Origin of the sequence: Corallococcus sp. EGB (assembly GCF_019968905.1) — a bacterium.
Classification (GTDB): Bacteria; Myxococcota; Myxococcia; order Myxococcales; family Myxococcaceae; genus Corallococcus.
Genome location: NZ_CP079946.1, coordinates 3,763,359 through 3,820,131, shown reverse-complemented (window position 1 = coordinate 3,820,131; position 56,773 = coordinate 3,763,359). Strand labels below are relative to the sequence as shown.

Annotated in this window: 49 protein-coding genes (2 of these 49 only partly in view); 20 read left to right on the top strand and 29 right to left on the bottom strand. The window is 69.7% G+C overall.

Annotated elements, in window-relative coordinates; all coding sequences use genetic code 11:
• Window positions 1-271, top strand: the 3' portion of a protein-coding gene (locus KYK13_RS16140; protein ID WP_223645343.1) for a carotenoid oxygenase family protein. Its footprint begins 1,157 nt before the window's first position; the window shows 271 of its 1,428 coding nt (coding positions 1,158-1,428); its start codon lies beyond the left edge, outside the window; it ends in the stop codon at window positions 269-271.
• Between the two features lie 24 nt (window positions 272-295).
• On the opposite strand, the gene KYK13_RS16135 is transcribed toward KYK13_RS16140, so the two are convergent.
• Window positions 296-3,010 (bottom strand): LuxR C-terminal-related transcriptional regulator, encoded by a 2,715-nt coding sequence (locus KYK13_RS16135; RefSeq protein ID WP_223645341.1) that lies wholly within the window; start codon window positions 3,008-3,010, stop codon window positions 296-298.
• A gap of 210 nt (window positions 3,011-3,220) precedes the next feature.
• On the opposite strand from KYK13_RS16135, the gene KYK13_RS16130 reads away from it, so the two are divergent.
• A complete protein-coding gene (locus KYK13_RS16130; RefSeq protein WP_223645340.1) occupies window positions 3,221-6,106 on the top strand; it encodes a YncE family protein in 2,886 nt (961 codons plus the stop codon).
• A gap of 77 nt (window positions 6,107-6,183) precedes the next feature.
• Here the strand turns inward: KYK13_RS16130 and KYK13_RS16125 are convergent, their stop codons facing one another.
• Entirely contained in the window at window positions 6,184-6,387 is a 204-nt protein-coding gene (locus tag KYK13_RS16125) for a hypothetical protein (RefSeq protein WP_223645339.1), read from the bottom strand.
• A 66-nt stretch (window positions 6,388-6,453) separates the two neighbouring features.
• Here KYK13_RS16125 and KYK13_RS16120 point away from each other — a divergent pair, with 66 nt between their 5' ends.
• From KYK13_RS16120 to KYK13_RS16110, 3 genes are all read left to right on the top strand, one after another.
• Window positions 6,454-7,857: an APC family permease gene (locus KYK13_RS16120; protein WP_223645338.1), complete on the top strand. Its 1,404-nt coding sequence runs from the start codon at window positions 6,454-6,456 to the stop codon at window positions 7,855-7,857.
• 213 nt (window positions 7,858-8,070) lie between these two features.
• Window positions 8,071-8,619 (top strand): hypothetical protein, encoded by a 549-nt coding sequence (locus KYK13_RS16115; protein ID WP_223645337.1) that lies wholly within the window; start codon window positions 8,071-8,073, stop codon window positions 8,617-8,619.
• Window positions 8,620-8,806: 187 nt separating this feature from the next.
• Window positions 8,807-9,901 carry a LuxR C-terminal-related transcriptional regulator gene (locus KYK13_RS16110; protein WP_223645336.1) on the top strand — a complete coding sequence of 365 codons (1,095 nt, stop codon included), beginning with the start codon at window positions 8,807-8,809 and terminating at the stop codon, window positions 9,899-9,901.
• 116 nt (window positions 9,902-10,017) lie between these two features.
• Here the strand turns inward: KYK13_RS16110 and KYK13_RS16105 are convergent, their stop codons facing one another.
• The 4 genes from KYK13_RS16105 to KYK13_RS16090 all read right to left on the bottom strand — a co-directional run bounded on the left by KYK13_RS16105 (window position 10,018) and on the right by KYK13_RS16090 (window position 13,703).
• Window positions 10,018-10,728, bottom strand: a complete 711-nt coding sequence (locus tag KYK13_RS16105) for an iron-containing redox enzyme family protein (RefSeq protein ID WP_223645335.1) — start codon at window positions 10,726-10,728, stop codon at window positions 10,018-10,020.
• An 81-nt stretch (window positions 10,729-10,809) separates the two neighbouring features.
• A complete protein-coding gene (locus KYK13_RS16100; RefSeq protein ID WP_223645334.1) occupies window positions 10,810-11,622 on the bottom strand; it encodes a GNAT family N-acyltransferase in 813 nt (270 codons plus the stop codon).
• Between the two features lie 89 nt (window positions 11,623-11,711).
• Window positions 11,712-12,683 carry an alpha/beta hydrolase gene (locus tag KYK13_RS16095; protein ID WP_223645333.1) on the bottom strand — a complete coding sequence of 324 codons (972 nt, stop codon included), beginning with the start codon at window positions 12,681-12,683 and terminating at the stop codon, window positions 11,712-11,714.
• A 156-nt stretch (window positions 12,684-12,839) separates the two neighbouring features.
• Window positions 12,840-13,703: an SDR family oxidoreductase gene (locus KYK13_RS16090; protein WP_223645331.1), complete on the bottom strand. Its 864-nt coding sequence runs from the start codon at window positions 13,701-13,703 to the stop codon at window positions 12,840-12,842.
• 122 nt (window positions 13,704-13,825) lie between these two features.
• Between KYK13_RS16090 and KYK13_RS16085 the strand changes: the two genes are divergently transcribed.
• The gene (locus tag KYK13_RS16085) at window positions 13,826-14,551 is read left to right on the top strand and encodes a TetR/AcrR family transcriptional regulator (RefSeq protein ID WP_223645329.1); all 726 of its coding nucleotides are present in this window, start codon (window positions 13,826-13,828) and stop codon (window positions 14,549-14,551) included.
• A 141-nt stretch (window positions 14,552-14,692) separates the two neighbouring features.
• Window positions 14,693-14,869: a hypothetical protein gene (locus KYK13_RS16080; RefSeq protein WP_223645327.1), complete on the top strand. Its 177-nt coding sequence runs from the start codon at window positions 14,693-14,695 to the stop codon at window positions 14,867-14,869.
• Window positions 14,870-14,899: 30 nt separating this feature from the next.
• On the opposite strand, the gene KYK13_RS16075 is transcribed toward KYK13_RS16080, so the two are convergent.
• Entirely contained in the window at window positions 14,900-16,345 is a 1,446-nt protein-coding gene (locus KYK13_RS16075) for a glycoside hydrolase family 43 protein (RefSeq protein ID WP_223645325.1), read from the bottom strand.
• A gap of 92 nt (window positions 16,346-16,437) precedes the next feature.
• Window positions 16,438-18,009 (bottom strand): discoidin domain-containing protein, encoded by a 1,572-nt coding sequence (locus KYK13_RS16070; RefSeq protein WP_223645323.1) that lies wholly within the window; start codon window positions 18,007-18,009, stop codon window positions 16,438-16,440.
• A gap of 253 nt (window positions 18,010-18,262) precedes the next feature.
• Between KYK13_RS16070 and KYK13_RS16065 the strand changes: the two genes are divergently transcribed.
• Complete coding sequence (locus KYK13_RS16065) at window positions 18,263-18,538, top strand: hypothetical protein (RefSeq protein ID WP_223645321.1); 276 nt, start codon at window positions 18,263-18,265, stop codon at window positions 18,536-18,538.
• A 57-nt stretch (window positions 18,539-18,595) separates the two neighbouring features.
• Here the strand turns inward: KYK13_RS16065 and KYK13_RS16060 are convergent, their stop codons facing one another.
• Window positions 18,596-19,084, bottom strand: a complete 489-nt coding sequence (locus KYK13_RS16060; protein WP_223645320.1) for a hypothetical protein — start codon at window positions 19,082-19,084, stop codon at window positions 18,596-18,598.
• 89 nt (window positions 19,085-19,173) lie between these two features.
• Here KYK13_RS16060 and KYK13_RS16055 point away from each other — a divergent pair, with 89 nt between their 5' ends.
• Window positions 19,174-19,668, top strand: a complete 495-nt coding sequence (locus KYK13_RS16055; RefSeq protein WP_255654263.1) for an endonuclease V — start codon at window positions 19,174-19,176, stop codon at window positions 19,666-19,668.
• An 18-nt stretch (window positions 19,669-19,686) separates the two neighbouring features.
• Here the strand turns inward: KYK13_RS16055 and KYK13_RS16050 are convergent, their stop codons facing one another.
• A complete protein-coding gene (locus KYK13_RS16050; protein WP_223645318.1) occupies window positions 19,687-20,667 on the bottom strand; it encodes a LysR family transcriptional regulator in 981 nt (326 codons plus the stop codon).
• Window positions 20,668-20,788: 121 nt separating this feature from the next.
• Between KYK13_RS16050 and KYK13_RS16045 the strand changes: the two genes are divergently transcribed.
• Window positions 20,789-22,060: an MFS transporter gene (locus tag KYK13_RS16045; RefSeq protein ID WP_223645317.1), complete on the top strand. Its 1,272-nt coding sequence runs from the start codon at window positions 20,789-20,791 to the stop codon at window positions 22,058-22,060.
• A gap of 71 nt (window positions 22,061-22,131) precedes the next feature.
• On the opposite strand, the gene KYK13_RS16040 is transcribed toward KYK13_RS16045, so the two are convergent.
• The 3 genes from KYK13_RS16040 to KYK13_RS16030 form a co-directional block, all read right to left on the bottom strand.
• A complete protein-coding gene (locus KYK13_RS16040; RefSeq protein WP_223645316.1) occupies window positions 22,132-23,337 on the bottom strand; it encodes a hypothetical protein in 1,206 nt (401 codons plus the stop codon).
• Window positions 23,338-23,581: 244 nt separating this feature from the next.
• On the bottom strand, window positions 23,582-24,229 hold the full coding sequence (locus tag KYK13_RS16035) for a response regulator transcription factor (RefSeq protein ID WP_223645315.1): 648 nt from the start codon (window positions 24,227-24,229) through the stop codon (window positions 23,582-23,584).
• Window positions 24,226-25,389, bottom strand: coding sequence for a sensor histidine kinase (locus KYK13_RS16030; protein WP_223645313.1), 1,164 nt, complete (start codon window positions 25,387-25,389; stop codon window positions 24,226-24,228). Before KYK13_RS16030 ends, KYK13_RS16035 begins: the two co-directional genes overlap by 4 nt.
• A gap of 138 nt (window positions 25,390-25,527) precedes the next feature.
• Between KYK13_RS16030 and KYK13_RS16025 the strand changes: the two genes are divergently transcribed.
• From KYK13_RS16025 to KYK13_RS16015, 3 genes are all read left to right on the top strand, one after another.
• Entirely contained in the window at window positions 25,528-26,253 is a 726-nt protein-coding gene (locus tag KYK13_RS16025; RefSeq protein WP_223645311.1) for a DUF2306 domain-containing protein, read from the top strand.
• A 136-nt stretch (window positions 26,254-26,389) separates the two neighbouring features.
• Complete coding sequence (locus tag KYK13_RS16020) at window positions 26,390-27,151, top strand: 2OG-Fe(II) oxygenase (RefSeq protein ID WP_223645309.1); 762 nt, start codon at window positions 26,390-26,392, stop codon at window positions 27,149-27,151.
• 161 nt (window positions 27,152-27,312) lie between these two features.
• Window positions 27,313-27,507 carry a hypothetical protein gene (locus KYK13_RS16015; protein WP_223645307.1) on the top strand — a complete coding sequence of 65 codons (195 nt, stop codon included), beginning with the start codon at window positions 27,313-27,315 and terminating at the stop codon, window positions 27,505-27,507.
• 6 nt (window positions 27,508-27,513) lie between these two features.
• On the opposite strand, the gene KYK13_RS16010 is transcribed toward KYK13_RS16015, so the two are convergent.
• Window positions 27,514-28,641: a hypothetical protein gene (locus KYK13_RS16010; protein ID WP_304504112.1), complete on the bottom strand. Its 1,128-nt coding sequence runs from the start codon at window positions 28,639-28,641 to the stop codon at window positions 27,514-27,516.
• Between KYK13_RS16010 and KYK13_RS16005 the strand changes: the two genes are divergently transcribed.
• Window positions 28,602-29,264: a bestrophin family protein gene (locus tag KYK13_RS16005; protein WP_223645303.1), complete on the top strand. Its 663-nt coding sequence runs from the start codon at window positions 28,602-28,604 to the stop codon at window positions 29,262-29,264. The genes KYK13_RS16010 and KYK13_RS16005 overlap by 40 nt on opposite strands.
• 75 nt (window positions 29,265-29,339) lie before the next feature.
• On the opposite strand, the gene KYK13_RS16000 is transcribed toward KYK13_RS16005, so the two are convergent.
• Together KYK13_RS16000 and KYK13_RS15995 are read right to left on the bottom strand one after the other, a co-directional pair.
• Window positions 29,340-30,986, bottom strand: a complete 1,647-nt coding sequence (locus KYK13_RS16000; protein WP_223645301.1) for an endo alpha-1,4 polygalactosaminidase — start codon at window positions 30,984-30,986, stop codon at window positions 29,340-29,342.
• 91 nt (window positions 30,987-31,077) lie between these two features.
• Entirely contained in the window at window positions 31,078-31,989 is a 912-nt protein-coding gene (locus tag KYK13_RS15995; protein ID WP_223645299.1) for a LysR family transcriptional regulator, read from the bottom strand.
• A 151-nt stretch (window positions 31,990-32,140) separates the two neighbouring features.
• Here KYK13_RS15995 and KYK13_RS15990 point away from each other — a divergent pair, with 151 nt between their 5' ends.
• Window positions 32,141-33,001, top strand: coding sequence for a haloalkane dehalogenase (locus KYK13_RS15990; protein WP_223645297.1), 861 nt, complete (start codon window positions 32,141-32,143; stop codon window positions 32,999-33,001).
• Between the two features lie 40 nt (window positions 33,002-33,041).
• Here KYK13_RS15990 and KYK13_RS15985 read toward each other — a convergent pair whose 3' ends face one another.
• Entirely contained in the window at window positions 33,042-35,645 is a 2,604-nt protein-coding gene (locus tag KYK13_RS15985) for a DEAD/DEAH box helicase (protein WP_223645295.1), read from the bottom strand.
• A 226-nt stretch (window positions 35,646-35,871) separates the two neighbouring features.
• Here KYK13_RS15985 and KYK13_RS15980 point away from each other — a divergent pair, with 226 nt between their 5' ends.
• Window positions 35,872-36,426: a DUF2231 domain-containing protein gene (locus KYK13_RS15980; RefSeq protein ID WP_223645294.1), complete on the top strand. Its 555-nt coding sequence runs from the start codon at window positions 35,872-35,874 to the stop codon at window positions 36,424-36,426.
• A gap of 64 nt (window positions 36,427-36,490) precedes the next feature.
• Here KYK13_RS15980 and KYK13_RS15975 read toward each other — a convergent pair whose 3' ends face one another.
• A complete protein-coding gene (locus tag KYK13_RS15975) occupies window positions 36,491-37,108 on the bottom strand; it encodes a hypothetical protein (protein WP_223645292.1) in 618 nt (205 codons plus the stop codon).
• Window positions 37,109-37,333: 225 nt separating this feature from the next.
• Between KYK13_RS15975 and KYK13_RS15970 the strand changes: the two genes are divergently transcribed.
• Window positions 37,334-37,534: a hypothetical protein gene (locus KYK13_RS15970; protein ID WP_223645290.1), complete on the top strand. Its 201-nt coding sequence runs from the start codon at window positions 37,334-37,336 to the stop codon at window positions 37,532-37,534.
• 100 nt (window positions 37,535-37,634) lie between these two features.
• Here the strand turns inward: KYK13_RS15970 and KYK13_RS15965 are convergent, their stop codons facing one another.
• Genes KYK13_RS15965 through KYK13_RS15930 form a run of 8 tightly spaced genes read right to left on the bottom strand, consistent with a single transcriptional unit; the run spans window position 37,635 to window position 48,015 of the window.
• Window positions 37,635-38,171 carry an SHOCT domain-containing protein gene (locus KYK13_RS15965; RefSeq protein ID WP_223645288.1) on the bottom strand — a complete coding sequence of 179 codons (537 nt, stop codon included), beginning with the start codon at window positions 38,169-38,171 and terminating at the stop codon, window positions 37,635-37,637.
• On the bottom strand, window positions 38,161-39,771 hold the full coding sequence (locus KYK13_RS15960; RefSeq protein WP_223645286.1) for an AMP-binding protein: 1,611 nt from the start codon (window positions 39,769-39,771) through the stop codon (window positions 38,161-38,163). Before KYK13_RS15960 ends, KYK13_RS15965 begins: the two co-directional genes overlap by 11 nt.
• 53 nt (window positions 39,772-39,824) lie before the next feature.
• Window positions 39,825-40,598, bottom strand: coding sequence for an enoyl-CoA hydratase family protein (locus KYK13_RS15955; RefSeq protein WP_223645284.1), 774 nt, complete (start codon window positions 40,596-40,598; stop codon window positions 39,825-39,827).
• Window positions 40,595-42,607 (bottom strand): acetyl-CoA carboxylase biotin carboxylase subunit, encoded by a 2,013-nt coding sequence (locus KYK13_RS15950; RefSeq protein WP_223645283.1) that lies wholly within the window; start codon window positions 42,605-42,607, stop codon window positions 40,595-40,597. Before KYK13_RS15950 ends, KYK13_RS15955 begins: the two co-directional genes overlap by 4 nt.
• Window positions 42,608-42,617: 10 nt before the next feature.
• Window positions 42,618-44,234, bottom strand: a complete 1,617-nt coding sequence (locus KYK13_RS15945; RefSeq protein ID WP_223645282.1) for an acyl-CoA carboxylase subunit beta — start codon at window positions 44,232-44,234, stop codon at window positions 42,618-42,620.
• Between the two features lies 1 nt (window position 44,235).
• A complete protein-coding gene (locus KYK13_RS15940; RefSeq protein WP_223645281.1) occupies window positions 44,236-45,114 on the bottom strand; it encodes an SDR family oxidoreductase in 879 nt (292 codons plus the stop codon).
• A gap of 15 nt (window positions 45,115-45,129) precedes the next feature.
• The gene (locus KYK13_RS15935) at window positions 45,130-46,296 is read right to left on the bottom strand and encodes an acyl-CoA dehydrogenase family protein (protein WP_223645280.1); all 1,167 of its coding nucleotides are present in this window, start codon (window positions 46,294-46,296) and stop codon (window positions 45,130-45,132) included.
• Between the two features lie 24 nt (window positions 46,297-46,320).
• Window positions 46,321-48,015: an acyclic terpene utilization AtuA family protein gene (locus KYK13_RS15930; protein WP_223645279.1), complete on the bottom strand. Its 1,695-nt coding sequence runs from the start codon at window positions 48,013-48,015 to the stop codon at window positions 46,321-46,323.
• Window positions 48,016-48,111: 96 nt separating this feature from the next.
• Here KYK13_RS15930 and KYK13_RS15925 point away from each other — a divergent pair, with 96 nt between their 5' ends.
• Window positions 48,112-48,744 (top strand): TetR/AcrR family transcriptional regulator, encoded by a 633-nt coding sequence (locus tag KYK13_RS15925; RefSeq protein ID WP_223645278.1) that lies wholly within the window; start codon window positions 48,112-48,114, stop codon window positions 48,742-48,744.
• 202 nt (window positions 48,745-48,946) lie between these two features.
• On the opposite strand, the gene KYK13_RS15920 is transcribed toward KYK13_RS15925, so the two are convergent.
• Window positions 48,947-49,750: a serine protease gene (locus KYK13_RS15920; protein WP_370645372.1), complete on the bottom strand. Its 804-nt coding sequence runs from the start codon at window positions 49,748-49,750 to the stop codon at window positions 48,947-48,949.
• Between the two features lie 3 nt (window positions 49,751-49,753).
• Window positions 49,754-50,524, bottom strand: a complete 771-nt coding sequence (locus KYK13_RS15915; RefSeq protein WP_223645276.1) for a zinc-dependent metalloprotease — start codon at window positions 50,522-50,524, stop codon at window positions 49,754-49,756.
• Window positions 50,525-50,903: 379 nt separating this feature from the next.
• Here KYK13_RS15915 and KYK13_RS15910 point away from each other — a divergent pair, with 379 nt between their 5' ends.
• Complete coding sequence (locus KYK13_RS15910) at window positions 50,904-52,079, top strand: DUF6068 family protein (protein WP_304504111.1); 1,176 nt, start codon at window positions 50,904-50,906, stop codon at window positions 52,077-52,079.
• A 23-nt stretch (window positions 52,080-52,102) separates the two neighbouring features.
• On the opposite strand, the gene KYK13_RS15905 is transcribed toward KYK13_RS15910, so the two are convergent.
• Window positions 52,103-55,168 carry a poly(A) polymerase gene (locus tag KYK13_RS15905; protein ID WP_223645274.1) on the bottom strand — a complete coding sequence of 1,022 codons (3,066 nt, stop codon included), beginning with the start codon at window positions 55,166-55,168 and terminating at the stop codon, window positions 52,103-52,105.
• A 596-nt stretch (window positions 55,169-55,764) separates the two neighbouring features.
• Between KYK13_RS15905 and KYK13_RS15900 the strand changes: the two genes are divergently transcribed.
• On the top strand, window positions 55,765-56,773 hold the 5' portion of the coding sequence (locus tag KYK13_RS15900) for a two-component regulator propeller domain-containing protein (RefSeq protein ID WP_223645273.1). It continues 239 nt past the right edge of the window; only the first 1,009 of its 1,248 coding nucleotides appear in the window; it begins with the start codon at window positions 55,765-55,767; the stop codon falls past the right edge of the window.

Below are 56,773 nucleotides of genomic sequence, written 5' to 3'. Positions count from 1 at the left end.
CGCGCTGGTGCGACTGGACCTGGGCACCGGCCGCGTGACGCGGGCCGGGCTGGAGGCGGGCCAGTATCCCTCCGAGCCCGTCTTCGTGCCCCGCCCCGGTTCGAAGGCCGAGGACGACGGCTGGCTCCTCACGCAGGTCTTCGACGTGAAGACGGACACCACCCACGTGGCCGTGCTGGACGCGGAGCGGCTGGACGCGGGCCCCGTGGCCCGCTGCCACTTCGAGCACGCCCTGCCGCCCACGTTCCACGGCCAGTTCGTCCCCGCCTGAAGCGGGACCTCCGCGGGAGCGGACTCAGAGGGTGCGCTCCAGCCGCTCCCGCGCCTTCACGATGGCCGCCGTGCGCGTCGTCACGTCGAGCTTCGCGAACACGTTGCGCAGGTGCCACTTCGCGGTGGAGAGCGCCACGTTGGAGCGCTCGCTGATCTCCTGGTTGCTCAAGCCCTGGGCCAGCAGCTTGAGCATCTGGAGCTCCCTTTCGGTGAGCGGCTCCAGCGGGGCGCTGGGCAGGGCCGCGAACCCGGCCGGCTCGCGGGGCCCCAGGGACAGCAGGTCCTGGTAGCGCTCGGTGTAGCGGGCCGGCAGCACGTGGCTCAGCTTGCGCTGCGTGGCCGCCGCGACGATGACCTCCTGCAACCCCGGCGTCTCGTCGAACACGCCCCGGCTGAAGCCGACGCGCGGCACCAGCGCGAAGCCCCGGTTCACCGCGGCGAACGCCGCCGTGGGGTCACCCGCTCGCCAATGACAGACGGCCAACGCGGCCAGCAGCGACGTCTCCCGCGCCACGCAGCCCGCGTCGTGCGCGCTGGCCCGCAGCGTCTCCAGGAGCCCGTATGCCCGGTCATGCCGTCCGCGCGCCATCAGCACCCAGGCCTGCGCCACGCCCAGCTGGTCCCACGTCTCGTCGTAGAAGCGGCGCTCGCTCCACTCGCCCCGGCGCATGCGCTCGCCCAGGTCGAACTCGCGCGCCACCGCCTTCATCCGCGCGGGGGACTGCTCCACCAGCGCGAGCCGGATCTTCTCGCCGCAGACGTGGGCCAGGAAGCGTGTCTGGTGTCCGCACTCGAGCACGCTGTGCAGGTAGTCCAAGAGCTGCCAGGCCTCCGCATACTTGCCCCGGACCGACTTGATGCGGGCCATCACCAGGTAGGCCATCGCGAAGGTCTCGAACACCGCCGCCTGGGACAGGAGCGGCAGGACCTCGATGCAGAGCGCCTCGGCCTCGTCCAACCGGTTCTGGTCATAGCGGGTGTTGGCCAGCGCCGTCGCCGCGTTCACCCAGACCGGGTTGCGCGGTCCTCGGCTGGCGCGCTCGAACGCCGCCTCGCACCGGTCCGCCGCGTCCTTCATGTTCCCCTGCGCCCGGTCCGCCAGCACGATGAGGACGTCCGTGTAGCCCACCAGGTATGGGTTGTTCAGCCCCTGCAGCGTCTCGCGCGCGACGGAGGCGAGCCGGCGCATCGCATCGAACCGGTTCAGCCGGAGCGCCTGGTACGCCTTCGCCGCCAGCACCGCGCCCGTCATGAAGACGTCCGGATCCTCGTCCCCGGGCGACGCCTCCAGCTCGATGCCGGTGCCCGGAGCCGAGTCCGACAGGATGGCGTGCAGCAGCGCGAGCCGGGAGAGCTGCCGCGACAGGCGCTCGCGCTCTGGCTCCAGCGGCGCCGTCTGGAGCCTTCGCTGCGCGTCCTGCAGGGCCAGGGAGGCAGGAGCGAAGCCGCGCGACAGGATGAGGCACGCGATGCGCGCCACGCAGATGGCCGGCGAGCGGAAGGCCTCCTCCGCCGTCAGCTTCGCCGTCCAGTGGAGCACGGAGGCAATCTCGCCCTCGCGCATCCACGCCTCCGCGCAGCGGGCCGTCAACTCCAGGCACCAGCCCCGGTCCCCCGACGCGAACGCGTGCGTCAGGGCCTCTTCCGGCAACGCGTGCTCCGCGAACCACGCGCTCGCCGAGCGGTGCAGTCCGGGGATGCGGTCTCCCTGCGTGCACACGAGCTGCGTGCGCAAGAAGTCGAGGAACAGCGGGTGGTACCGGTACCACTGGTGCTGCGTGTCCAGCGACTGGATGAACAGCTGCGCCCGCTCCAGCTCCGCCAGCAGCGCAGGCCCCCGCGTGATGCCCAGCAGCGCGTTGCACAGCTCGCCGTTGAGCCGGTCCACCACCGAGCTCAGCACCAGGAACGCGTGCACCTCCTCCGTCTGCTCGCGCAGCACCACGTCCGCGAGGTACCGCGCCACGTCGTGGTTGGAGCCGACGGCCTTGCGGAGCGCGTCGCTCACGCTGGCGTGCTCCCCCGCGGTGAGCAGGGCCAGCTTCACGCCAGCCACCCATCCCTCGGTGCGCGCGCGCAGGTATTCGACATCCTCGGGCGCGAGCGTCGCACCACACAGCCGCTGGCCCAGCTGATGGATGGCCTCGCCGTCCAGGCCCAGGTCGCGGCTGTCCAGCGTCACCAACTGCTCGGTGAGCTTCAGCTTCGCCAGGTCCAGCTCGGGCGGGTTGCGCGACGAGACGATCCAGTGGACGTGCGGCGGCGAGTGGTCCAGCAGGTACGAGAACGCCCGCACCAGCGCGCGCTCCCGCAGCACGTGGAAGTCGTCCAGCACCACCACGAGCTCGCGCCCCAGGTTCCACAGGCTGCGCAGCACCACCGTCGTCGCGTGCTCCAACGGGAGCGCCACCTGCGCGTCCAGCTGGCCGGGGATGTACGCGTCGAACTCCGGGGCCGCGCGGCGGATGGCGCCGACGAGGTATGAGAAGAAGCGCTCGGGCGCGTTGTCCCGCTCGTCCAATGACAGCCACGCGAGCAGCCCTGACCCGCGCGGCTCGCAGGCCCACTGCGTCAACAGCGTCGTCTTGCCCGAGCCCAGCGGCGCGGTCACCAGCACCAGCTTGCCGCCCACCCCCAGGTCGATCTTCCGGAGCGCCGCGGTCCGCGACACGAGCACGGATGCCGTCCGCGGCGGCGCGAGCTTCGTCGGCAGCAGGTGTGAGTGCGCGTCGCCCATGGGCACGTTCCCCCTGTGACCGATTGCACGGTCAAGTAAACCACGGGCACCCGCCGCGCGGACCGGGGCGCGGGCGCGCACAGCGTCCAACAGCGAACGCCGCAACGCGTCACCCCCGTCTGGCCCCCTCCCTTCGGAGGGGGCGATGTCGCCGGACTGACTGGTAATCCACGGTGAGCAGCTCTTACACGCTCACCCAGGAGATCCCCGATGGTCCGTACCCCGCAAGTGGGCCCGAGCAAGAACCGGCGGCGTGCCCGAGCCGGTCTGCTGTCCGCCGCCGTGTCGCTGTTCGCCGCTTCCCCCGCCGCTGCCCAGGCGCCCTCGTTCATCGAGTTCGAGAGCGCGCACGTGCGTCCCCTGGCCCTCTCTCCGGACGGGACGAAGCTGTTCGCCGTCAACACGCCGGACAATCGCCTGGAGGTCTTCAACGTCACCAGCGCGGGCCTGACGCTGGCGGCGGAGGTGCCGGTAGGACTGGAGCCGGTGTCCGTCGCCGTGCGCAGCAACACCGAGGTCTGGGTGGTCAACCACCTGTCCGACAGCGTCAGCGTGGTGAGCGTGAGCGGCACGCCGCACGTGGTGCGCACGCTGCTCGTGGGTGACGAGCCGCGAGACATCGTGTTCGCGGGCGCCAACGGCTATGCGTTCATCTCCACCGCGCACCGCGGCCAGCAGCGCACGGATCCATCCATTGCCGCCGTGCCCGGCGCGGGAGACCCGCAGCTCACCACGCCGGGGGTGGGCCGCGCGGACGTCTGGGTCTTCAACCCCACGTCCCTGGGGACGACGCTGGGGGGCACGCCCGTCCGCATCCTGACGCTCTTTGGCGACACGCCGCGGGCGCTCGCCGTCAGCCCGGACAAGAAGACCGTCTACGCGGCCATCGCGCAGTCCGGCAACCAGACCACGACCATCAACATGGACAGCGTGTGCAACGGCTTCGGCAGCGCGGGCGTCTGCCTGGTGCAGCCGGACACGTTCCCGTGGGGCAACAACCTGTTCCTGGGCGGCCTGCCCGGTCCGTCCACCAACGCGCAGGGCGCGAAGGCGCCGGAGACGGGCCTCATCGTCAAGTGGAACAGCGCCACCAGCCGCTGGGAGGACACGCTCGGCCGCAACTGGAACAACGGCGTGCGCTTCAACCTGCCGGACAAGGACGTCTTCGCCATCGACGCGGACGGCTTGCAGCAGAAGGCGTTCTACACGGGCGTGGGCACCACCGTGTTCAACCTGGCCACCAACCCCAAGACGGGCGTGGTGTACGCGACCAACAGCGACGCCAACAACCTCACCCGCTTCGAGGGCCCCGGCGAGTTCGGCGGCAGCACGGTGCAGGGCAACATCGCGAAGATGCGCATCACCGTCATCAAGGGGACGACGGTGTCGCCGCGCCACCTGAACAAGCACCTGGACTATTCAAAGCTGGCCGGTGCGCCGGGCTTTGATTCCACGGCGAAGAACCACAGCCTCTCCACCCCCACGGAGATGGCCATCTCCAGCGACGGCGCGAAGCTGTACGTGGCCGCGTTCAGCTCCAGCAAGGTCGGCGTCTTCGACACGGCGGCGCTGGAGGCGGACACCTTCAACCCACGGACGGCGAGCGCCAACTACATCCCGGTGAGCGGCGGCGGCCCCAGCGGCCTGGTGCTGGACGAGGCGCGCAACCGCCTCTACGTGATGACCCGCTTCGACAACGCGGTGAAGGTCATCGACCTGGCCACGAAGAACCAGGTGGCGTCCGCCGCGCTCTACAACCCCGAGCCAGCGTCCGTCGTGCAGGGCCGTCCGTTCCTCTACGACGCGACGTTCTCCTCGGCCAACGGCGAGGCCTCCTGCGCCAGCTGCCACGTCTTCGGTGACAAGGACGAGCTCGCGTGGGACCTGGGCAACCCGGATGACGTGGTGACGACCAACGCCATCGACAAGCGGCTGGCGAGCAGCCTGGAGATTGGCGCGTTCCGCCTCCTCACCGGCCACCCGAGCTCGGACGTGAATGGCACCGGCAACCAGGGCTCGTTCCACCCGATGAAGGGCCCCATGACGACGCAGACCCTGCGCGGCATGTCCACGTCGGGCGCCATGCACTGGCGCGGGGACAGGTCCACGGGCTTCTTCGGCGCGGGGGCCTATGACGAAGCCCTGTCGTTCAAGAACTTCATCGTCGCCTTCCCGGGGCTGCTCGGCCGCGCGGACATGCCCACCGAGGCGGAGATGAACCAGTTCACGAACTTCCAGCTCCAGGTGCAGCTGCCGCCCAATCCCATCCGCAACCTGGACAACTCGCTCACCGCCACGCAGGCGGCCGGCCGCGACTTCTTCTTCGGCAGCCGTCGCGTGGACGGCCTGGCGATTGGCTCCAACACCGGCTTCAACTGCAATGGCTGTCACGTCATCGACGCGGCGAAGGGCTTCTTCGGCACGGACGGCCAGGCGAGCTTCGAGGGAATCAGCCAGATCATGAAGATTCCCCACGTGCGCAACGTGTACACGAAGGTCGGCATGTTCGGCTTCCCGGACAGCAGCTTCTTCCAGCACTCGGAGTCCGGGCCCATGGGCGACCAGGTCCGTGGCTTCGGCTTCACGCACGACGGCGCGGTGGACACGATCTTCCGCTTCTTCAGCGCCATCGTCTTCGCGAACAACAGCGTCGGCGGTCCGCTGGTGGGTTTCCGGAGCGACAGCGAGCGCCGGGAGGTGGAGGCCTACATGCTGGCGGTGGACTCGGACCTGGCGCCCATCGTCGGCCAGCAGGTGACGCTCACGTCGACGAACGCCTCCGCGGTGGGGGCGCGCATCGACCTCTTGATTGCCCGCGCGAAGGCGCCCTTCGTGTCGAAGATCCTCGGTGGCGCCTCGTACGAGGCCGACCTGGTGGCGAAGGCCGCCATCGGCACGCGCGTGAAGGGCTTCCTGTTCGACCGCGTGGCCGGCACGTGGAAGCCGGATGACGGCACCGCCAACATCACCACCACGGCGTTGCGTGCGCTCGCGAACACGCCGGGCCAGGAGGTGACCTTCACCGCGGTGCCGCCGGGCTCCGGTACGCGCATCGCGCTCGACCGGAACCTGGACGGCAGGCTCGACGGCCAGTAGCGATTGAAGAGGGCGGCCCCCCTGCCCCGCTTCTCCGGTGCACCTGGAGGGAGGCGCACCGCATCCTGGGCCCGGTCCTATGACAGCTCCGCGAGCTCCAACGCCGGGACCGAACCGCAGGCGCACGGGGCGTGCCGGGTGCCAGGATGGTGTTCCGCGATCCAGAAGCGGCGGGCCTTCTGGGTCGACGGGAGCGCGTGCAGGGCCTCCTGCACGCCCACCAGCGGAGCCTGGAGCTCCAGGGCCTGCCTCTTCGGGGTGATGCGTTCAACGGATGCCACGCGTCCCCTCAGCCCGGAACAGGCGAGTTCGGGAGCGGGCATACGAGCCGATATGCTCGGCGCCCCATGAGCCCCTCCCCCCTCCAGGATGAAACCGGCGCCTCCTCGGCCGGGCCTCGTGACGGTTACGCGCGGCGCGTGGGCCTGTTCTCTGGGGTGATGCTCGTCATTGGCGGCATCATCGGCTCGGGCATCTTCCTCAACCCCGCCATCGTCGCGCAGCGCGTACACACGCCGGGGCTGACCCTGATCGTGTGGCTGCTCGGCGGGGTCGTGGCGCTCATCGGTGCCTTCATCTACGGAGAGCTGGGACAGCGCATCCCCAAGGCTGGCGGCAGCTATGTCTACCTGCGTGATGCCTTTGGCCCGCTGCCCGCGTTCCTCAATGCGTGGGGTTTGATGCTGATGATCGCCACCGGGGCCATCGCCGCGGTGGCCGTCACCTTCGCCAACTACACGCTCGCGCTCACCGGCCTGGGCGAGTCCTTCCGGTTCCCCCTCGCCGTCGGCGCCATCCTCCTGCTCTCCGCGGTGAACTTCTTCGGCGTGCGGCCCGGCGCGCTCACGCAGAACATCTTCACCCTGCTCAAGCTGCTGGCGCTCGCGGTGCTCGTGGGAGCGGGGCTGCTGCTCGGCGGAACCCCGCCCGCGGCGGTGGAGGCCGTCGACGCGCCCCAGGCGCCCGACTCCCTGGTGCTCGCGCTGGGAGCGGCGCTCGTGCCGGTGCTGTTCAGCTACGGCGGGTGGCAGCAGACGAACTTCGTGGCGGAGGAGATGGTCCACCCCGAACGCAACCTGCCGCGCGCGCTGTTGCTCGGCGTCATTGGCGTGGTGACGGTGTACCTGCTCGCGAACCTCACCTACCTGCGCACGCTCGGCGCGGAAGGGCTCGCGGCGAGCCGTGCTCCGGCGGCGGACGCGTTGGGGCAGTTGCTCGGGCCCGTAGGCCGCACGTTCATCACCGCCGGCGTCGCCTTGTCCACCTTCGGCTTCCTCAACCTGGTCATCCTCGTCTCGCCACGCGTCTACCAGGCCATGGCCGCGGACGGGCTGTTCTTCCCCTGGATGGCGAAGCTGCACCCGCGCTTCCGCACGCCCTCCAACGCCATCCTCTTCCAGGCGGGGTGGGCCATCCTCCTCACCGGCACGGGAACCTACGGCGAGCTGCTCGACTCCGTCGTCTTCGCCGACTGGCTCATCTTCGGCTCCACGGCCGCGACGCTGTTCATCTACCGCGCGCGGGAGAAGCAGGGGCTCATGCCTCGCGCCGCGTACCGGGTGCCCGGATATCCCGTCACCCCGCTCCTCTTCATCGCGGCCGCGCTGTACGTCCTGCTGGGCTCGATGGCCTCCAACCCGTTCAACGCCCTCAAGGGCGCGGTGCTGTTCGGCGCGGGCGTGCCCGTGTTTCTGCACTGGCACAAACGCACCCGGCGGCCCGAGGCACCTCCCGCCCTGGGCGCGCCTTGATTGCGACGCCGGGTCCGCGCACCGCCCCAGGGTGTGTATGGGAAACCCCGTGGAAACCCCGTAGCGCAAGGCGCAACGCGGCCCGGCCGAAATCCTCCGTCCTCACAGGAACATCCTGAATTACACGCTTTGATTTGAAATTACACAGAGAGAAATGTTAGTAAGGCATTGGCTCCGGCCAATCCCCCGAACAATCCCAATCAGGAGAAGTCCATGACGAGGAACGTGAAGCGTTTCCTGGCTGCCTCCCTGTTGTCCCTCGCGCCGTCGGTTGCCTTTGCTGGCCCGGCCGACCTCGGGTTCCCCGACTTCCTCAGCCCGCGCACCGAATATGTCAGCGTCCGTGAGGGTGCGGTCGAGATCACCCAGGTGAAGGGCGGAGCGTCCGTGGGCCCGGCCCTTGAGAACCTGCTCGTCTCCAACCAGAGCGGCGCGACCATCTCCCTGGGTCTCCAGATCGTGTCGGGGACGTTCAACGGCGTGTTCAATCCCTACCCCATCCCCACCTCCAGCCTGGGCGGGTTCCAGGTCAGCGCTCCCACCCCGCCGTTCTCGCAGCAGTATTACTGGACGGTGGACCCGGCGAACCCGGCCGGCGCGAAGACGTGCGTCTGGCGCGTGGATGTGGCGGACAACGCCGGGAGCTGCGCGGCGACGGTCTATTACGGCACCTACGGTGGCGCCGTCTGTACTGTCGATGCGATCAACTCCTTCATCAACCCCACGACCTGCGAGGCGCAGATCGTCACCATCATGCAGTGAGTAGAGCCTGACACCGTCCGGGGCCCCGTGGGCCTCGGGCGGTGCTTCTGGGTAGGATGAGGCGCCTGCCCTACCCGGCCGGTCCCGCCCATACCTCTTAGGGGTGAGGGACAGGTTTTCAGCCAGGACTTATGGATGGGGGGCATCCACGCACGACCCCACGGGGTTGCCTGATCAGGAGGAGCGGATGTTCAACCCGATGCAGTTCACCCCCCAGGAACTCATGCTCCGGGACAGCGTCATCGCGGCCCTCAACAGTTCTCTGTCCCTCCCCCAGGTCCTCGAAGCCTCACGGCCGACCTTCCTGGAGTTTACTCAGTCCGACGCCATGGGCCTGTGCCTCATGCGCCTCAAGCCGACGCTCGACTTCCGGTGGCACGTGCCGGGTCATCCCGTCCTCATCCTGAATGAGTATTCCGGCGTGGCCGAGCATGACTTCATGAGGCAGCCCATCTTCGACCGGCCGAACATGGTCATCCGGGATTCGCAGATTCTCACCCGTGACCAGTACCAACGAAGCCTCATCTGGCAGCGCAGCCATGAGCTGAATCAGCGCCTGGAGCACGTCTCGGCGGTGCTGCTCCCCATCCGCAAAGACCTCGTTGGCGCGCTCGCGTTCTACCGGTTCCAGCCACGCGCATTCTCCTCGGAGAACGCCAACGCCATCTCCAGCCTTACCGCGCACCTGGTGAATGCCGTTCGCAACTGCAATGACGTCGAGAAATACGTCGCAGGCGCACAGCTCCTCGAAGAGCTCCACAACCGCCCCGACTGCGCCTTCGTCATCGTGGAGCCTGCCTCCCACGAGGTGTACCGCTCCCCGCGAGCCGCCAACCTGTTGGAGCGGTGGTTCCGCCCGTCTGAGCTCCACTCCTCCGGGCTTCCCGGTGTCTTCACTGAGCGTCTGGACGCCCTGATCCCCATGGACGCGGACACGCGGCTTGGAAAGACGCTCTGGGTCGTCAACCATCCCGAAGGCTACCGCACGTGCCGGTTCATTGAATTGCCCGCCGCCGAGGGGCCCCGGCGCTGGGCGCTCTTGCTGAGCGAGCTTCCCCACGCCATCCCGCTCCCCTTCGAGATGCAGCGCCAGCTCACGCCCCGGCAGATCGACATCGCCAAGGGCGTGCTGCGCAATTGGTCCAACGGGCAGATCGCCGACGAGCTCAAGATCAGCGGTCAGACCGTGAAGACCCACGTGCGAGACCTCTTCGACAGACTGGGTGTCGACAACCGCAACGACTTCCTCTACCAGGCCGCCCGCCTCAACCGCCCTGTCTGACGAAACCGGCGCGCCCCTTCGCACGGGAGGGGCGGCCTTGAGGCAATGCATGGAAAGACGCCTCCCGGAGGCCAGGGTTCGAACGGGAGGCTCTCCCAACATGCGTGGGGCTGTCTCTACCTCGCGGGAGGGGGGCGGGTGACGCCGCCCTCACGGAAGATGCGCGGGTAGACGCTGCGGGCGACCCGGGCGGAGAAGAGGATGGCCTCCTGGTCCTCCGGGTCCGTCAGCCGGCTCAGGATGCGCTGCATCTCCGCCACGTGGTCCCCGTCGAGCGCGCCGTGGCTGCGCAGGAACGTCACCGACTTGTGGATGTTGGGAATGGCGGCCGCCGCCTTCAGGCGCTCGGCCCACACGCCCGCGCGCGTCTGGGACAGATACTCCAGCGCGTAGGCGGTCCCCAGCACAGCCGTCGGCACGCCGGAGAGCGACGTGAAGAAGTTCCATCCCGTGTACGCATCCACCGCCGGGCTCCGCTCCGCCGCCTCCACCTGCTCCGCCGAGACGCCCAGGTTCTTCAGGTCCGACAACAGCCACTTGTCGTGCCCCTTCTCCTCCTCGCCCTTCTGGACCAACAGCTCCGCCAGCTCCGGGAGCCGGCCCAGCCGCCGCAGCCGGTAGCCCCCTTCCGCGAGGATCGGCGTGCTCCAGCGCGCGTAGTGGTACGTCTGGACGAGGTAGTGGATGTAGCCCTCCACGTCGAGCGTGCCATCGAGCATGCGGCGGCCGTCGGGCTGCGCATCCACCGCCGCCACCAGCCCCCGCGCCTCCTCATCCAGCCGCGCCAACCAGCTCGTCTCCGTCTGCTGCTCCGCCTGCGTCTGCATGGACGTCTCCTGTCCGGGGCCGCTTGGCTCCCGGCTGCTGCGTGTTGAAGGTGAAGGGAAGGAAAAGAGGCCGCCGAAGACTCAGGCGGCGGAGTTCACGCCGTTCTCCAGCGCGTGGAAACGCGCCAGGGAGTCCGTCGGAATCTCATCGAGGGTCATGACCAGCGGCAGCGTGAACCACCGGAAGTACGCGTCGTACAGCGGCTCCGAGATGAAGCGCGCGCCCATCGTCCGGGCGAAGAGCGAAGGCGACCGGGGCAGTCGCAGCTCATCCAGCCGCCCCTGTGCCGCCTTCGCCCGCTCCTCCGGTGTGTAGAAGGGGTTGCGGGGATGCACCGGGGCCTGCCACGGGTCGGGCACCGCCACCCGCCAGTGAGGGCTCAGCCAGCCGCGGTGGGCCGCCACCTGCCAGGACAGCAGCGCGTCCTCGGGCGAGTCCGTCTCCAGGTTCGCGGAGGCAATCCAATGCGTCACCCCGTGCCGCCGGCTCACCGCGTACATCCCGGCCCGCAGCCACGTGGCGGCGTCCGTACGCCGCCACTCCGGCAGCACGCAGAAGCGCGAGGGCTCCGCGATCACCCTCCCCGGCTGGAGCAGCCCCGAGAGGTCCACGCGCTGCTCCATCTCCAGCCCCAGCTTCACGCCCAGGTTCGCCGCCACCTCCGCGTTGGGCAGCGCCACCCGCATCGTCGCCACCGCCTCCGAGCCAGCATGGACGAGCACGTGCAAGGTGGTGTCGAGCGTGTCGATGCTGGTGAGCTCCCGCCGCGCCACCGCCAACGACGCGGGCAGCAATCCCAGCTCTCCGCCGAAGACGGCCCAGCGGATGCGGGCCACATCATCGAAGTCTCGCTGGGTGGTGGCGACACGCCAGCGCCAGTGCCTGCACGTCATGGGTTCTCTCCCGGCTGCGAAGTGAGGCCGGCGTCTCGCCTGCCTCACTCCTTCTTTCGGCGCGGGAGGCCCGAGTTCGAGCGCGAGACCTACTTCGCACGGCGGGCGAACATCCGCCCGAGCCATCCGTCGCGCGCCGCGATGCATGCACGCGCCAGGTCGGATTGGGGCGCGATGTCATAGAAACCGTGGAAGGCGCCGCCCCAGACGTGCAGCTCGCACTCGCCGCCCGCGGCCAGGATTCCGCGAGCGTAGGCGATGGCTTCGTCCCGGAACGTCTCCGCGCCCCCCACGTCGATGAAGGTCGGCGGGAGCCCTCGCAGGTCCGTCGCTCGCGCGGGCGCGGAATACGGAGACACGTCCGGGCCTCCACACCGCTCTCCCAGCACCGCCCTCCACGCGGTCAGGTTGCTGGTGCGGTCCCAGATGCCGACGCCGTCATAGCGCTGGGCGGATTCCGTCTCGTTGCGGTCGTCCAGCATGGGGCACTGCAGCAACTGCCCCAGCAGCCGGGGGCCCTTCCGGTCGCGGGCGAGCAGCGTGGTGCCCGCCGCGAGCCCACCGCCACCGCTGCCGCCGAAGATGACGAGCTGGTCCGGATCGAACCGCAGCTCGGCGGCCCGTGCCGCCATCCACACCAGCCCCGCGTAGCAGTCCTCCACCAGCGTGGGCGCGGGGTGCTCGGGCGCCAGCCGGTACTCGACGGTCACGCACACAGCGTCGTGGCGCAGCGCCCAATCCACCAGCGCCTTCGCTCCGGCGAAGCGGGTCCCCATCACCATGCCGCCGCCGTGGATGTGGAAGACGGCAGGCCCCGGAACCGAGTGGTCCTTCCGGGCGATGACCGACACTTCGATCTCCGCGCCCTGATGGCCCTGGATGCAGTGGTCGACGCAGGTGACCTCCGCGTCTCCGATGAGGTCCTGCCGGGTGACGCGGCTCAACGTGCGGAAATGCTCGAGCTGCGCCAGCGTCATTCCGCGAGGCACATACCCCTCCAGCGCGGGCAGGAGCGCGGCCAGCTGGGGATCGAAGTCGGACGATGAAGGAATGCGATTCATGGCCCGGATGGTCCCGGAAACCCGCGTCTGGCGCCAGCACGGATGCTCGACGCGTAGGGGGCTCTTCCGGTCCGGTTACTGACCGCGACAGGAGAGGGGCATCGAATGTGCGCCGGGCTTCGTACGACGTTGAGTACGAGGCGCCCCGAGGGCTGCTCAGCGGAGCTTGTCCGCGAGCAGCTCGCGCATGCTCGTGGGCTCGCGCCCGAGCAACTGCCGCAGCGCGGGGTCGACGGCCGCGAACTCGCCAGCGTGCGCCGCACGGTAGAGGCCGAGCGCGATGCCGACCCGTGGGGCAGGCACGCCGAAGGCCTCGAGCGTCGCGCGCATCTCCGCCTCCGGCACGATGCTCCGGCGGATGGGACGTCCGAGCAGGCCCGACGCGATGTCGCACAGGTCGCCGAAGTCCAGTGCCTGCGACGCCGTGAGCGGCGGCGTTGGCCCGTCGAACCGCCCTTCGTTCGCCAGGATGACCGCTGCCGCCTCCGCGAGATCGGCGTGCGTGGTCCAGGAGACCTTGCCGTCCACGGGCGCCTCGAACACCCCCGCCTTCAGGGCCTGCTCCAGCAGGGCCCACGCGGCCGAGGCGTAGAAGCCATTGCGAAGCGATGTCCACGCCAGACCGGAGCCCGCCAGCAGCTGCTCCGTCGCCGCGTGGTCGAGCATGGGGGAAAACATCGATGCGCGGCTCGCCCCCATGTGGCTCGTGTAGACGATGCGCCGTGCGCCCGCGGACCGCGCGGCGTCGATGGCGGCGCGATGCTGGACCAGCGGGTCACCGCCCTGCGCTGCCACGTTCGACGACACGATGAGGACCTGGGACGCGCCCTCGAAGGCGTACGGCAGGCTCCTCGGATCCGCGAAGTCCCCTGCCCGCACCCGAACCCCACGGGCCGCCAGGTCCTGGGCCTTCTGGACGTCCCGAACGCTGACGGCGACCTGGTCCACGGGGACGCGGGCGATGAGCTTCTCCACGATGAGACGGCCAAGCTGCCCGGTGGCTCCGGTCACGACGATCATTGGGTGCTCCTTCGCTATCAGCGGAAACGCGCTGATAATATCGCCGATAACGTAGCAACCCCAATCGCCGTTATCAACTGTTCGTTATCGTCGATACTGAAGCCGCGTGATAAGCCGGGCCCATGCAGGACCGTGAGAAGTCCCCCCGGGAAGAGGCCGACGGACCCGACACGCGTGCGCGCATCATCGCGGCCGCCGCGGAGCTCATCGCTTCAGGTGGGCCCGACGCCGCGACCACGCGCGCCGTGGCCGCTGCCGCTGGCGTGCAGGCGCCGACCATCTACCGGCTCTTCGGCGACAAGCGAGGCCTGCTCTCCGCCGTCGTGGAGCACGAGATGGCGAGCTACGTGGCGAAGAAGTCCGCCCGGAAGCCGCACCCCGACCCGCTTCAGGAGCTGCGGATCGGCTGGGACACCCACGTCGCGTTCGGCCTCAGTCATCCGGGGCTGGTCGCGCTCATGTGCAGCGACCTGACGCCAGGCGGCCAGACGACGCCCGTGGTCAGCGACGGGAACGAACTCCTGCGGCGCCGCGTCCGGAACATCGCGCTCGCGGGTCGGCTGCGGGTCAGCGAGGAACGGGCGCTCGGACTCATTGCGTCAATGGCGAACGGGTCCATGCTCACGCTCCTGCGCCAGCCCGAAGGACAGCGCGACCCGGGCCTGTCCGTCGCCGCGCGGGAGGCGGTCATGGACGCCATCACGAATGACGCAGCGCCCTCCGCGAACACGGATGCACGAGCGGCGGCCTCGACATTGCGTGCCTCGCTGGACTCCCTGAAGGTCCTGACGAAGGGCGAACGCGCGCTCTTGAGCGAATTGCTCGCGCGCATCACGGACGCTGGCTGACACTCTCTGCTCAGTAGCAGGAAGAGACTCAGACCTTCAGGCCGCCCTTCGGCGCTACGCCGATGACCTGTCACGTCCCCCCATGACACGGAGACCGGTGATGCGCCAACCAGCGCGACTCCCGCTGGGCAAGGAGTCGCCGTGCTCGTGCTCGAAGGAGAGCGCTTCAAGGCCTTGGGACCGCTGGCACATGAGTGGCTCGGAGCCCTGCTCGGCAGCAGGGCTCCCACGGTGCCGGACAGCGCAGACGATGAAAAAGAAAGGCTGCCGTCCCGTCATAGCGCGCTCTATTTGCAGCAGCGGGGCGATCGCGGATGATCCCACGCGACGCCCCGTTTGAAAGGTCTGCTACGGCATGGGGCGTGAACCGGAGGACGGAGCCTCCGGAACCGCGGGCCAACCGTTGGGCCAGGTGATGGCATCCACGAGCATCACCCGCGCCGTGTGGGCGCTGTTCCACGCGTGATAGACCATCACCGTGTCCCCGCCCGGGCCGGTGACCACGGAGTTGTGGCCGGGCCCCACCCAGCCACCGCCCGTCTTGAGGATGGGATTGCCCAGCTTCGTGTAGGGCCCCAGCGGACTCGTGGCGCGGGCCACGCCCACGGCGTAGGTGCTGTTGGCGTACGAGTTGCCACTGTAGAAGAGGTAGTAGTAGCCGCCCCGCGCGACGACCCACGGCGCCTCCACGACGCCGCCCTCCCAGGCCAGCGTGTTGCTCATGAGCGTACGGCGCGTGCCGGTGAGTGACAGCCCGTCCGCCGCAAGCTGCTGGCCATAGATGGGCGTGGGCTGGCCCACCGCGTTCCCATCCGCCTTCCACACCAGGTACGGCACGCCCGCGGTGTCGTAGAAGAACGTGGCGTCGATCATCCCCATGCCCGCGTCATGCACCAGGGGCTGCCCCAGGTCGGTGAAGGGCCCGAGCGCGCTGGTGGCCGTCGCCGCGCCGATGGACAGCTTTCCGTCCTGATGGCGCGCGGTGAAGTACGCGATGTAGCGACTGCCCACCTTGTGGATCTCCGGCGCCCAGAAGTCGCCCGTCGCCCACGTGGGACGGCGCGCGGAGGGGAAGATGCTTCCCGCGGCGGTCCAGGTGACCAGGTCCTTCGACGTGCGCAGCGGGAACGCGTTGGCCGCGCCACCCGACGTGCAAGCCGCGACGTACTGAGTGCCGTCGTGGATGACGCCCGGGTCCGCGCAGTCCACCGGTACCACGGGGTTCTGGTAGAGCCCGCCACAGCCTGTGTAGCGCAGCGAGATGCCGCACGCGTTGGCGCCGCTGAAGTACGGCGACCATTCGTTGGACAGCACCGCGTACGAATTGGGGGACGCGTTCGTGCAGCCCCGGTCCCACGTCACCCGGCCGCCCACGTCGTCGTACTGGGCCGTGTGTCCCGAGGGATGCAACCACGCCGCGCTGTAGGTCAACCGCGTTGCGCAGGTCGTGGCGCCGGAACAGTCCGTGTCGAGCGCCATCACGCAGGCGTTGTTCCCGGTGAAGTAGGGCTTCCAGCCGTTCGACAGCACGGCGTAGGAGTTGGAACCTTCGTTGACGCAACTGCCGTCCCAGGTCACCAGGCCGCTCGCAATGTCGAACTGATCCGGGTGCCCGGGGTGGATCCACCGGTCACCGTAGGTGATGCGCGTACTGCACGCGAGCGCCCCGCTGGACATGCCCACCGGGGCCTCGTCCACGGAGGGACTGTCAGGGCGCTCCTCACCACACCCCGCCGTGAGCGCGGAGAGCGCTCCGGCGAGGACGACAGCGGACCACAACGAGGGGTTCTGCATCGATGGACCTCCAGGGGAAGAAGGCAAGGAAGTCGTATCTAGCAGTTTTTACTCGTTGTCGAATCTCCCCCCCACCCCGACGCGTGGAAGGGTCAACGCACCTCGAGTTCGTAGATTCGCGTCGCCGGGTCGCCGTTCTGGCTGGGGGTGGTGACGTTGAGCCGGACGTAGCGCGCGGAGGTGGGGCTGATGGCGTGGGTGGAGGTGTTGGCGGTGTTGTTGGTCACCGTCACCGGGGTGTTCCAGCTCGTGCCATTGGAGGAGGTCTGGAGGGTGAAGGCCCGGGTGTTCCAGGAGGCGGATTCGCCGCCCGCGCCCGCGTGCTGGACCGTGAAGCTGCTGACCGTCTGCAGCGAGCCAAGGTCCACCTGGAGCCAGGCGCCCGAGACCAGCGAGCAGAACTTGTCGGTGGTGCCGCCGGAGACGCTCCCGTTGACGGCCTTGGCGGGCGTCTCGGTGCTGTTACACGAGGTGGAGCCGGTCGCCGGCTTGTTGAGCGCCAGGTTCGCGTAGCCGGCGCCGACGGAGACAGTCTGGGTCTTGGTGTTGCTGGCGCCACCGTTGTCCGTCACCGTCAGGCTGACGTTGTAGTTGCCGGCGCTGGCGTAGACGCGGCTGGGATTGGTGGTGGTGGAACCGCTGCCATCACCGAAGTTCCAGTTGCGCGAGGTGATGGTGCCGTCACTGTCGGTGGAGGCGTCGCTGAAGGTCGCGGTCAGGCCGCTCACGGTGACGCCGAAGTTGGCCACCGGAGGGGTGTTGCCGCTGACGGCGGTGTTGATGGCCGCCGCGTACTGCGCGCTCGTGCCCTGCGCCGAGCACGCCTGGATGTCGTCGTACAGCCACATGAAGCCGCCATGGATGCCGGCGGTGCTCTTCCAGTTGGTCATCTTGCTCTGCACCGTGGCGGGACTGTCTCCGCTGGCGCAGCCGGAGCCGTGGCGCGACCACAGGCCCGGGTTCACGGTCATGCCCATGGCGGTGTTCCAGGTCGCCGGGTTGTTGCCGGCGCCGCCGTCGTACACTTGCAGGTAGATGCGGTCGACCGCGCTCCCGAGGTTGTCCTTGAGGCTGCGCCAGAAGGCCTGCTGGGTGTAGGGAGCGAAGGTGATCTTGTAGCCCAGGCCCACGAGCATCTGTCCGAACTGGGTGGTCGGGGCGAGGTCGTAGGCGCTCTCGTCGTCGAAGTTGACCGCGTCGGCGCCGGTGGCGGCTTTCAGCGCCTGGAAGTTGCGGTACAGGATGCTGCTGCTGCCAGTGCCGCAGACGAGCGTGCTGCCGCAGCCCGTGGCGGTGCCGTTGACCAGCCGGGCCATGCGCTCGAAATCGGGAACGCTCCACGCGCCAATGGACACTTCAATGCGATTGACCGAAGTCGGCGCCGTCTTCAGCGTGGCCAGCCGTGCCGGCCAGTTCGCGTCGCCGATATAGGCGCCATTCCGGACCACGGGAATGTCGTTGTAGACGAGGTCCCCGTTGTCCTCGATGTGGAAGCTCCAGAGCATGACGGTGGTGAAGCCCGAACCCCGCAGGTCATTCATCACCGCGGTGCCGCCCGAATAGAACGGCCCGCCGCCGTAGATGGCTGAATCCGCCAGCGCCACGGGCGCGAACGTAGACAATACGAGGGCAAGGCAGGACGCGAGTGACTTCGACTTCGGCATGGCGTGTTCCCCTGTCGTGAGCGCGAGGCGGGGAACATTGCGAGCGCCAGAATCTGGATGTCAATCCGATTCGAGACAAACTTGAATAAACCGGACCTTCAAACCCAGAGTTCCTGCTCAGGGGAATCCAGCATCGCGGGCGAGCAACCGCTGAGGACTCATCCCATTTCGCGTCCACTAGCGGGTAGCCACGATTCCCCGCGCCGCGGGCTCCAGGCCAGCATTCGCACTCTCCTTCATCCTGGAGCTCCGCATGCGCATCCCAGCCCCGTTCGCCGCTGCCCTCCTGCTGCTCACCTCCGCCCCGGCCTTTGCCTTGGCGCCCCCGTGCAGCACCGTCTGCGCGAAGAGGATCCCCCCCTGCGAGGAGGCCTGCAGCATCAACGGCGTGGACACGACCTGCCGTGAGGCGGTCCCCCGCTGCATCGAGACCCTCGGGGTGAACACCGAGAAGGCCCCGGAGGAAGCCACCCAGGTGTGTCGCGAGGGCCACCCGGACGGAGAACAGCCCCAGACCGCCGAGGGCTGAGCGCCGCTCCCAACAGACACGGCGCGCGGCCCGGACGGCTCCAGGCCGCGCGTCCCTTCAGTTGCGCACCACCGCCACGTCGTCCACCTGCAGCCAGGTGTCGCCCGTGTTCGCCCAGGTTCCCGCGTACACCTCCACGCTGTGGTTGGCGCCGGAGTTGAACGTGACGGGCTGGATGGAGGACGTCTTCACCCAGCCGGTCAGCGTGTAGACGGTGTTCGGCGTCACCGCGACCTCCTGCTTGAGCGCGTTCCAGCCGGTGTTGTTGCGCACGAAGCCATTGTTTGCGCCCGTGCGCGCGAAGCCCAGCCCCCGGTCCACCCCGCCGTTGCCCTGCACGTACCAGGGCGAGGTGGCCGTCGAGGACGGCTGCTGTTCGAAGCCGCCCTGCGCCACCAGGTTCGCGCCCCAGGTGAGGCTCACGTCATCCAGCTGCGCCCAGGTGTCACCCGCGCCACCTTCGTCACGTTCGTGGGAGTCACCGCCCCAGCCGTGCCCGCGCCCCCCAGCAGCCACGCCGCCTGAAACACCACCGCTCGCTTCCACGTCGTGCGCGTCATCCTATGGACCCCTCCGGCAAGGAAGCTGGTATTCACGGTAAAACACCCAAAGCCTGAAGCATGGAGGAGGACCGGATGCTTGCCTGCGTGGACGTGGACTACCGCCCGGACGTCACCGTGGCCGCGTGCGTCCTCTTCCGCGACTGGACGGACGCCAGGGAGGCCGGGCACATGGTGGACCGGGGCCCCATCGCGGCCCCCTACGAGCCCGGCCAGTTCTACCGCCGCGAGCTGCCGCACCTGCTGCGGGTGCTGGCCGGAGTGCAGGAGCCGCTGGAGGCCATCGTCGTGGATGGCTACGTCTGGCTTGGAGACGGCGTGCCGGGCCTCGGCGCCCACCTGTACGAGGCGCTCTGCCGTGCGGTGCCCGTCATCGGCGTGGCCAAGACGCCCTATGTCACCACCGGCCCGGCCCTGCCCATCGTGCGCGGGGAGAGCCTGCGTCCCCTGCTCGTCACCGCCATCGGCATGGAGACCGCGACCGCCGCGGAGCACATCCGGCGGATGCATGGCTCTTCGCGCATGCCGACACTGCTGAAGCAGGTGGACCGGCTGTGCCGTGAGTCCTGACGCCGTGGGCCCCGGGGTTCATCCCCGGCGCGTGGCCACCGCCAGGGCCGCGGGGATCCGCTCCCGCATCAGCTCCACGAACCGGCGCAACCTCGCGGGATGGAAGCGCGCGGCGGGGTAGATCAGAGACATGGGCAGGGGCGCCGCCTGCCATTGCGGCACCAGGTGCAGCAGCCGGCCACGCTGGAGGTCCTCCCGGAGCACCCAGGACGAACCCACGCAGACCCCGAGCCCCTTCACCGCGGCGCTGCGCAGCGCGTAGAGGCTGTCCGTGCTCACGCGCGGCTGGAAGACGATGGGTTGGACCTCGCCCGTGCTCACGTGGGTCAGCGTGAGTTCGTTGCGATAGAACGTGCGCAGCGACAGCCAGGGCAGCCTCGCCAGCGCGTCGGGATGCGCAGGCAGGGGGCCGCCGGCAAGCACCGAGGGCGCCGCCACCACGATGCGCGGCACCTCGGCCACGCGGATCGCCACCACGCTGGGGTCCTGCACCTCGCCGACGTGGATGGCGCAGTCGATGCCGTCGGCGATGAAGTCCACGGCCCGGTCGTGCAGCAGCCATTCGACGGAGACCCGCGCGTGGCGGCCCAGGTATTCCTTCAGCGGCTCCACCAGCAGCTCCTGCCCGAACGCATGGGGCACCACGACGCGCAGCGTGCCCTCCGGCTCATCGCTCGCGCCGCGCAGGTCCGCCTCGAACATGTCCCAGCTGGCCAGCAGCTCCTTCGCCCGTTCGTAGCAGCGGGCCCCATCCTCGGTGAGCTTCATCGCGTGGGTGGAGCGCTGGAGCAGCCGCAGCCCCAGCGAGCGCTCCAGCGCCTGGAGCCGGCGGCTCACCGTCGGCTGCGTGGTGCCCAGCTGCGCAGCGGCGGAGGACAGGCTCCCCGCGTCCACGATGCGGATGAACGTCTGCATCAACTCCAGCCGGTCGGCGCTGGCGGACGCGGGAACCTCCGGCGCGGGTCCACGCCGCCGGGCCGGCTTCGAGGGACGGGGCATGGGCTGTGCTCCAGTGGCTTGGATACGTGGAGCGTATAACCGCTGTACGGAGCAGGCGTCTACCGTCCCCATCTCCTCTGGCGCACTGTCACCTCGTCGCGCATCACCCGAGGTGAACATCATGTCCTTCATTCGTGCCGTACATGGAAACGCCGGAGGCGCCCCCCTCTCCTCGCGGAGCCAGGCCCATCCGCCACGGCCGGTGGACACCGGCGCGCCCCTGTCCAACGGCCTGCGCCTGCTCCTGGCCGCGAGCGCCGGCCTGTCGGTGGCCTCCATCTATTACAGCCAGCCGATGCTGGGGGTGATGGGGGCCAGCCTCGGCGCCTCCGACACCGTGGTGGGGCTGGTGCCCATGCTCACGCAGCTGGGCTACGCGCTGGGCATCCTGCTGCTGACGCCGCTGGGTGACCGCTTCGACCGGCGCCGCATCATCCTCTTCAAGGCCGCCCTGCTGAGCATGGCGCTGCTCCTGGGCGGCCTGGCCCCGGACATCACGCTGCTCCTGGGGATGAGCTTCGCCATCGGCCTGACGGCGACCCTGGCGCAGGACATCGTCCCGGCCGCCGCGACCCTGGCCCCCGAGCACGAGCGCGGCAAGGTGGTGGGCACGGTGATGACGGGGCTGCTGCTCGGCATCCTCTTGTCCCGCGTCATCAGCGGCATGGTCGCCGAGCGCTTCGGCTGGCGCGCCATGTACGCGGTCGCCGCCGCCAGCGTGGCCTTCATCGGCGTGGCGGCCTGGCGCGGCCTGCCCCGCTTCCGTCCAACCCAAACGCTCTCCTATGGCGCCCTGCTCGGCTCACTCGCCAGCCTGTGGCGCCAGCACGGGGCCCTGCGCCGGGCGGCGCTGGCGCAGGGGTTGATCTCCATCGGGTTCAGCGCGTTCTGGTCCACCCTCGCGGTGATGCTGCACGGCGCTCCGTTCCACCTGGGGAGCGCGGCGGCCGGTGCCTTCGGCCTGGCGGGCGCGGCGGGGGCGCTGGGCGCGCCGGTGGCGGGCCGCATCGCGGATCGCTTCGGGCCGGAGGTGGTCACGCGCCTGGGGGCCGGGCTGACCGTCCTCTCCTTCGCCACGATGTTCGCGGCGCCGTGGCTGGAGCCGAACCAGCGGCTGTGGCTCCTGGGCGTGAGCGCGGTCGGCTTCGATCTGGGTGCGCAGATCACCCTCGTGGCCCATCAGACGCTGGTCTTCGGCATCGACCCCGCCGCTCGCAGCCGGCTCAACGCGGCGCTGTTCGTCACCGTGTTCATCGGCATGTCCGTGGGCGCGGCGGGCGGAAGCCTGGCGCTGGCCCATGGGGGCTGGATGGCGGTGACGCTGCTGGCGACGGCCTCCGCGCTCGCGGCGCTGCTGGTCCGCCTGCTTCCGGGGGCTCACACGGCCCACTGACAGCGCCACCACCGAGCCCCGTCCTCCTTCCCCGAGGACGGGGCGCCCGCCCTCCACCCGGATAGTGCGGCCTATTGGGTGTGCTCGGACAGCAGCCGCACGTTGAGCGCACCGTTGGCGTAGAACTGGCTGTTCTGCCCCACGTGGTGCTGCTCCAGCCGGCGCTGGAGGTTGACGTCGTAGCGGCCCAGCTTCATCAGCCCGTCGTTGAACCAGCCATCCCCCGCCCCCGTGCCGTCCACGTACGCCGCATACACCTTGGGCGCGGGCCAGATGACGTTGCCGAGCAAGACGACGAACTTGCGGATGTCACTGTCCGTCCACTCCAGGCCCGCGTCATGGGCCTCCACGATGAAGGCCAGCACGTTGTTCGCGTGCGCCACATCCTGCCCGGGTGGGGCGTTCGTGTCCCACTTGTCATTCCAGAACCAGGCCGCCGGGTAGTCCGGGTTGGGCGCCAGTTGCTCTCGCAACGAGGACGGGAAGTTCGGCATGTCGCGGTTGATGTTCTGGAAGACCTCCAGGTAGCGGGCCTTGTGCTCGGGGTCGGTGGTCATCCGCGACAGGTCCATGGCGATGAAGGCCCAGTGCGCGGCCATGTGCGTGCGGTTGCGGTAGACGAAGTCGTTGGCTCCGCGCACGAACCACTTCTCGAAGATGTTCTTTTCGGTGAAGGCCAGCAGCCGCTCGTACTGCTTCCGGTAGGACTCCGCGGCGTAGAGGTCCGGCGTCTCACGGATGACGCGGAGCATGCGGGTCACGTAACGCCAGCAATAGCTCTCATACAGCGGCACCTCCTGCCCGGCGGGGGTCGACTGCGCCGACGACCAGCCCAGATACCCGTCCTTGAACTGGCTTTGCGGAATCGACACGGAGACGCGGGCGGAGGCCACCAGGTTGTTGACATACAGCAGGGCGCGGTCGAGGTACTTCTGCTTCCCCGTGGCCCGGTACATCGCGGTGTTGGCATCCAGGCCGTAGGCGAGGTTGTAGAAGTCCCAGCTGTCGCGCGAGTTGCTCCAGGGCAGGAAACTCTCCATGTGCTCACGCCCCCATTCCTCCATGAACATCCCCTCCCAGGTGGCGACGGAGCGCAGGCCCGCGGGGGCCGGTGGAATGGCGGGGGGGAGCGCGTCCGTGTCGGGGGAAGTGAACGGCTGCGCTTCGGGGTCTTCAATCCGGCCCGCGGCCTCGCAGGCGTTCCAGAAGAGCAGGCCCAGCACCAGGACCGGGACTTGGATCCAACGGATGTGACACCAGCAGCGGGGGTTTGACATCGGGGGCCTCGCTTCAAGTCAATGTGGCCTGCAAGCGTATGGACGCCAACGACCTGTCCCAATGCCCCCCAGGAGACAGACGCGCTTCCGGGACAGGACTTCCACGTGCCCCCGGACGCTTGCCCCCTCACGTCGTGGCGTTTGGGATTGGACAGATGCCCTGTCCCACACCGGCCTCGCTCGCCGGAATCAGCGGGGGGCGGCCAATTCGCGCACGCGCGAATCCCGGGCCACGGCTCCGCGCCTAGAGACAGCCCAGCTCCATGGCCCGGAGCACCGCGCGGGTGCGGTCCCTCACGCCCAGCTTGGAGAGGATGCTGGAGGTCTGGTTCTTCACCGTCCCCTCCGCCGTCCCCAGCGCGTCGGCGATCTCCCGGTTGCTCATCCCGCGCGCGATGAGGCGCAGCACCTCCACCTCGCGGCGGGTGAGCCCCTCCGGCAGGTCGGCGTGGGGGAAGTCGCGTGGCACCTCCGCCATGCCGCGCGCCACGCGCTCCGCGACACCGGGAGGCAGCAGCGTCTGACCGGAGGCGACGCGCCGGATGGCCTCCGCCAGCTCCTCCAGGGACACGTCCTTGAGGAGGAAGCCCTGCACGCCCGCGCGCAGGGCTTCGATGAGGGCCGTGTCCTCGTCGAAGGTGGTGAGCAGCACCACGCGCCGGTCCGGCTCCGTGCGGCGCAGCGCGCGCAGGGCCTCCAGCCCCGTCCTGCGCGGCATGCGCACGTCCATGAGCACCACGTCGGGGTCCAGCTCCGCGACCCTGCGCAGCGCCTCCTCGCCGTCCGCGGCCTCGCCCACCACCCGCAGGTCGGGCGTGAGGTCCAGCAGGCTGCGCAGGCCCTGGCGCACCAGGGCGTGATCATCCGCGAGCACCAGGCGGATCGGGTTCATGTTCCCACCCCACGCTCCGCCGTGGCCGGCAACCACGCCTCCAGCTCCATCCCCTGTCCCTCCGCCGCGCGCCACTCCACGCGTCCGCCCAGCCGGGTGAAGCGCTCGCGCATGCCGGTGAGCCCCGCGCCGGGCGTCACCCGCGCCGCGCCACCGCCATCGTCGCGCGCATGCACCCGCACGCCGCCGTCCTCCGAGGGCACGATGACAATCCACAGGTTGCGAGCCCCGGCATGCCGCAGCGTATTGGTGAGGACCTCCTGCACGCAGCGGAACAGCGAGTGCGTCGCCTCGGAGGACTCCAGGGCGAACGCATCCGGGACGTCCAGGTGGACGTCGAGCCCGGGGACGCCCTCCGCGAGCGCGCGCAGCGACGGCAACAGGGGCACGGGAGCTTCGCGCATCTCCGTCACCGTGCGCCGCACCTCGGACAGGAGCGTGCGGGCGGCCTCGCGCGCGCGGCGCAGGTGTTCGGTGGCGGCCGGGGCTTTCGAGGTGTGCGTGGCGGCCTCCAGGTTGAGGCTGAGCGCGGTGAGGTGGTGCCCCACGGAGTCGTGCAGCTCACGGGCGATGCGCAGCCGCTCCCCCTCGCGCTCGCGGTGGGCGAGCAGCACCTGGGTGGCCTGAAGCTCCGCGTGGACGCGGGCCAGCTCGCGGCGGGCCTCGGCCTCGCGGACCATCACCAGCGCGGTGCCGAACGTGAAGCCCTGGAAGCCGGTATAGATGAGCGTCTGCACGAGCGCCTGGAGGAACGGATGCCAGGCGGCGAACACGGCGAGCAGCCCCACCACCTGGGCCCCCATCCACGCCAGCGCCTGGCGCTGGCGGAGGATCTCCGGGACCTGCCCGGCGGTGATGGCGAGCAGCGCGGCGTCCAGCCCGCTGCCTCCCGTCGCGGTGCAGACGAGCGCCGCGAGCGTCTGCGTGGCGAGCAGCGGCAGCTCTCCCCTTCCCAGCACCCGCGTCTGGACGCCGAAGGCCGCACCGAAGGTGATGAGCCCGAGCCCCCAGAGCAGCGTGTCCGGCGCCAGCCACCGTGAGGGCTCGCGCGCGAGGCCCTCGGCGTGCGCGAAGCCGACCACGGCCCAGGTCAGCATCCCGGCGACGAACAACAGACGATGGATGGTGGCGGACTTCGCCACGGCGGACCGCGCGGGCATGGCGGGAAACCTATGCCACCGAGGGCGCCGGGGCCATGTGCCGGAAGTCACATGCGGCACGTGTGACTTCCGCCAGATGGAGGCACACGCGCAGGCGCGTAGCGTGCCTTCCGGACTCGCAGCACGTCGGAGGCACCTGTGTCGCTCTATCTGCTCGCCCGCTGGCTCCACATCGCTTCGGGGGTCGTCGCGTTCGTCACGCTCTGGCTGCCCCTGGTCGCTCGCAAGGGAGGCGCCCTGCACCGGCGCGTGGGCTGGGCCTACGTGGGCGCGATGATCGCCGCCGCGCTCTCCTCGCTGGTCATCTCAGGGGGGCGCTTCCTTCAGGCGCCGCGCGAGCAGCCCATGGCCCTCTTCTTCATCTACATCGCGGTGCTGAGCGCGGCCTCCGCGACCATGGGGGTGCGCGTGCTGAGGACGAAGACGCGCACCGGGGCGAGCATGCACCCCCTGGACGTGGGGCTGTCCACGCTGCTGCTCTGCATGGGGCTCTTCACCGAGGCGTACGGACTGCGGATGGGCGTGCCGCTGCTGTGGGGCTTCGCGCCGGTGGGCATCTTCTCCGGGACGACCGGGCTGTGGTACTGGCTGCGCCCGCCCCAGGAGCGGATGCACTGGTGGTTCCAGCACATGGGCGCCATGGTCGCCTCGGGCATCGGCACCCTCACCGCCGCCCTGGTGGTGAATGCCAGGCACGTCGGCATCAATGGCCTGCAGCTCGCGCTCTTCCTGGGGCCCACGGTGGTGGGCGTGGTGGGGCTGAGGCTTTGGACGCGCTACTACCGTCAGCGCTTCGCACGGAAGGCCCCGGCCGTCATGGGCCAGGACCTCCCGGGGACGACCCAGCCCGCGCGCGCTCGGTGAACCTCCCTGCAATCCCAGACGGCCTTCAGCTCGCGGGGCACGGGGAGACGCGGATCCGGGGATTCGTGAAGCCTCGTCAGGACAGTATGGCTTCGATGATAGACGAAGGCCAGAAACCCCAAGCGGAGGAGGTCTCGTGAGCGTCGCCACCGTCGAAGAGGGCCCATTGCGGGGTCCCAGCTTCTTCTTCAACCGGACAGCGCTCCGCTCGCTCGCGCTGGCGCATCGCGACAGCTACGGGGCCGCGCGGCCCCATCCCCACGTCGTCATCGACGGTTTCCTGGGTGAGGGATTGGCGACGGAATTGGCCCGCGTCTTTCCGGGCGCGACCGGGGCCCCGTGGATGCGCCGCGACCATCCCGAGCAGGCGGCGCGTCTGGGACAGCTCCAGCGCAAGGGATTCGAAGGCGTGCACGGGGCGCTCCGGCATCTGCTCGCGGAGCTCTCCGGAATGGTGTTCCTCGACTTCCTGGAGACACTCACCGGCATCAAAGGGCTCATCGCGGATCCTCACTTCCGGGGCGCCGGGCTGCACCTCACGCTGCGCGGAGGCCACCTGGCGCTCCACGCGGACTTCAACCGCGACCGCACCCGCGCGCTCTCACGGCGGCTCACCGTCCTGTACTACCTGAACCCGGGCTGGGAGCCGGAATGGGGCGGAGACCTGGAGCTGTGGAACGCCGACCTCTCCCGGTGCGAGGCGCGCATCGCGCCGGTGCTGGATCGCCTCGTCGTGATGGCACACGGCGACACGCACTGGCACGGCCACCCCACCGCGCTGGCATGTCCCGAGGGACGCGGCCGGGCCACGGTGGCGGCCTACTTCTACACGGCAGAGGAATCCCCGGACGCGCCGGAGGCCCACAGCGCCCTCTGGGCGCCGACGCGTCCTGAATGACAGGCGCGGGGGGCGGCACAAGCCATCGCCCCGGCGGGCTCATCCCTATCAGGACCTTCAGCGCGGCGCCGCCGGCCGGTGGCCCCCGACTTTCCGGAGCCGCTCACCATCCCCAGGGCAAGGACCCCAACGACGCGGTCCTGCTCGCGGAGAACACCCGGATGACGCCAGGCTTCCTCCGGCGCGTGTTCGAGTCGAAGCAGGGCCGCTGGCAGGAGTCCTTCGAGACGCGGACGTTCGAGCCCGCGAGCAGAGCGGACTGGCCGAACTTCGTGCTCGAGCACCCCACGCTCGCGAGCGGGACGCTCGAGGAGCTCCGCGCCCGGCTGGAGCAGGCACTCCAGCGGGGCGGTTGAGCCCGGTCACTCGATGGTGGAGTTCGTCACCCGGATGGGCGTGTCCGCGTGGTTCGAGATCTGCGGATAGGTCACGTACCAGGAACCGCCCTTGTTGTTCTGGATGACCGACCGGTCGATGCGGATGTCACCCGAGTGGTCATTGCTCACGAAGAAGATGGCACTGCCGTGGGCATTGACCTCGTTGTGCTCGATGCGCGTGCCGCAGAGAGACAGCGTCATCGTGTTGCCATCGTTGTAGATGGCCCCGCCGCTGCCACCGCCCGGGGTGCCCGGCTGGGCGGGGTTGGCGCCGTTGCCGATGGCCCGGTTGTACGAGAAGAGGCTGTTGATGACGGTCCACGACACGCCAATGCTGCTGATCCCGCCGCCGTTGGAGCAGACCCCGCCGTAGCCCTCCTTGCCACCGAAGGTCGTGTTCACCACGTACACGGGCTGGTCGTCGTACTGGTCGAATACCCGCAGCGCGCCGCCTCCCACGTCGGGCCCGGTGTCCGCGCACGCGTTGTTGAAGAAGCGGGAGTTGATGACCTTCACCCTTCCGCCGCGCACCCAGACCGCCCCGCCGCCGTCGAACTCCTTCTCACTCTTGGAGCTGGCATCCACGAAGGTGAGGTTCTGGAGCGTCAGCCGGGGGTGGTCCTGGTCCTGGCAGTGGGAGGTGGTCCACACCTGCGCCTGATCACAGGTGTTCATGTAGAGGATGCGGTGCTTGCCCGCCCCGCTGAGCGTCACCAGCCCCTTGCCGTCGATGACGATCTCCGGCCCCTTGTCGTTGAAGACCTTGGCCGTCTTGTCGAGCGTGATCGTCGCCGGCTCCGGGCCGCAGTCGAAGGTGATGACCCCGCCCTTGGCCACGGCGTTGACGAAGGCATCCGAGGTACAGCTGGCCGGCGTCCCCGTCCCGACGACGGTGGTGGGCTTCGACACGTCCGCGAGCCCCGCCTCGGCGGGCACGCTGCACGTCGCCTCGGCGTTCGGGTTGCCGGCCGGGGGCCCGTCCTTCGGGTTGGTCAGCGGGTTGGGGACGTCCACGGCGTCGTCCGAACAGCCCGTGGAGCACAGCAGCGCGGCCCCCATGGCGAGCGAGAGCCATGGGGACGCAGGGGACCGGTGAAGTCTCTTCGGGTGCATGCAGCCTCCAGGAGGACGGCAGTCTAGGGCCGCGGCGCACCCGGGATGAACAAGCCCTCGGCTTCCGCAACAACGCCGCCTACGACCGCTGGTGGGAGGGACGCAAGCAGTGGGGCGCGCTCATCATCGAGGTGCGCGCCTTCACCCACACGGCCATCGCGCTGCTGGACGACGGCCGCGCCGAGCTTCCCGAGGCAGGACGACAGGCGGCCCGGAGGCTGGTGCACCGCACCATCGCCTTCCCCTACGCGCTCGCCGCGCATCTCCGGAGCCAGGACGCCGGAGAGGTCATGGGCCGCTTCCTCGCGGAGCCGGAGCGCTCCCGCGTCCTGGCCAGCGCCAACCGGCCCAATGCCCTGCTGCGCGAGCACCAGCTGGACCTGGGCCGCCTGCTCCGGGCGGGCCACATCACCGACATCACCTGGCGGGCGCTGAACGAACGGGTGCACGCGACGGTCTTCGGCCTGGACATCCTGAGCGATGAGATGGAGGAGCCTTCGGCGAGGCGCCCAACGACCTGCCCCCTGCTCGCGATGTCCCGCACCACGGAGATCAACATGCTGGAAGCGCTGGGAGAGCCCCAGCCGGAACCGCTGCGCCCCAAGGACTTCATCCTCGGGTAATGGAAACACGCCTGCCCGTCGTTGCTGAGGAGCAGGAGGGGCCGGAGCCCCGGTGACGGCCCCGGCCCTCCCCCGCTACCAGCAGGCGAACTGGAGATTGTCGTAGCGCACGGACGCGGTGCTGAAGACCAGGGTGCGCAGGTCGCCCTGGGCGAAGCCGCTCTCACCACAGGCGCAGGTCGCCCCGGTTCCGGTGCACGACGTCCAGTTGGTGAGGTCGCCGCTCGAGTCCTTGCGGTACTCGGCGTTGAAGACCGCCTTGTTCTTGTTGGTGAACGCCGTCTTGTAGACGCCGCACTCGTTGTACTTCTGGCACTCCTCGTTGATGGCGAAGTCGAAGGAGTCCGCGAGCGCCGAGACCTGGTCCACGTCGTTCTTGAGCGCGATGCCCAGGCACAGCGAGTGGGCGGTGGTGGCCAGCCAGCGGTTGTAGTCCAGCTGGTTCGCCGCCGTGAGGCCCCAGCAGGCCTGGTCGGCGCAGGTGATTCCATCATCGTGCGAGTAGCCGTCGACATTGTCCGGCTCCACCGCGTCGCAGCCCTTGGTCCTGGCCAGCTGCATGCGCGACGTCATCACCGTCCGCACCGACGGCTTGCGGTGATCCAACCACCACTCACAGCCGCCGCCGCTCGTGCACCAGTCACCCAGGATGTGGACGGACTGCGCGCAGTTCTCCCCGGGGCTGCAGTACGTGTCCTGCGGGAACTGGCTCGCGTCATCCCGCCAGTTCTCGAAGGTGCCCGCGCTGAAGTAGCAGACCACCTTCTTGCCGGCGGTCTTGTACTCCTGGATCTTCGCGCTCGTCGTATTGAAGAGGTCCACGACGTAGACCTGGGCGTTGAGGTTCGTGGGAATGGACGCGTGCTCCAGGTCCCACATCCAGGTGGTGCCTTTGGGGAAGGCCGCCACCGTGCAGGAGGAAGCCTCACCGCAGACGTTCGGGGTGCCGCCACCGCCGCACGACGCAGGGCCCTGGCAGGTACCGCAGCTGGAGACCGTGCGAGCCTGCCCGCAGTTGTCGGTGCCGCTCACCTGCCCGCAGTTCATGCCCAGCCGCGAGCAGAAGGCCGCATCCGTCTCCGCAGTGCACACCGAGCCGATGTCCCAGGACACCTGGAGGCGAAGGCTGTCGAGCTGCGCCGCGTCCGAGCCCGCGCCCTTGATGAGGCGCGCGCGGATGTCGCCGGTGCTCGACACGAAGTTCGAGGCCACCTCGGTGGACGGGAGGTCCAGCGTCAGGGCCGGCGTCCACACCCACTCGCCGCGCCCCTGCGAGTTGGCGAGGGTGACCCAGCTGGAGGTCGAGAACCGGTAGAGCTGCCACTGGTAGTAGGACGTGGCGGCCGCGGGCCCCTGGTACTTCGTCAGCAGTTGGAGTCTGGTGATCTGCGCCGGGGTGGGCGCTGCCTGGGTGAGGCTGGAGAGATTGAAGGTCAGGTAGCCCGTGTAGCTGGGGCTGAACTCGATGTACTGCGCATGGCAGTCCGCGTACGCGCCGACCGTGCAGGTCGCGCTGTTCGTCTTGAGCACGCCCATGCCGCCGCTCTTGCCCGACGCGTCGGTGTTCGCCAGCGTGCTCGCGGAGGCGAAGTCGATGACCTCCGAGCCCGGCAGGGCCTGCTGCTGGTCCTCCGGCGCCAGCGCCTCATCTCCTTCCGAGGACACGCAAGCGGACAGCAGCAAAGCCAGACAGGGGATCAGCCCGGTAATCCATTTCGACATCGCGCCTCCAGGGTTGGGCATGGGCTATCACAAAAGGCACGCCCATCACTTGGATGGAATTTTCCAGGCGCTCGCGGCTCCCACCCGCCGCTCACACGTCCAGCACCGCGCGGCGCACCAGCTCGCGGAAGTAGCGCGCCGCCGGGTCGGCGTGGGTCCGGTCATGCCAGCACAGGGCCAGCTTGACGGTATGCGCGGGCACCGGCGCGTTGACGCTGCGCACGCCCAGGCGCGTCCCCTGTGCGGCGACGAGTGACTCCGGCAGCGTCGCGACGAGGTCGGTCGCGGCCACCATCGACGCGGCCGTCAGGAAGGATGGCGCCGTCATCGCGACCTCGCGGCGGATGCCAGCGCGTGCGTACGCGACAGCGATGAGGTCGCGGAAGCCCTTTCCCGGCACCATCTCCACCGCCACGTGCCGGAGCGCGCCGAGCGCACGGGGCGACAGGCGCCTGCCGAGCGCGGGATGACCTTCTCGGGCCACGAGCACCGTGCGCTCGTCCAGCAGGGGCTCGATGTGCAGTCCCGCGCCCCGTCCGGCCAGACCGAGGTGCAGGTCGACCTGGGACGACGCCAGGTCTCCGAGCGCGACGAGCGAAGCGATGCCCACCACGGAGAGGCGCGCGCTCGGCAGCTCCAGGATCATCCGGGCCGCGATTCGCGGTCCCCAGGTGACCTGACCCGCGTCAGCGATGGCGAGCGTGAAGGTGCGCTTGCACTGCGCCGGCTCGAACGGCGCCTCGTGCAGCCCCGACTCCAACTCCCGCAAGCCTCGCGCGATGGCGGGGGCGAGCGCGAGCGCGCGGGGCGTGGGGACGATGCCACGGCCCTTGCGCGTGACCAGCGGGTCGCCCAGCACGGAGCGGAGGCGCGCGAGGCTGTTGCTGATGGCGGACGGCGTGACGTGGAGCTGCTCGGCCGCGCGCACGACGCTGCGCTCGGTGAGCACGGTGTGGAGCACCAGCAGGAGGTTCAGGTCGAGGGCCGAGATCGAAATGCTCACGGTTCGTGAGCCTAGACCTCACGAACCATCACTACCAGGGTGGGCTCTCCTTCCCCATCATGGGTGCATGCACGGACTGCTCGGCTGTCTCGTCGCGGGCGTGCTCGTCGCATGCCGCACCTCCCCATCACCTCCTTCCCGGAGCCGTCCCATGCCCATGCTTCATCAACGCCAGGTCCAGGACTCGTTCATCTCGTATTGCGAGGCCGGGACGGGCTCGCCCATCGTGCTCCTGCACGGCAACCCCACGTCCTCACACGTGTGGCGCAACGTCATCCCGCGACTCGCCGACCGGGGCCGGTGCATCGCACCGGACCTCATCGGGATGGGGAGCTCGGGCAAGCCGGACATCTCCTACCGGTTCGCGGACCATGCGAAGTATCTCGACGCGTGGTTCGCGGCGCTCGACCTGCGGGACGTCGTGCTCGTCGGCTACGACTGGGGCGGTGTGCTGGCGCTGGATTGGGCGCGGCGGCACCCGGACCGCGTGCGGGGAGTGGTCGTCTTCGAGACCTTCCTGCGCCCGATGGCCTGGAGCGACTGGAGTGCCGAGGGCGAGAAGCTGTTCCGCGCCCTGCGCACACCGGGAGTGGGAGAGCAGCTCGTGCTCGAACAGAACGCGTTCCTCGCACGGTCCTTCGCGAACGGCGTCCTGCGTGGACTCGCAGAGGAGGATCGGGCCGTGTACCAGGCCCCCTACCCGGATGCGGCCTCACGACGCCCGGTGCTGCAGTGGCCGCGTGAAATCCCCATCGAAGGTCAGCCCGCGGACGTCGTCGAGGTGGTCGAGAGCTACGATGCGTGGCTCGCGCGGCCGTCCGCGACGCCGGTGCTCCTGCTGACCTTTGGGGATACCGGGCTCAACGCGCCGCACATCATCGAGTGGGCGCGCGGCAATCTCCCGGCCGTCGAAATCGTCCCGCTCGGGCGCGCGGGGCACCATGCGCCAGAAGACGCACCCGAGGACATCGCACACGCAATCCGGAGCTGGCTGGATCGCCTCGGCGGATGACATGCATGCCGCGTCTTGAATGCCGCGAGGGCTTGCCGGCTCAACGCCACCGCTTGCCGCCCTTGCGGCCTCCATGTCTGGGAGCGCCGCGCTCCGGGGGCGACCGCTCACGGGTGGCCTCGGAAATCTCGTCGGGCATCCATGGCTGGTCGAGGAGCTCCTGGAGCTCGAGGAGCGAGCGGGCCTGGAGCACGCCCCGCCTGCCCCGGGCCACGCTGAAGCGCTGGGGGCGGTCCAGCAGGGGCAGTTCCTCCTCCACCAACGTGCGGGCGAGCTTCTCCGGCAGGTGCAGCCGCACCACGCCCCTCGGAGCCCCGTCCGGCAGCTCCTCCACGTCGTACTCGAGCGGCACCGCCTGCTCGCGAACCTCCACGGTGTCCGGAAGCGCCAGGAGGGCCTGACGCGTCTCGCGCGGCACGAGCGCGTCCAGGTCGAGCCGCAGCGGGCGCGCCCGGAAGTCGTCGAGCGTGTCCACGCCATCGAGCTGCGCTTCATAGAGCGCGGTGAGCTCCGGCTGCCCCAGCGGCGCGGTGGTGCCTCCCGAGCGCCGCCACAGCTCGCGAACCTCCGCGATGGTGACCCGATGCCGGTCCACCGCGGGATGCGGCGCCTCGCCCCGAGCCAGCGCCTCGGCGAGCGCGTGCCTTGCCGCCCTGGCGAGCTCCGGCCCCCAGGCGCGCAGCACCTCCACCTCCTGTTCCAGCGCGAAGCCAAAGAAGTCCACCCGCGTGACGAGCACGACCGAGCGGAAGCGCGCGTCGTACACGGGCGCGGCAGAGTGACGGTGCGCGTAACGGCGCAGCAGCGCCTGGGGCAGCTGGGTGCCTTCGATGGCGGCCTGTGAGTCGCCGTTGCGGTCGGCGAAGTAGCGCAGCGTGCCCGCCACCGCGCCCAGGTTGCCGCACACGCTCGTCTTCGACACGCGCGCGAGCTCGCCCCAGGCCGTGCGCTCGTCGATGACCAGGTCGAAGGGCATGAAGCGCGCGAGCAGGTCGCAGAAGCGCTGGTAGACGCGCGTGTTCGCGAACGGCATGCGCGCCGGCAGCGCCAGCCGCACGCTGCGGTACACGCTCGCCAGCGCGAGCGCCGCGTCCTCCAGGGCCTTCACCAGCACCCCGCGCCCCTCCGCCCAGGCCGCGAGCTTCTCCGGGTCGAAGACGTGGCGTGGCAGCCCCTGCACCTCTCCCACCGTCCCCGCCGCGCTGAAGGCCTCGGCGTAGAGGTTGTACGCGGTCAGGTGGTCACTGCCGGGCACGAGCACCCCTTCCAGGTTCCGCTCCTCGCGCGTCATCCGGTGCAGGGACTCCACCGCGCTGCACACCGCGAGGAAGGGCAGCAGCGCATCCTCCGCGTTGACGATGAGCTCCGCCCACGGACGCTCCACGGGCAGGGCCTCCACCGCGCGGCCGTAGTCGGACAGCCGCCCGTCCACGTCCACGATGTTGCGCGCCTGGAGCTTCGCGAGCGCCCGCCGATAGGCATTGCGGTCCAGCGGCACGGGCAGCTCCAGCTCATCCGCCCGCACGCCGAGCGCCGCCGCCGTGAGCGCCACCCGCTCCGGTTCGCCCGCGAGCTGGAACTCGGGCTCGGTGGGCCGCAGCGAGCTGAAGTGGATGGACCGGTCGCTCAGGATGAAGACGCGTCCGCCCGCCACCCGTCCGTGCACGCGCCCTGCCATTTGCAGGAGTTCGTTGTTGCCCAGGTGCACGCGGGTGAGGACGTTGCGGCCGCCCTCCACCACGTTCGTGAAGCGCAGGTCGTCGATGACGACGGTGTCCAGGCCCGGCACGTTGAGCGCGCTCTGCCCCGCCGCCGTCATCGCTAGCACGAAGGGCTGCGGCGCCGTGCCGTCCAGGAAGGGACGGATGGCGCGCAGCGGTTCACCGCCGTGGTAGTGCGCCGCGTGTACCTCCGGCGCGATGGCTCGCACGTGGGCCGCCGCCTCCTCCACGCCCGCACGCGTGGCCAGGAACACGCCCACCCCGCGCCCTCGCAGCTGCACGTCCCGCAGGAAGTCCTCGTCGAGGAACGACAGCGGCTGGCGGCGCTCCACCTCCACGCGCGCCGCCTTGTGGGGATCGAAGGTGGACACCTGAAGCACGTCCACGCTGTCCAGGTAGCGCGCGTAGAAGGCCGGATCCACCGTGGCGGAGAGCCAGATGAAGCGGCAGCCCACGCGCTTGCCCAGGGCCAGGCACAGCTCCAGTTCGGCGGAGGTCTGGTGGATCTCATCCACGATGAGGGTGTCCTCGCGCCGGATGGCGCCGCCCTGGAACCAGCGCCGCGCGATGCCGGTGGTGACGATGGCCACGTCCGCGAGCGGCGTCCCCTCGGTCGCCTCCCGCTCGCGGTTGACCACCGCCACCCTCAAGGGGCTCCGGCCCACGAGCTCCTCCGCGATGGGGCGGATGGCGAGCGTCTTGCCCGTGCCGGTGCCCGCGACGATGCCGAACCCCTGCCCGCTCCGGGCCAGCGTGCGCAGGCGCTCGCCGTGGTGCTCTAGCAGGTGCGTGCGCAGCTCCAGGCCGAGCGCCAGCTCGATGGTCTCGCACGCGGCACGCGTGGGTGCGATGACCACCACCCGCCCGCGCGGGGAGGAAGCATCGGCGTGGGGTGGCAGGAAGCGGTCAGTAGGGGTGCGCACGAAGGCCAGTGATACGCACGGGCGATGTCCCGGGGAAGCGTCAGACGCATCCGGGCCCCATCAGAAGGAGGCAGGCAGCCGCGCAAGACAGGTCCTCTGGACGTGGATCCAGTGGAAACGTCGCCCACGGCGCATCCGCGAAAGACCGAGCGCTCGGACTTCGGGGGCACATGGTGGCCTTGCCCCATGGCGACCTTCCAGTCTCAGGAACCTGGGAGGGGGAACGATGGAAAGGAAGCTGTTGCTTCAGGAGCTGCACCCGGCGCTGGTGCACATGCCACTGGCGTTGCTGCCGACGGCGGCCGTGGCGGACCTCGTCGTGGTGAGGACGGGAGATCGCGCCTGGGAGAAGGTGGGCCGCCGCCTGTGGGTCGTGGGCGCGGCGAGCGCCGTATTCGCCGGGGTGTCGGGCCTGGCAGCGAGCAAGGAGGTCCGCATGAACGCGCCGCGCGCCCGGGAGCTGACGTTCGTGCACGGCATGGGCAATGCCCTCATCACGGCGGGCGCGCTGGGCCTCATGGCCTGGCGGCAGGCTCGGCCTCCCACCGTCCTGACGACAGTGCTGGGTCTGACCGCGTGCGCCAGCGCGCTCGTCACGGCGGCGCTCAGCGGGAGGATGGTCTACGAGCAGGGCATCGGCATCACCCCAATGCCGCAGAACGCTCCGCAGGGCTCGGTGAAGGAACCCCCGCTGCTGTCGCGCGAAGCCCCCGTGGCGCTCCTGAAGGACGCGGGCCGGGGCGCCGCGTGGCTGATGAGCTGGGCGCGCACGCCGCGCTGAGCCCACGGGCAAGAAGCCACGCCAGAGCCGAGGACGCGAATCACGCGCCCTCGGCTCGTCAGGGTCAGCGGCTCATGGCGCCGCCGCCTCCGCCACCACCCGAGCCCGAGCCACCCGAGCCACCACCGCCCGAGCCCGAGCCACCACTGCTCGAACCGCTCCCACCGGAGCCGCCAGTGCTCGTGCCTCCTTCGCCCCCGTAGCCGCCTCCACCGGAGCCGCCGGTGCTCGTGCCTCCTTCGCCACCGTAGCCGCCTCCACCCGAGCCGCCAGTGCTCGTGCCACCTTGGCCTCCGTAGCCGCCACTGCCCGTGCCGCCAGTGCTCGTGCCTCCTTCGCCACCGTAGCCGCCACCGCCCGAGCCGCTGCTCGTGCCTCCGCCGCTGGAGGTACCGTCGGTGGTGGAGCCACCGCCCACGCCACTGCCGCCCGTGCTCGAGCCCCCCGTCCCCTGGCTCGCCCCTGGCCCCGGGCTGCCACCGTCGCCATAGACAGGCGCGGTTCCCCCCGTTTCACCGGAGCTTCCACCGACGTTCGCCGCGCCAGCGCCCCCGGTGTCCACCAGTCCGGAGCCGCCAGTGCCGCTCCCCGCCGCGCCATTGGCTTTCGTGCTCTTGCACCCCGCGCCAACGAGCAGCGCCGACGCGAGCGCTCCCAGCAGCACCGCCTTGAATGCCTTCATTGCATGCACCTCCCTCAACGGTCCGCGCAGAAGGTCGAGAAACAGCTCCTCGGGAGCCACTGACCTTGAGGATGGGTTGGGAGTCGGGAAGGCCCCCCTCGGATGAGACGGAGAGGCTTCATCCAAGATGCGGAGGCACCGGGCACCGGGCCCTCGGTATCGAGCCTAGTGCACTGGAGGACTCGCCCCTAGAATGGACGGGCCGTTCAACCTGGGAGGTCGTACATGCGCAAGGGAATCGCGAAGTGGGTGTTCATGCTGGGCGTCGTGGCCGGTGGCGCCGCCGGGACGCTGATGCCCGCCAGCTCCGAGGCCGGAGGCATCTGCTCCAACATCTGTATGAACGAGGACTGCTCGTGCTTCCGGCAGTGTGGACTGGGCGGCGGTGGGCGGTGCGTGTGTTCCGACTTCACCATCTGCCAGTAGGCCGCAACAGATGAACCGCGGCCGGGCCCTGTTGGGGCCCGGCCATCGGGCTCAGGTGAGCGCCCCGGCGAAAGACTTCATCCCGATGAGCCGCGCCCGCTCAAAGCCGCCCAAGGATCTCCGCCTTCTTCCGCGCGTACTCCTCGTCCGTGACGAGGCCCGCATCGGCCATCCGCTGGAGGTCCGCCAGGGCCTTCACCGGATCTCGTGGCGCTGGCTGACCTGACACCATTGCCTCCATCCCCTGGAGGAGGAACCTGCCCAGGTCCTGCGCGACGACCGGCCCCACGACGACGAGGGTCTGGGGGTCGTCCGGGTCGACCTTGACGTTGAGCCGCAGGCCCACGTCCAGCACGCGGACGTTCCAGTCATGCCATCGGCTCTTCAGCCGGACCTGGTACGGCGTCCGGCCGGGGAGCTGGACGTCCAACAGGAAGTCGACGACCTGTCTGTGGTTGATGAACATCCGGGTGGGCGTGCACTCCAGCACCGTGGCCTCGCCAGGCAGCCCGTTCTTGCGGACCTCGCCCCTCCTCGACGCCCGGGTGAGTGCGCGTACGACGAGCACGCCAGCCATGATGAGGATCAGCCCCCAGAGCCCCATCAGCACCGCCAGGAGCACGCCCTCAGTGCGCATTCGCCCCACCACTCCCGTCCTCATAGTGCCGCGCGTACTGCTGGCGGAGCACGAACTTCTGCGCCTTGCCGGTGCTCGTCTGCGGCATGGCCGGGAGCAGGACAATGGCCTTCGGCACCTCGAACCCGCCGAGGTGCTGACGGCAGTGGGCGTTGATCTCCGCCTCCGTGGCGGAGGCGCCGGGCTTGAGCACGACGAAGCCCGTCACGGCCTCCGTCCAGCGCGCGTGCGGCAGGCCCACCACCGCGACCTGGAGCACCGCGGGGTGGCGCAGGAGGACCTCCTCGACCTTGATGGACGGGACGTTCTCTCCGCCCGTCTTGATCATGTCCTTCTTGCGGTCCACGAAGAGGAGCTGGCCGTCCGCGTCGAACATGCCCAGGTCGCCGGTGTGGTGCCAGCCGAAGGCGCTCGCCTTCGCCGTCGCCTCCGGGTCCTTGTAGTAGCCGAGCATCACGTTCGGCCCGCGGTGGACGATCTCCCCCACCTCGCCCCGCCCCAGCAGCCGGCCGTCGTCATCCATGATGGCCGTCTCGTTCGTCACGACCGAGTCGCCCCAGTACGAGCCGAAGCGCTTGAGCTGCTGCTCCGGCTTGAACAGGGTCGTCGCCGGATACATCTCCGTCTGCCCCGACGCGAGCGCGAAGCCTCCGGGGCAGAAGTGCTCGATGAGATCCACGAGCAGCGTGCGCGCCATGGGCGCCATCACGTAGAGGCACAGGCGCAAGCTGGAGAGCTTCGTGGCAGGCCGCGCCGGATGCGCCAGCATGGCGCCGTACATCACCGGCAGGCCCATCAGGAACGTGATGCCGCGCTGCTCGATGGTCGCGAGCATCGCGCCCGGGTCGAAGACCCGCCGCACGACGACGGTCGCCCCGGCCAGGAGGAACGTCATCACGATGGCGTGCTGCGCGCAGTGGAACATCGGCAGCACGCAGAGGGTGGAGTCCACCGGACGCATCCCCAGCTCGAACAGGTTCCCGCTCAGCGCCGCCTGCACCGACGCGTGCGAGTGCATGACGCCCTTCTGCTGACCCGTGGTGCCGCTGGTGTACATGATCTGCGCGAGCTGGCCGCTCGCGATGTCCACCTGCGGCAACGTGCCGTGCTGGCCCTTCAGCGTGTCCAGGAACGCGACCGTGTCTCCCCCCGGCGCCGCCTGTCCTTCCGGTACGCAGACGATGACGCGGGTGCCCAGCGCGTCGAGCATCGGCCGCAGCCCGGGCTTCGCGAGCAGTTCGGCGTCGATGACGGCGTGGGTCGCCTCGGCGTGCTGGAGGATGTACTGGATGCCCTCCACCGAGAGGCCGGTGTTGATGGGCACCCAGACGAACCCCGACTTGTAGATGCCCACGAAGGCGGTGACCATCTGCGCCGAGTTGCCACAGAGCATCGCGATGCGCGCGCCCTGGGGCAGCCCCTGCGCGAGCAGGTAGTGCGCGAACGCGCTCGAGCGCCGGTCGAGCTCCGCATAGGAGAGCTCGAGGTCCCCATCAACGAGCGCCGTCCGCTCCGGCCATCGCAACGCCGACCGGTAGACGATGTCTCCCAGGGAGATCCGGCCGATGCGAGGGGACTGCGCTTGCTGCGTCACGGACATCCTGTGCTCCATTCCGCCCGTCGGGGCGTCAGGTCGAACCGGGGCCTCGCCGCCTATTTCGGAGCGGCCCACGAAGGAGGCCGGCGCTCCAGGAAGGCGAGCATTCCCTCTTGCGCCTCTTCCGAGGCGAACAGACGACCAGAGAGCGCGACCATATCAGCGCCCCCGGCATCCAGGCGCGCGCGAAGGCCCGAGGCCACCAACTGCTTCGTCTCGCGCAGACCCTGCGGAGACGACACGCGGAACGTCTCCAGGATCTGCTCGACGGCGCCGTCCAGTGACGCATCTGGCACCGCGGAGGTGATGAGCCCGATGCGGGCGGCCTCGGCCGCGTCGAAGGCCTCACCGGTGAGGAAGTAGCGGCTCGCCGCCCGGCTGGTCAGGTGCGGCAGCGTGGTGAGGGAGATGACCGCGGGCGTCACGCCGATGCGCGCCTCCGTGAAGGCGAACTTCACGGACTCCGCGACGACGGCCACGTCGCACGCGCCCACGATGCCGATGCCCCCGGCCCGCACCTGCCCGGCGACCTTCGCCACGACAGGCTGGGGCAACGTCACGATCGCCCGCAGCACGTCGAGCAGCACGGCGGGTGCCTTCGCGGCGCCACCGTCGGTCATCTCCGAGAGGTCCGCGCCAGCGCAGAACGCGGGCCCGGTGGCCGCGAGCACGACCGCGCGCACCTCCGGGTTGGACGCCACGGAGCGCAGCTGCTCCAGCAACTGCGTGACGAGCGCCCGCGACAGCGCGTTGCGGTTGCGGGGCGAGTCGAGCGTGAGGGTGGCGACGCCACGCGAGACTTCATACCGGACGAGCGGTGCTTCACTCATGCTGCCTCCTTCGCTGCAGGGGAGACGACCGCGACGACGTGCCGAGCCGGCACCTGCGCCCCGACCGTGACATTCACCGCCGTGACCACGCCATCCGTGGGCGCGATGATGGAGGACTCCATCTTCATCGCCTCGAGCACCACCAGCACGTCGCCCCGCTTCACGGTCGCGCCGACCTCGGTGCTCACCCGGATGATGCGGCCATCCATGGGCGCGCGCAGGCGGCCATCGCTGGCGCGCTCACGTTCGGAGGGCGGCCGGAAGGAGACATCGCGCAGCTGCCGCGTGATGCCGTCGAGCGCGCACCACAGGGTGCCCCCCGCGCGGCGGTAGCGGACCGCGCGGCGACGTCCCGCCACCTCGACCTCCGCTCGCTCGGAGCCAAGAGTGCGCAGGGAGATCGCGACCTGGGTGTCTCCGACGCGGACCTCGTAGGTCTCCGGTGCGACGGGGCGCACGGAAGCGCGGAACTCCGAAGTCCCGTCATGCAGGCTGACCGGCACCGGCAGGGCGTAGGAGCTGCTCCAGCCAGAGAGCGCCGCGTCGAAGCCGCCCTTCCGCGCGAGCGCCTGCGCATCATCGTGGAAGAGCAGCGCGGCCAGGACGGCCTGCTCCTCCGTCGAGGCCCTCCCGAGCGCCTGAAGCGTGTCCGGTGGCGTGTGCGCACCGACGAAGCCCGTGTCGTACCGGCCGGAGCGGAACGCCTCGTGGGCGAGGACGTGCTGGATGAACGTGCTGTTCGTCGTGACACCGAACACCGTCAGCTCGCGCAGCGCCGCGGCCAGCCGTTCACGCGCCGTCTCGCGGTCCGGTCCGTAAGCGACGAGCTTCGCCTGCATGGAGTCATAGAACGGCGTGACGTCCTGACCTTCACGCACGCCATGGTCCACGCGGATGCCCTCCCCCGCCGGCGGCTCCCACGCGATGAGCCGGCCCGTCTGCGGGAGGAACCCCCTGGCCGGATCCTCCGCGCACAGACGCGCTTCGATGGCGTGCCCGCGCCAGGTGATCTCCGGCTGCGTCAGCGGAAGCGGCTCGCCGTCGGCGACGCGCAACTGCCACTCCACCAGGTCGAGCCCGGTGATGAGCTCCGTCACCGGGTGCTCCACCTGGAGGCGCGTGTTCATCTCCATGAAGAAGAAGTCGCCATGGGGCGCCAGGAGGAACTCGATGGTCCCCGCGCCGCGATACCCGATGGCGCGGATGGCCTGCACCGCCACGGCCCCCATGCGCTCGCGCAGCTCGGGCGTCACGGCCGGGGACGGACTCTCTTCAATCACCTTCTGGTGCCGCCGCTGGACGGAGCAGTCGCGCTCGCCCAGGTGCACCGCGTTTCCGTGCGCGTCCGCGAAGACCTGCACCTCCACGTGACGCGCGCCCTCAATCGCGCGTTCGAGGATGAGCTCGCCGCTGCCGAACGCGTTCGTCGCCTCCGAACGCGCGGAGCGGATCGCGTCGAGCAACGCCCCTGGCTCGCGGACCAGCCGCATGCCGCGTCCGCCGCCACCCGCCGCCGCCTTCACCATGATGGGGAATCCGACGCGCTGGCCCTCGCGAACCAGGGCCTCGTCATCGAGCGACTCACCGGGACGGGCGGCTTCATAGCCGGGGATGCACGGCACGTCCGCGGCCTGCATGCGCAGCTTCGCCTGCCGCTTGTTCCCCATCAGCTCGATGGCTTCCGCTGGCGGCCCGACGAACACGAAGCCCGCTTCCTCGCACGCGCGAGCGAAGTCCTCGTTCTCCGACAGGAAGCCGTAGCCGGGATGGATGGCATCCGCGCCGGACGCCTTCGCCGCGGCGAGGACCCGCTCGATGGAGAGGTAGGACTCCTTCGCGGGAGGAGGCCCCAGGTGCATGGCTTCATCAGCCAGTCGCACGTGAGGGGCCTCCCGGTCCGCGTCGGAGAAGACCGCGACCGTGCGCAAGCCGAGCCGGCGGCACGTGCGCAGCACACGCACGGCGATCTCACCCCGGTTCGCCACCAGCACCTTGTGGATGCGTTTCATGATTCCCTCGCTACAGCCGGGCGACGCCGAAGGAGTTGGGCGCCAGCGTGCGGCGCGAAGCCTCGTCACACGTGGCCAGGAGGAACCCGAGCACCCGCCGCGTGTCCCGGGGGTCGATGACGCCGTCGTCGAACAGCCGCGCGCTGCAGTGGAAGGCGTCCGACTCACGGTCGAACTGCTCGATGAGCGGCTTCGCCATCCCGTCCAGGAACTCCTGGTCGGGAGGAAGCCCCGCGCGCCGGGCCTTCTCCGTGGCGACGATGGTCAGCACCTTCGCCGCCTGCTCGCCGCCCATCACCGCCGTGCGCGCGTTGGGCCAGGCGAAGATGAAGCGCGGGTGGAACGCGCGGCCGCACATGCCGTAGTTGCCCGCGCCGAAGGCACCGCCCAACAGGAGCGTCAGCTGCGGCACGGTCGCGTTGGCCACCGCCTGCAGCATCTTCGCCCCATGCTTCACGATGCCGCCCTGCTCCGACTGGGTCCCCACCATGTAGCCGGTGGTGTTCTGCAGGTAGATGATGGGCGTGCGCGCCTGGCAGCAGAGCTGGATGAACTGCCCCGCCTTCGTCGCGCCCTTCGCCGTGATGGGCCCGTTGTTGCCAATGAGCCCCACCGCCCGGCCCTCGATGCGCGCCCAGCCGCAGACGGTGAGCGCGTCGTAGTCATCCTTGAAGGGCGAGAAGTCCGAGCCGTCCACGATCCGGGCGATCACCTCGCGGCAGTCGTAGGGCTTGCGGTGGTCCATGGGAACCACGCCGCACAGCTCTTCCATTGCATAGCGCGGCGGCTCGAAGCTGGGACGCGTGGACACCGGCAGGGCGTCATTCCACCCGAGCGACGCGACGATCTCCCGCGCGATGCGGATGCCGTCGGCGTCGTCCTCGGCCAGGTGGTCGGACGTGCCGGCCACGGCGGTGTGCATCTCCGCGCCCCCCAGGTCCTCGTCCGTGGCGACCTCACCCGTGGCCGCGAGCAGCAGCGGAGGGCCCGCGAGGAACACCTTCGCCTTGCCGCGCACCATGACCACGTGGTCGGACAGGCCCGGGATGTACGCGCCGCCCGCGGTGCTCGAACCGTGGACGACGGTGACCTGGGGAATGCCCGCCGCGGACAGCTTCGCCTGGTTGTAGAAGGTCTCCCCGCCCGGGACGAAGATCTCCTGCTGGTAGAGCAGGTTCGCGCCGCCGCTCTCCACGAGCGACACCACGGGCAGCCGGTTCTCCAACGCAATCTCCTGTGAGCGCAGCGCCTTCTGGACGCCCCAGGGCGTCGCGGTGCCGCCCTTGACGGCGGAGTTGCTCACGAACACCAGGCAGCGCACGCCGGACACGAAGCCGATGCCGATGAGGGTGTTGCCACCGGCCAGCGAGCCGTCGGTGTCGTCGTGGTGCTTGTAGCCGCAGAGCGTGGACAGCTCCAGGAAGGGCGAGCCCCGGTCGAGCAGCAGCGCCAGCCGTTCGCGAGGCAGCAGCTGCCCGCGCTGCTTGAACTTGTCGCGGGCCTGCTGCTCGGTGTCGCGAGACTTCTGCTCGATGGCGCGCAGCTCGGCGACGCGGTCGAGCATCTCCTTGCGCTGCGCGGTGAAGGTGGCGGAGGCCGGTTCGACCTGCGAGACGAGCGTGGGCACGTCACTTCTCCTTCGGGCCGTCGAGGATGGCGGGCGGCGCCGCGAGGTGGAACCCGTCGTAGGGCTTCGACTTCGAGTGCTCGTCCAGGGGGAATGCCTTCGTGTTGCAGGACGCCCCCCCGTCGATGCGGATGACCTCGCCGGTGATGAACGCCGCCACGTCAGAGAGCAGGAACACGATGGCGCCGCTCACCTCCGCCTCGGTGGCCAGCCGGTGGAGGGGCACCTGCTTGCGCAGGATGGGGATCATCTCGCGGACGAAGGGGTCCTCGTAGGTGTCCAGGCCGCTGGAGGCGACCCAGCCCGGCGCCACGGCGTTCACGCGGACGCCGGAGGAGGCCCACTCGACGGCTGCCGTCTGCGTCAGGTTGAACATGCCGGCGCGCGCCGCGCCCGAGTGCCCCATGCCCGGCATGCCGTTCCACGCATCCGCGAGCATGTTCACGATGGCGCCGCCGTGGTCGCTCATCGACTGGTTGAACACCTCGCGCGCGACCAGGAAGCCGCCGGTGAGGTTCGTGGCGACGACCGCCTCGAAGCCCTTCTTGGAGATCTGCGACAGCGGCGACGGGAACTGGCCGCCGGCGTTGTTCACGAGCCCATGGATGCGCCCGCGCGCCTGGACGACGGCGGCGACCATGTCGCGCACCCCGGCCTCGTCGCGGATGTCCACCGCGTGCTGCGTGGACGCATGGCCCTCCGCGGCCAGCTCCCCGGCGACCTTCGCGAGCTTCTCCGGCTTGCGGCCGACGAGGACGACGTGCGCGCCGAGCGACGCGAGCTCATGCGCGGTGCACCGCCCGATGCCGCTCCCGGCGCCGGTGACGATGATGGTGCGGCCCGCGAAGGCGTCCTTGGCGAAGACTGAACGGTATCCCATGTCGTTGTGTTCCTCTCAGCCGCGCGCCTTGCGGGGCAGCGTTCCCATGGCCTTGCTGATGATTCCGAGCATCACCTCGTCGGCGCCGCCCCCGATGGAGCCCAGGCGCAGGTCGCGGTACGCGCGAGCGGCGGGGTTGTCCCAGGTGAAGCCCATGCCGCCCCAGTACTGGAGGCAGCCGTCCACCAGCTCCCGGGCGAGCCGGCCCGACTTGAGCTTGCACATCGAGGCGAGCTTCACGACCTCCGGGTCGTCCTTGTCCTCCACGTACATGGAAACGGTCCGGTAGATGAGCGCCCGGAGCGCCTCCACCTCCGTCTGCAGCTCCGCCAGCCGGAAGTGCACGCTCTGGTTGTCGAGGATGGACTGGCCGAAGGCCTTGCGCTGCCGCGTGTACTCGGCCGTCTGCGCGATGAGCCGGTCGAAGGTGACCAGCGTGCTCGCCGACACGAACAGCCGCTCCTCCTGGAACTGCTGCATCTGCATGGCGAAGCCGCGCCCCTCGTCACCGACGCGGAAGCGCGTGGGGACGCGCACGCCGTCGAAGAAGAGCTGCGCCGTGTCGGACGCCCACATGCCCAGCTTGCGGATCTTCGACCGGGTGATGCCGGGGCTGTCCATGGGCACGATGATGAGCGACTTGTTCGCGTGCGCGGGCCCGTCACCCGTGTTGGCGAGCAGGCAGATCCAATCCGCCTGCATGCCATTGGTGATCCACATCTTGCTGCCGTCGATGACGTAGTCGTCGCCGTCCCGGCGCGCCGTGGTCGTGACGCTCGCCACGTCCGAGCCGGCGCCGGGCTCACTCACCGCGATGGAGCAGACGCGCTCGCCCGCGAGCGTGGGCGCCAGGAACTCCCGCCGCAGCTCGTCGCTGCCGAAGCGGGCGAGCGCGGGCGTCGCCATGTCCGTCACGACGCCGATGGCCATGGGCAGCGCGCCGCAGGTGCAGTGGCCCAGCTCCTCAGCGAAGGCGACGGAGAACGACGCGTCCAGCCCCAGCCCGCCGAACTCCGTGGGCTTGGTGATGCCAAGCAGGCCGAGCTCGCCCAGCTTCTTGAAGACCTCCCGCGCCGGGAAGATCTCCGCGGCCTCCCACGCGTCGACGTGCGGGTTCAGCTCCTGCTCCACGAACTTGCGGACGGTCTGGCGGATGGCGCGGTGTTCCTGGGTGTGCTGCATGGGCTTCCTCGGTTTGCGAAGGCGCTAGAGAAGGGATGCCGGGACGTCGACGTGGCGCGAGCGCAGCCACTCGCCGAGCGCCTTGGCCTGCGGGTCGAAGCGGGTGGATGACGAGACGCCTTCGCCGAGCAATCCCTCGACGACGAAGTTCAGGGCGCGCAGGTTCGGAAGGACGTGCCGCTGGATCTTGAGCTCACGCGTCTCCGGAAGCAGCGTGCGCAGCTGCTCCTCCGTGAGCGCATGCACGAGCCAGCGCCACGCCTCATCGGTGCGAACCCAGACGCCGATGTTCGCGTCCCCGCCCTTGTCGCCGCTGCGAGCCAGGGCCACCTGACCGAGCGGCACGCGCCGGGTGGGCCCGGCCGGAAGCGGCGCGGGCAGTGATGGCGCGGAGAGCGCCTCCAACGCCTGCGTCTGCTCCGTGGGAGCCACGTTGATGCGCCGTCCGTCCCAGAGCACCGCGACATGCGGCACCTTCCGCGCGTCCACGTACGCTGGGGTGTAGACGCCATAGGGCGAGCCGTCACCGGGCAGCGACGGCAGGAAGAAGCCGGGGTAGCTGGACAGGGCCAGCTCCACCACGGCGCCGCTGAAGGGACGGCCAACGGCCTTCGCGTCGGCATCCTTCACGGAGACCCGCAGCGTCGCCGTGGCCTGCTCCTCGCTCGGAGCGTCCTCGTGGTCGGTGCGCGAGAGCGTGTAGAGGACCTCGGCCGGCCGGGGCTTGAGCGTCGCATCGAGCTGCGCCCGGACGAGCGCGGCCTTCTGCTCGATGTCCAGGCCGACGAGCATGAAGTGGGCTTCGTTGCGGAAGCCGCCGAGCCGGTTCAGGCACACCTTCACGTCCGGAGGTGGCGGCTCACCGCGCACGCCTGACAGGCGCACCCGGTCGGGGCCCGCGTCCTCGACCACGATGGTGTCGAAGCGCGCCGTCGCGTCGGGGCCGGCATACCGGGCGCCACCAATCTCATAGACGAGCTGGGCCTTCACCGTGTCGACGGTGACGGCGCCCCCGGTGCCCGGATGCTTGGTGATGATGCTGGAGCCGTCCGCGAAGACCTCCGCGAGTGGGAAGCCGGGCCGGCGCAGGTTGATTTCGCTGAAGCGCGCGAAGTTGCCACCGGTCGCCTGGGCACCGCACTCGAGGACATGACCCGCGGCCATGGCGCCCGCGAGGCGGTCCCAGTCGTCGCGCTTCCAGCCGAAGTGGGAGGCCGCGGGACCGACGACGAGCGACGCGTCCGTCACGCGTCCGGTGACGACGATGTCCGCCCCCGCGTCGAGGCACGCCGCGATGCCCCAACCCCCGAGGTACGCGTTCGCCGTGAGCGGCTCGCCGAAGCCGAGCTCGTCCGCGCGGGCGACCAGGTCATCACCCTCGACGTGCGCGACGTTCACGCGCAGCCCGAGCTTCGTGGCCAGCGCGCGCAGGTCGTTCGCGAGCCCCTCCGGGTTGAGGCCTCCGGCGTTCGCGACGATGCGGACCTTGCGCTCCAGCGCGAGGCCGAGCGTCTCCTCCAGTTGGCGCAGGAACGTCCGCGCATAGCCGCCCGACGGGTTCTTCAGCCGGTCACGCCCCAGGATGAGCATGGTCAGCTCCGCCAGGTAGTCGCCGGTGAGGACATCCAGCGGACCGCCCTCCAGCATCTCCCGGAACGCGGAGAAGCGGTCGCCGTAGAAGCCGGATGCATTGCCGATGCGCAGCGAACGCCCGTCCATCGCACCTCCTCAGCCAGGGAGCGGCGAGTCTGTACCCCACCCTCAAAGAAAGCAATCACGATTGCTTTTTTCTTCCCGTCGCTCCAGTGTGGCTCCATGAGCGGCACGGCGGGCGGAACGACACGGCAGGAGCAGGAGCGCAGCCGGGTGACGCGGCAGAAGCTGATGACGGCCGCCATCGAGGTGCTCGTGGAGAAGGGCTGGGCGGGGGCCACCATGGGCGCCATCGCCGAGCGAGCGGGCGTGTCACGCGGCGCCTGCCAGCACCACTTCCCGACGCGCGCGGCCCTGGTGGCGGCCGCGGTGGAGCACGTCTTCAACCAGCAGATTGAAGAGCTGGTGCGGCGCGCGAACGGGTTGCCGGAGAGCCGGCGACGCGTCGAGCCGCTGTTGAACCTGCTCCACGACGTCTACGCCGGCCCGCTCTTCACCGCGGCGACGCACCTCTGGGTCGCGGCCGTGGCCGATGAGGAGTTGAAGGCCATGCTGATGCCGCTGGAGACACACGTGGGCCGGGAGGTGCACCGGCTCACCGTCGGGCTGTTGGGGCTCGATGAGCGCGACCGGGATGTCCGCGACGCCGTGCGCGCGACGCTGGACCTGCTGCGCGGCCTGGCGCTGGCGAACCTGCTCCATGACGACACGGCGCGACGCCGCAAGGTCCTGGCACACTGGGCGCGGACGCTCGAAGCCCAGCTCACGCCGAAGCGCGCGGCGTCGGCGGACTGAGAGCCCTCAGCAGCGGTCGGCTTCGGCGGGAGACAGGCATTGAAGATGGAGCCGTTCACGGAGGCCATGGAGGGCTGCCGGGGATGAGGAGGGCCCGCACGCCCGCCTCCAGGTCGGTCCCGCAGCCGGACAGCAAGGCACCCCAGCCCACGGCGACCACCGCCGCTCTCTTGCACATGGTCGTCTTCCCTCGGGTACGGCTTCAGCGCGCGACGATGTCCGCGTCCACCAGGTACGGAGACGCCGCGACAATGGCTTCCGTCGTCCAACCCCGGTTGGCGCCGTGGCCCTTCTCGTCGCAGTCGCCGTCCGTGTGGACGCCCAGCAGGTGTCCCTGCCGGTTGAGCACGCCCGCGCCGGAGCTCCCCACCAGGGTGTCCAGGTCCGCGTAATAGAACTGCGAGTTGCATGCATCCAGGTACTTGCCTTCGGCGATGACCTTGGGCTTTCCACGCGGGTGCTGGATGATGGCCAGCCGGTCGGTGGGCGCGGTGGTCAGCAGGACCGGCGTCACCTGGGGCAGCACGTCCAGCTGAAGGAGCGCGTAGTCGGGTTCGAGCGACTGCTCGATGACCGTGCCCTCGGTGATGAGCGGGTCGCCGTCCGCGTTCTCTTCGAAGTTGAAGACGACGAGCGGCCGGTCACCGAGCCCGACGCAGTGGCCCGCCGTGATCACCACGGGGCCTGCGCTCGCCTCAATCAGCGTGCCGGTGCAGCGCCCGTCAATCAGGACGACCGCGTCCTCGACCGTCTGCGCGACGTCCGCGAACTCGCCCTGGTAGCTGTTGATGGGAGTGAAGTCAGCGGTGGGGCCACACTGCGTCAGGCCGCGCACCTCCGGTGGCGGGCGCACGCGCGACGCCGCGGCATCCTCACAAATCGCCGGATGAGAATCCTCCGCGGGCACCTCCCCCTTTCCACAGGCCGCAAGGCCCAGGAGGATGAAGGCGCCCGCGAGGAGGCGACCCCTCGGACTCATGAAGGACTCAAGGGGTCGCGACGGCATGACTTAGTAGATGGCGTTCAGCGCCGTGATGTCGGAGCTGGTCCACTCGCCCGTCTCCGTCGAGCGGAAGCAGGAGTTCATGATGGAGCCGCCCACCGTCGCGGTGCTCGGCGTGCCGCTGATGAGGATGGCACCCACGCCCGCCGTGCCCTCGTTGGTGGCGGAGCCGCCGCAGCTGATGGAGCGGTTGTAGTAGTCCGAGTGGCGGAAGCCGATGGTGTGGCCGATCTCGTGCGTGATGACGTGCTCGTTCACGTCCACGCTGTAGCTCTGCAGCGGGGTGCCGATGTTGATGGTGCCGTAGGGCTTGCCGCCCGACGGGAAGCCCGAGGAGCCGCCCGTGTCACCGGAGGTCTGCGCGGTGATGTTGGCGCTGCAGCCCGTGGTGGGGCCACGCGCCAGCGTGAAGGTCAGACCGAGCTGGTTGTAGTTCTGGATGGCCAGGTCCAGGCCCTGGCTCAGACGGCTGTAGCTGTTGAACGTGGACGTCGGGTTGATGCAGATCTTCGTCACGGACGTGGAGACCAGGTTCGTCGTGCGGTACTGCTCCTGGGTCTCCTTGCCGGTCTGGAGCATCTCGCGCGAGGCCTCCAGCGTCACGTGCGCGTCACGGCCCACGTACACCCGACCGTCCGCGACCATGATGTCGTCCGCGGGGAAGCCGGCCTCGATCAGGTTCGAAACGATTTCCTGGTTCTCGCTCTCCACGTCGTTACCGCAGCCAGCCAGCAGCGCACCACAGCTCACGACGAGGACTGCCGCCTTCTTGAACATGAGTCGTTCCTCGGGTTCGGGGGAGATCCGCTGCCGCCTGACTTGCCGTCAGCCGCGGTCAGCTTGCCCACCCACTGAGCAACTGCCGGGCCAGTCGGCCCTCAGAGGGAATAACCCGCTTTTGTTGAATTGCCTGGAGTGCTCACACTCCAGCTTCCAAGAATCCGAGCGTAACGGGTCGTAACGGGCAGAGTCACAAGTCCCTGTTGTGACAAGGTTTTTATTTGGCACCCGGGAACTCACTGATTTTAGGGCAGGGGTGTCTAATCATCAGTCACTCACCCCTGGGTCGCATTTACTCCCACAATCCATGGAATACATGCATATCTCGTGAGAGCTGGGAGTGAATCCGTTCCCGGGGTATCGCGTCGTCATGTTCATGCGCCCTTCCCTTCCGTTCGCCGCGCTGTTGGGCGCGGCCCTGTCGTTCCTCCCCGGCTGCGAGAGCACGAAGTCGAGCGGCCCGACTCCTTCCGACACGCGGGCCCAGGACACCGCGTCCGTCCAGGCCGCTGAAGGCTGGGCGCGCGCACGCGTGGGTGATGGGGTCCACTACGCCTTCAGCGCGACGCAGGGGCCGGAGCCTCGCGCGGGTGGCGCCGCGCGCACGCTCCAGGGGCAGCTGACGCTGGAAGTGGTGGCCGTGGAGCAACCCTGGGTGTGGGTGCGCGTGGCCTTCAGCGATGAGCGCGGCGGGCCGCTGGCCCAGGCGCGGTTGGCTCGGGAGCTGCTCATCCCGGTGCGCTCGGACACGACGCGCCCGCTCGATGTGCCGTATGGAGGCAAGGCCACCGCCGAGGTTGCGTCCAAGGCGGGACGGAGCTGGGAGGCCGTGCGTTACGTCGCCGACCAGCGTTCCTTCGACGGCCCGCTGCGCACGCGCGTGTACGCCAACACGCCGGGCCCGCTGTATCTCACGCGCGGTCTGATTGAAGCGGCCACGGAGTCGGCCGGCTTCCGCGTTCCGGGAGGCGTGCAGCTGACGCTGCTGGAGGTCCGTGAGGGCGCGGCGGAGGCCAGCGCCCCGGCGCCCGCGCTGGAGCGGCCCCTGGGCCCGGGCGCGTACTACGAGCGCAACGTGGACGTGGACCCTGAGCACGGTGTGCGGCGCGTGTGCTTCACCGCGGAGCGCGGGTACCTCCTGCGCGCCGAGGCCCCTGTCGAGTCCAACACCGTCCCCTGCTCTGACTTCTCCCAGGCGGAGCCGGAGCCCCTGGAGGAGCTGCTGCTGGGGATGCCGTGGGAGGTGCTGGCCGCGGGAGACTGGCCGCCCGCCGCGGCGGCCTCTGGCACGAAGGGCACGTTCAGCGCGGAGGGCCATGAGGTGCCCGCGCTCACCGAGCTGAGCCAGGAGAACGTCGAGGGCACCGAGCGCGTCTTCACGCAGACCTACGCGGCCGACCCGTGGGCGCCAGGGCTCGCGGGTCTGCCCTACGAGGCGCGCTTCCAGCCGCTCGCCAACAGCACCGAGCGCGTGGTGACGGGCGGCAAGCGCGAGTCCGAGGGCGGCACGCGGATCGTGCGCTGGGGTTCGTGGCTCGAGGGCGCGAAGTAACGAGGGTGTCTGGCTGACAGGTGCTACGGAGCGGGCGTAGCGCTCCGTGCGCTGTCATTGCCTCGCACCCACTCGACCTGGAGCACCGCGCCGGCGGGGCGGTGCGTCCACTCCTGGAAGGACGCGCGGAACGCCTCCACGGCCGCGAACAGCGGACTCGAGGGATGCCATGACAACGCCGCGGCGTCCCGTGCTTCGCGCACCTCCAACCCGATGAGCAGCGGTCCTCCGGCCTGTGGCGGATGGAGCGGACGCACGAAGAGACGCCGGTCTCCTTCCAGCCGATACACCAGGGCCGTGACGTGCCCGAGGATCCACCCCGCGACGACTTCCCGGTCCTCGGCGGAGGAAGCCTCGGCGGACAGGCGCAACGCCACCGGGGGGAGCTCGTTGGCGGCGAGGGGCAGGAAGAGCGCGGACCATGTGGAGGCGGTGCCCGCAGCACACGCGTGAGCCACGAGCTCGCGGGCGCGAAGCAGTTCGTCCCGGAGGACGCGGAACGTGGACCGCGACACATTGCGCGCGGTGTTTCGAGCCGGGAGCGCGGGAGCAATGACGGGCAGGAGGTCGCGCTTGCCTTCGGGCCGGTAGCGCGCCGTCTCGGCCGTGAGCGTCACCGGCTGGGGCCACGGCCAGGAAGCAAAGGTTCCGAAGAAGTGCGCGAGCAGTGCCACGTCGGACCGCATGGCCTCCGGGGTCGCGCGGGTGCAGGTCCAAGCCGCGAGCAGCGTCCACGACAACCCACCGAGATAACCCAACGCATGGGAGTAGATGCCTCGGGCTCGGGCCCAGGCCTTCACAGCGCGCAGCAGGGTCCGGAACCGTTCGGTCCGTCCGCTGTCGCGAGCAATGGCATCCATCAAGCTCGACGTGTCGGCCCACCCCAGCACGGCGCGGAGGCCCGCGGGGTCGAGCTCCGAACCATGCTGCTCGATCCGCATCAGGGGTTCTTCCGGAGGCACGCCCTCGGGACGGCTCGCGTAGGCCAGGTCGAAGCTCACGCCCCCGAGGGACAACTTCACCAGCGGGATGGAGGCGTCCGCCACGTAGCGGGCCGTGCCCGGTTCCAGTTCCTGGAGGAGCGCCCGCGCGAAGTCGTCACGGGGCAGGTTCGCCGGTCCGATGGCGACAGCGTCCACGTCGCTGCCCGCGCCGTCCGTGCCCAGGAGATACGAGCCATACGGATGCAGCGTGGCGCCGATCCGTTCGCAGTGTGCGCGCAGTTGCTCCACCGCCGCGGTCCGGGCGGCGTGCCCCTCGGGTGACCCGGTGGCGCCAATGGACGTCAGCACTTCGTGCAGTGCCGTGTCCTCGTGCTCCGGCGCTGTCCGTGATGGCTGTGCCAGGGGGATGCGCCGGATGATCTCGAAGGGTGTATCGCCCTTCCTCCGGATGAGGCACAGCTCGCCCACGTGGAACTTCAGCGACCGCCAGGAGCGCTGCCACTCGGCGAGCGTGCGGGGGATGTCCGTGGAGAGCGGGAGCTGCCCGACGGAGAGGTGGGGCGTGAAGCCACCATGAGCGGAGGTGGCGCATTCGGGCAAGGCCGCCACGAGCTTCGCGTGCAAGGCCGCCAGCGCACCGGAGGGCTGAGCATCGGGACGGAGCCACGCGGTCGCGTTGGCGCGGTGCTCGAAGTGGCCGAACGCGGAGAGCGTCACCTCGAAGGGTGCGACGCCCTGGAGGGCATCCACGAGGATGGCCTCTGCCGTCTCGAAGTCCTCTTCCGGAACGAAGGGATACAGCAGCGTGATGTGGGGCATCCACCGCTGGAACTTCGCGTCGTGCTTCTTGCGCAGCGCCTGGATGGGCCCCCAGACTTCCTCCGGCGGAATCAGCACCAGGGCCGTGTGATGGACGAGCGTCGTGGAGGTCCGCGCGGCGCCGTCCGCAGCGGATGAAACCGATTCCCGGCGCAGGACACAGCGCAGCCCGAAATGGTCCGAGACGAAGAGGGGCTTCCCCGAGGGCGCGGGCGATCCCGCGAGCGGGGCTTCCGCGAAGAGGCCCACGGACTCTGGAGCGAAGCGCCCTGTGGGAGATGCCACCAGCACCCGGTCCAACCGCGCGAGCCGTCCCGAAACGGTGGTGAGCGCCGCCAGGGCGTTCAACTGGGGGTTGAATGTCTCCCCTGCTTCCGAAGGCCGCAGGGAGGACCAGACATCCACGAAGCCCGCGCGCGCGAAGGACTCCGCTTCCGGCGCACCATCACCGAAGTTGAAGTCACCGGCCACCACCAGGTCCGGAGCATCAAGCTCATTCGTGGAACCGAGTGTCCGGGCCCATTCAAGAAGCGCATCGACCTGCACCGCACGCGCCGAGGCTCCAGACGCGTCCCGGTTGCTCGTCAGGTGAGGCGTGGCCACCCATGCCGTGCCGCCCGAGAGGCGAAGCTCCGCGGTGATGAACCGCTTGTCCCGCGAGAAGGCGCGCTGCCACACGGATGCGAGCGGCACGCGCGACAGGAGCACCTGACCATAGGGAGTCACGGTCTGCGCGCTGGGACCGTCCGTCAGCCAGTAGCGCTCGCGAACCCAGGGTTCGGCGAGCAGGGCCCGGAGGAACGCTGGAGTGACCTCCTGGAGCGCGATGACGTCCGCGTCCGTCTCACGGAGCAGCGCGAGCGCCGCCGGGGTCCTGCGCTCGGTCGCCAGCAACTCCGCGTCGTACAGGTCGAAGAGGACGTTGAAGGTGACGACTGTCAGCGTGGCCGCCGCGGGGAGCGAGGGGCCCGGCGCAGATGAGGCCTGGGCCCACGCACCCGAGCGCCCGTCGTATTTCCATGCGGGCAAGGGTGTGAAGCCCGGCACCGCGACAGGCGGAGGTTGCGCGGGCTCCTCCGCGGGCCCGGCATTGCCGAGGAGGTCGATGCGTTCCTTGCGGTCCCACACCACCAGGGTCCCGCGCTTGAAGTACCAGACGCGGTGCCACGGGATCTCGCCGTCGGGGACAAACGCCTCGAGGGGCATCTCCTGCATCGCGCCGCGGTGCGCGTCGTAACCGATGACGAACTCGCGGGCATCGAGCCGCGAGTCCCACCGGATGCGGTGGTACACCTCGCGGCTGGTCGTGAAGCGTTCGTGAGACACGGCGGGGCTCGGGGCGAAGGGTACTCAAACGCACGCCAGACACCGGCCGCGCACGAGCCGCGTTGACGCGAAGGCTCGGGCCCGTCTGACACACACACCAGCGCCCGGTGGCTCGGCGACCCACGCGTTTCATCTGGCGGTCCTTCGCGATGCCTGGGGCCGGGCGTGCCTGCTCAAGAACGGTATTGCCCCCATGGGACACGCGCCCGCCGACAGTTCCGGCGCAAAAGCAGTCAACGAATGGACCCGCGTGCCACCTGGGCGCGAGCGCGCGAGCGCGCAGGAGCCTCTCATCAAGCCCGAGAGTACGAACCCCGCTGGCCCGGGTCTTGCCATGAAGTCTCCGTGGAGGAAGACACGGAATGGGTATTCGAGCAGGCGTGTTGGGGACGGGGCTGGTGGTCATGGCTTTGTTGTCGGCGGGTTGCAGCGACGACTCCTCGACAGTTGATCCGCAGGACGGCTCCATCACGGATCCGTCCGATGGAAACGAAGTTCCCTCGCTCCCCCCACCGGGTTCCGTTCCAGACGCCGGCACGGTCCCTCCGGGCGAAGATGGAGGGACACCCGATGCGGGCGGAACCCCGGACTCAGGGATGACGCCAGCGCCCGATGCAGGCACCGGCGAAACACCCGACGCGGGGCCCTGGCCCACGGCCGCGGTGCTCGACTACACGCGCACCTTCGGTGTCGACAAACCCCAGAGCGTCGGGCTCGATGAAGGGCTCAACCTCTGGCTCCTCGACGGCCGCCGCATCGGCGTGCTGCGCCCGGGCGACACCCAGCCCACGTGGACCGCCAACGTCGGGCAGGCGGCCGAACCGTTCAGCCGCGATTCGCTCGCGACCGGCTCCACCGTCATCTGCGGCGGCGAGGCCGGACGCGCCTACGTGGGCTACGCCGCCGACGAGATGAAGCGCTCGGAGGGCATCGACCAACGCACGTACATCCCCTGGAAGGGCGAGGCAGGCTACTCCGCCGAGCGCTTCGCCGAGTACCGCAAGGGCGACCTCGACGCGGTCCGCCTCCAGCCCGACGGCAGCGTCAAACTCGAGGAGCACCTCTGGCGCACCACCGGCGCGGCGAACGCGGGCCGCCAGGCGGGCATCCACAACACCAATGACTTCCACTACGAGGAGGACCGCACCGTCCTCAACTGCGCCCGCGTGACGCGCGGCCGCGACCGCGGCGACCTCTACATCACCACCAACCACGGCGCGACGCGCATCCAGGGGCTCACCTACAACAGCCACCGCCACCCGGGCTGGTACCTCTTCGAAGACGGCTCGGAGTGGGGCTCGCTCCAGTGCCCATACATGTACGGCCTGGGCATCGGGCTGAACGGCGACGTCCTCGTCGCCAATGAGCAGATGGTCGGCGTGCTCGTCCCCAGCCCCAATCTGGAGGAGTGGGACCGCGAGCAGACCTGGGATGGCCCCACGCCCTGGACCTTCAAGAGCTACAACCAGGTGCTCAACGGCCAGGCCACCGACGACTACTGGCGCGCCTTCGAACAGGTCCGCTCGGGCCGCTACTACCTGGGCAGCGAGCAGTACGGCGTCTGGGCGCTGACGCCGAAGAGCCGCTCCACGGGCGACTGGTCGA

Coding starts and splice junctions, on each gene's coding strand:
- KYK13_RS16135 (WP_223645341.1), bottom strand. CDS start 3,010: ATGGGCGACGCGCACTCACACCTGCTGCCGACGAAGCTCGCGCCGCCG.
- KYK13_RS16130 (WP_223645340.1), top strand. CDS start 3,221: ATGGTCCGTACCCCGCAAGTGGGCCCGAGCAAGAACCGGCGGCGTGCC.
- KYK13_RS16120 (WP_223645338.1), top strand. CDS start 6,454: ATGAGCCCCTCCCCCCTCCAGGATGAAACCGGCGCCTCCTCGGCCGGG.
- KYK13_RS16115 (WP_223645337.1), top strand. CDS start 8,071: ATGACGAGGAACGTGAAGCGTTTCCTGGCTGCCTCCCTGTTGTCCCTC.
- KYK13_RS16110 (WP_223645336.1), top strand. CDS start 8,807: ATGTTCAACCCGATGCAGTTCACCCCCCAGGAACTCATGCTCCGGGAC.
- KYK13_RS16105 (WP_223645335.1), bottom strand. CDS start 10,728: ATGCAGACGCAGGCGGAGCAGCAGACGGAGACGAGCTGGTTGGCGCGG.
- KYK13_RS16100 (WP_223645334.1), bottom strand. CDS start 11,622: ATGACGTGCAGGCACTGGCGCTGGCGTGTCGCCACCACCCAGCGAGAC.
- KYK13_RS16095 (WP_223645333.1), bottom strand. CDS start 12,683: ATGAATCGCATTCCTTCATCGTCCGACTTCGATCCCCAGCTGGCCGCG.
- KYK13_RS16090 (WP_223645331.1), bottom strand. CDS start 13,703: ATGATCGTCGTGACCGGAGCCACCGGGCAGCTTGGCCGTCTCATCGTG.
- KYK13_RS16085 (WP_223645329.1), top strand. CDS start 13,826: ATGCAGGACCGTGAGAAGTCCCCCCGGGAAGAGGCCGACGGACCCGAC.
- KYK13_RS16075 (WP_223645325.1), bottom strand. CDS start 16,345: ATGCAGAACCCCTCGTTGTGGTCCGCTGTCGTCCTCGCCGGAGCGCTC.
- KYK13_RS16070 (WP_223645323.1), bottom strand. CDS start 18,009: ATGCCGAAGTCGAAGTCACTCGCGTCCTGCCTTGCCCTCGTATTGTCT.
- KYK13_RS16065 (WP_223645321.1), top strand. CDS start 18,263: ATGCGCATCCCAGCCCCGTTCGCCGCTGCCCTCCTGCTGCTCACCTCC.
- KYK13_RS16055 (WP_255654263.1), top strand. CDS start 19,174: ATGCTTGCCTGCGTGGACGTGGACTACCGCCCGGACGTCACCGTGGCC.
- KYK13_RS16050 (WP_223645318.1), bottom strand. CDS start 20,667: ATGCCCCGTCCCTCGAAGCCGGCCCGGCGGCGTGGACCCGCGCCGGAG.
- KYK13_RS16045 (WP_223645317.1), top strand. CDS start 20,789: ATGTCCTTCATTCGTGCCGTACATGGAAACGCCGGAGGCGCCCCCCTC.
- KYK13_RS16040 (WP_223645316.1), bottom strand. CDS start 23,337: ATGTCAAACCCCCGCTGCTGGTGTCACATCCGTTGGATCCAAGTCCCG.
- KYK13_RS16035 (WP_223645315.1), bottom strand. CDS start 24,229: ATGAACCCGATCCGCCTGGTGCTCGCGGATGATCACGCCCTGGTGCGC.
- KYK13_RS16030 (WP_223645313.1), bottom strand. CDS start 25,389: ATGCCCGCGCGGTCCGCCGTGGCGAAGTCCGCCACCATCCATCGTCTG.
- KYK13_RS16015 (WP_223645307.1), top strand. CDS start 27,313: ATGACGCCAGGCTTCCTCCGGCGCGTGTTCGAGTCGAAGCAGGGCCGC.
- KYK13_RS16005 (WP_223645303.1), top strand. CDS start 28,602: ATGGGGACGCAGGGGACCGGTGAAGTCTCTTCGGGTGCATGCAGCCTC.
- KYK13_RS16010 (WP_304504112.1), bottom strand. CDS start 28,641: ATGCACCCGAAGAGACTTCACCGGTCCCCTGCGTCCCCATGGCTCTCG.
- KYK13_RS16000 (WP_223645301.1), bottom strand. CDS start 30,986: ATGTCGAAATGGATTACCGGGCTGATCCCCTGTCTGGCTTTGCTGCTG.
- KYK13_RS15990 (WP_223645297.1), top strand. CDS start 32,141: ATGCCCATGCTTCATCAACGCCAGGTCCAGGACTCGTTCATCTCGTAT.
- KYK13_RS15980 (WP_223645294.1), top strand. CDS start 35,872: ATGGAAAGGAAGCTGTTGCTTCAGGAGCTGCACCCGGCGCTGGTGCAC.
- KYK13_RS15975 (WP_223645292.1), bottom strand. CDS start 37,108: ATGAAGGCATTCAAGGCGGTGCTGCTGGGAGCGCTCGCGTCGGCGCTG.
- KYK13_RS15970 (WP_223645290.1), top strand. CDS start 37,334: ATGCGCAAGGGAATCGCGAAGTGGGTGTTCATGCTGGGCGTCGTGGCC.
- KYK13_RS15965 (WP_223645288.1), bottom strand. CDS start 38,171: ATGCGCACTGAGGGCGTGCTCCTGGCGGTGCTGATGGGGCTCTGGGGG.
- KYK13_RS15960 (WP_223645286.1), bottom strand. CDS start 39,771: ATGTCCGTGACGCAGCAAGCGCAGTCCCCTCGCATCGGCCGGATCTCC.
- KYK13_RS15955 (WP_223645284.1), bottom strand. CDS start 40,598: ATGAGTGAAGCACCGCTCGTCCGGTATGAAGTCTCGCGTGGCGTCGCC.
- KYK13_RS15950 (WP_223645283.1), bottom strand. CDS start 42,607: ATGAAACGCATCCACAAGGTGCTGGTGGCGAACCGGGGTGAGATCGCC.
- KYK13_RS15940 (WP_223645281.1), bottom strand. CDS start 45,114: ATGGGATACCGTTCAGTCTTCGCCAAGGACGCCTTCGCGGGCCGCACC.
- KYK13_RS15935 (WP_223645280.1), bottom strand. CDS start 46,296: ATGCAGCACACCCAGGAACACCGCGCCATCCGCCAGACCGTCCGCAAG.
- KYK13_RS15930 (WP_223645279.1), bottom strand. CDS start 48,015: ATGGACGGGCGTTCGCTGCGCATCGGCAATGCATCCGGCTTCTACGGC.
- KYK13_RS15925 (WP_223645278.1), top strand. CDS start 48,112: ATGAGCGGCACGGCGGGCGGAACGACACGGCAGGAGCAGGAGCGCAGC.
- KYK13_RS15920 (WP_370645372.1), bottom strand. CDS start 49,750: ATGCCGTCGCGACCCCTTGAGTCCTTCATGAGTCCGAGGGGTCGCCTC.
- KYK13_RS15915 (WP_223645276.1), bottom strand. CDS start 50,524: ATGTTCAAGAAGGCGGCAGTCCTCGTCGTGAGCTGTGGTGCGCTGCTG.
- KYK13_RS15910 (WP_304504111.1), top strand. CDS start 50,904: ATGCGCCCTTCCCTTCCGTTCGCCGCGCTGTTGGGCGCGGCCCTGTCG.